We start from the raw sequence: 54,677 nt of genomic DNA on the forward strand, positions 1-54,677 counted from the left end.
GCCGTTCGTGCTCGACGGGCCGATCAACCGCGACGCCTTCCAAGTCTACGTCGATCAGGTCCTGGTGCCCGAACTCGCACCCGGGGGCATCGTGATCATGGACAATCTCGGCAGCCACAAAGGCCCGGCCGTGCGCGCGGCGATCGAGGCGGCGGGCGCGCGGCTCCTGTTCCTCCCGCCCTACTCGCCGGACTTCAATCCGATCGAGATGGCGTTCTCGAAGTTGAAGGCGGGGCTGCGCAAGGCCGCCGAGCGCACGCGCGAAGGGCTCTGGACCACAATCGGGCGGCTCGTCGATGCCGTCACGCCCGACGAGGCCGCAAACTTCTTCGTCGCGGCAGGATACGACTCCGATGAAACCGAAACTGCTCTAGTGGGACGATGAGCCTCAGAGATGCCCGGCCATGTGCCGGCCGATCGTGCTGACCTCGGCCGCAGCGGCGGACGTCTCATAGACGATGCGTCCGTCTGACATCACCAAGATCCTGTCCGACAACTCGAGAATCTCGTCCAGATCCTCGCTTATGAGTAGCACCGCCGCGCCGCCGTTTCGCGCGGCCACGATGCGCGTCCGAATTTCCGCAACTGCCGCGAAGTCGAGGCCGAAGCAGGGATTGACGACGATCAGCAGATCGACAGGGTCCGTCAGCTCGCGCGCTAGCACGGCGCGCTGAACGTAGCCGCCCGACAGCGTGGCGATCGGCGCCTCCGAGGACGCTGTCTTGACCTTGAAGCGATCGATTGTCCGTCGTCAGATGATTTGAGACGACTTGAGGCGCTCAGGAACGGAGGCTCTGGTCCATCTGGGTGAGAGGTTAGGCAGCCTGCGCGTGGTGGCGCAAGCGGCGATCGATGAGGGTCTGGCGCTTGATCCGCGCCCGCTCCTGCAGGATGGCCTCGCCGCGGCCGAAGTAGACGTCGGCGGGAGTGAGGTTGCCCAGGCTCTTGTGAGCCCGAGCGTGGTTGTAATGCTCGACGAAGGCGGCAACCCGCGCCTCCAGTTCGCCGGGCAGGTAGGCGTGTTCGAGCAGGATGCGGTGCTTGAGCGTCTGGTGCCAGCGCTCGATCTTGCCCTGCGTTTGAGGATGGCGGGGCGCGCCGCGGATATGGGTCATGCCCCGGCTGCCGAGCCAGTCGGCCAGATCACCCGCGACGTAGCTTGATCCATTGTCGGAGAGCAGCCGCGGCCGATGCGCCACCTGCACATGATCGAGCCCGGCCGCCGCCAGCGCGAGGTCGAGCGTGGCGGTGACGTCGCCGACCTGCATCGTCGCGCACAGTTTCCACGCCACGATGAAGCGCGAGAAGTCATCCAGCACGGTCGAGAGGTAGTACCAACCCCAGCCGATCACCTTCAGATAGGTGAAGTCCGTCTGCCAGAGTTGGTTGGGTGCGGTGGTCTTGTCCCGGAACTCGTTGGCGGCTTTGATCACGATGTAGGCCGGGCTGGTGATCAGGTCCTGGGCCTTGAGCAGGCGGTAGACGGTCGCTTCCGAGACGAAGTAGCGCCGCTCGTCGGTGAAGCGCACCGCCAACTCGCGTGGGCTGAGCTCTGGCTCCTCCAGTGCGAGAGCGACGATCTGATTGCGAACCTCGGCGGGCAACCGGTTCCAGACCCGGCTGGGTCGGGACGGACGATCCGCCAATGCCTCGAGGCCGCCACGCTGGAAAGCGTCGTACCACCGGTAGAACGTCGCCCGGGTGACGCCGAGCTTGTCCAGGGTGGCGCGCACCGGCAGGTGGGATTGCTCGACCAGCCGGATGATCTCTAGCTTCTCAGAGGCCGGGTACCTCATGCCTCGTCGCCCCCAGCCCCGGTCATACTTTTTTTCAGCAGGCGGTTTTCCAAGACGAGATCGGCTACGACCTCCTTCAGCGCACCCGCCTCGCGACGCAGGTCCTGGACCTCGTCGGCGGTCGCGGCACGGGCCGTGTCGCCGGCCAGCCGCTTCTTGCCGGCCTCCAAGAACTCCTTGGACCAGCCATAGTACATCGAGCTGGCGATGCCTTCGCGCCGGCACAGCTCGGCGATGCTGTCCTCACCGCGCAGCCCTTCCAGCACGATGCGGATCTTCTCCTCGGCCGAGAACTGCCGGCGCGTGGCGCGGCGGATGTCCTTGATCACGGCTTCTGCCGGCTTCCGCGCCGGCCCGGACGTCTGTTTCATCTTCGCTCCTGGGGGCTACGATGAACCAGCCATCCTCCGTTCGTGAAGACCCTCAATTTGTCTCGGGAGTGCTGACGGCGGACAGTGAGGACGCGATCGCGCGGGACCATGGGCCGCTGCCCCCAGAGGTCGCAATAGGCGCCGCCCCTCCTGAGTGGCTAGCCACGTAACGGTGGAGGATCGGGGTACGGCACGTCACTGCATCGAGGCTGCTGGCGCGCGGTACGTTGCAGATTGCGACAGCGTCCGCCTTCTCGACGGCGATATCCACAGCAACGTCTTTCTCGTAATGGGGTCACGTCCAGCACGTTTGATGACCAGTCGGCGACAGGGCCCTACCCGACCTCGAACTTGCCGGCGATCAAGCTGGAACCGCCCTTACATCCTCGATGACCCGGGCGGGATCGATCTCTAACGCATCGGCGATAGCGAGGAATTCCACGATATCGATCCGTCTTCCACCACTCTCGATCGCAGCGATGACCGACTGATATCGGCCAAGCCGAGCTCCCAACTCGGTTTGGGTGAGGCCCGACCGCTCTCGTGCCTCGACGAGCAGTTCGATCAATCGTCGGTGTCGCGCGGTCCTAAGGGTGCTGGGCATCGGCCCGTCGGCGTGAACAAGGAAGCCGACGGTCCAGCTAAACCAACTAGTCCAATATCAGAAAATCTGATATTCGATCGGGCGGTCCCGATGCCGTCGCCGATCCTTCGGGAGGGTGCCTTGACGCTCTGGTTCACAGCTGGCCACCATTTCGGCCACACGAACATCATCGCCCTCTGTCACCGTCCATTTCGGGATAGCGACGAGATGGACGGCTTCATGGTCGAGCGATGGAACGCGACCGTGGGCTCGAACGACGAAGTGTGGCACCTCGGCAATTTCGCGTATCGTTGTGGACCGAATCGAAGAGCAGCCATCTTCGGCAGCCTGAACGGCAGAGCGATTCACCTGATCCGCGGCAACCACGATGGCAAAACGACGTTATCGTTGCCATGGGCGACAGTTCAGCATTATACCGAGATACGTCTTGGAGCAGAACATCTGATACTGTTCCATTACGCACTTCGCGTTTGGAACAAATGCCATCAAGGATCCGTGTCGCTTCACGGCCACAGCCATGGGAATCTGAAAGATTCCGTGACTTCATGCGACGTTGGAGTAGATGCCTGGAATTTTAAGCCCGCCTCGCTAGACCAAATACGGTCTAGAATTTGCTCGATACGGGATTTGTGACAATTCTGACCGCCAGTCGCTTTTGATCGACTAGAACACGGCGGAATTGTACCGCGGTGCACTCGGCAGAAGAGCACACGAAGCGAAATACTTGTGCGGCTTCCTTTGCATCGCGGCTTGAGGTCTCGGCAGCCGCCCTGCGAAATTCGCGACTGCACAGCGGGCCGGAGCAGAGGACAAGATCGATGTCCATTCTACACCGAGGGGCAGGCCCCTTCCCTGAACTGGCAAGCCTCGCATACAAGCTCGGCAAGCTGGCCGAAGATCTCGAACGGATCTCGAAAGGAGAACACCCGTCCGAAAGCGATCTCCAAAATTCGCCGATCCTATTCGAATGGAGTGTATATATAGCCCCCGTTCCGCATCTTGTTGGAATCGTACACGGGCATCCTTACCTACCGGACGGTGGCATATGCCACACGAGTGAACTCTATACCTTCGATCCAGTGTCTGGGTATGCCAGAACTCTGTCGCGATTCTATCGGCTTTCGGTCCGTCCAGAAATCGAGACCGTTCAGTGAATACCGCTCAGGCGCGGCGATCGTCCGCGGCTCGAGAAAAAACATATTGTCTTAACGGCTCATTTGGTTGAGGTGACGACTAACTCGACCGCGGGATCTATCGAAAAATTGAGCCAAACATAGAACTAGCGATATTTACTTGGATTTTTTTTGTTGCTTCCAAGATTTAATCAGCATATATTGTAAGTCTAAGCTTGATCCCTACCCCATCGACATCGGAGTTATTGAACTCGATGCCGCCGCCGCTAAGCGTGGCCACAAGTCGTCGAAGGGTTTCAAGCTTCGGCCTGCTCGTCTCGAGTTCCAGCCCAGCAATGCTTCGCTTCGCGACGCCTGATCGAGCGGCTAGATCGTTCTGCGTCCAGCCGAGCATCGCCCGCGCGCCTCTGATCTGCGCAGGATGCACTTTTGACGCGTTTGATGCTTGACGCGGATGCATCAATATTGCAGCCTGCGAATCACTGGGCCACCGAGTCGGAACGCGACTTGCGAATGGCGGAGGTCCAGAAGACCTTATCTTCACGCGACCCGCAAGTCGGTTGGATCCGGTCAACGCCGTTCCTTCGGCGATACCTTCAACGATTGTTGAAGATGACGCGCTGCGCCTTCGGTCTCCTGATCCGGCCAAGCGACGATGTCCCTGAACCTGGCATCTTCAGTCGACCGCCATTCTGGCGGTTCGGGGGATTGCGCCATGTCGAAACAATCTGCCCGTGTGGGCAAAGCGATCGTCGCTACCCTTCACAACAGCATCTGCCGCCGAATCCGATTTGCGAACGAGCGGATCACGATGGCGCGTAGCCTCGAGATCGTCGCCACATCACGTCCGGATGTAGTGTCGGTCGTACCAAGGGGTTTAGAGGATATCCCGTCCTACGTGCGCCTTGCTGACGACGGCTTGGCTCATGCCACGCTTCGGCGCGTCGGAGGGACAGTGATTGTTCTTGCAGCGACAAATCGGGTTTGGCGCAAGCCGAAGCTGAGGAAGCGGCTGCTTTCCGTAAAGCGCGATGCCCGCAGGATTGGGCGCCGTGTCCTGCTCGTCACCAAGCGGGGTTTGGCCCGGCAGATCGAAAAAGGTCTAAGCCGATCGGCTCGTCCGGCGGCAAGCTCATCAGAAGCGGCCAACCAGATCGATCAATGCGCCGAAACGCTCGAGTGGCCGTAAGCCCCCGAGCTTATCCGCCCCACACTGCGAGGTGCCGCCATGCGAAACGAGAACATCGTCGAATTCCCATCAGGGCGACTGTTAGTCCGGCCGCTGACGAGGTGTCAGACGGTCGCTGCGCTGGTCAAGCGGATCGCCTCTCGGGGCGGCCCCCGCCCAAACGCGAGGAAACGCCCTCCTCTGACCCTCGCCCTCGACGATCTGACCGGAGTCTCGGATGCGACCGTCGATCTGCTGACATCGCTCGCCGAAGAACGCGTTTTATCCCCGGCATCGGCGGCGAGACTCGCGATGCGCCATGCCCACGAGGTCGGCCAACCGCGCTACGGATCGGTCGGCACTCCGCAGGCGCTCACGTACAGCCATCATCTCAAGCTGGCCGGCGACTTGTTCGGACGCTTCGCCTTTCGGATCGAGGAGCGGACGAGTGGTGCCTGGGTCGCGTGCGCGACGTTCGCCACCCTCGATCTCCTGTCCGAGGTGTGCCCGATGGGCGGTATGCCGTTCTGCATCCTTCCGGGCCTGGAAGGGCAATCGCCGCCTTCGATCATCGTCCGCCTCCCGCGCAACTGGCGGATCGAGCTTGCGAGTCGGACAGCGGGCACGGATCGCGCCGCCGAGCGACATGTGCTCGTCGTCGGCGGGCTGCCGGATTCGGGACGACGCCGCGCGACGATCGTCGCCGGCGTCCGGGACGGCCTCCGTCGGAGCGGCTTTCGTGTGCAACCTCGGCAGTCTTCGTCATGCGTTTCCGAGACGCCCAAAGAGCGGAATAGACTGGCGTACCGTCACCTCGTCCTGATCGAGATGGCGTTTCCGGGTTTGATCCGTGTCCTCGGAGAGAAGCGATGATCGGGGGCGACGACGTCCGCCGGGCGCAACACCCGATGCCTGGAGATTCGATGGAGCAGAAGCCCTCGAAGCGCGAGGGGTCCGAAGACGCGGCTCGCCATCGCATCGACCCCGAAGCTATGCTGGCGCGTTTCGGCCGACAAGATCGTTCCGAGCGATTGCAGTCCGACGAGGACGTGTCACGCGACGAGTATGCGCCGCGCATAAACGACGCCGTCCATTCGTCCGACGATCCAGCCCCAGTCGCGGCGGCCGTACTGATCGGTCGGACGCTTGCAAAAGACCCGGACGCATCAAGGCGCATTGTGGACGAAGCGCCGGTTCTGGTCGTGGAATGCTCAAGCGAAGCTTGGATCGAACCGACCGCCCACGCTCTCATGCGCTGTTTCGGATCACGGCCGAGCAAGAAGCTGCCTTCGCCCCCGACAGACACGCGAGATGAGCGGCGTGGCGCCATCGTCATCAAGGCTCGCGCCGGACGATCCTGCGCGCATCCAAACGAAAGTACACAGGCTGCGCGAGCCCTCCGTGGCTACCTGCCTCTGATTGGGATCGTCGCTCCCGGCGCGATTCGACTTCCGGAAGAGCTTGAGCGCGCCTGCGAAGGGCGAATCGTCCTGGGCACCCTCGAGCCCTTCGATTTGACGCTCGTCGTGCGGCAGATCGTCGGGTCGGTTCCGTCAACGACCCTTTGCCCCGAGCTCGCCGCGGAAGTCGGCCCGATGGACCTGCGCATAGCACTGCATCCGGCGCGCGGACCGGAAGGCGCACTCGAACGTTTGAGATTGGTACTGGAGCGGCGACGCACGCTCCCGCCGGCAAGCAAGATACCGCGACTATCCGAACTTCACGGCTACGGAGCCGCCGCCGAGTGGGGACTCGCTGCGGCAGCCGATCTAGTAGCTTACGGCTGCGGACAACATTGGTCGTCCTGCGAGCAGGGAGCGCTCCTCACTGGGGTACCTGGCGTAGGCAAGACTTTGCTCGCGGCAGCAATCGCGAGGGAGGCGAACGTCCCATTCCTGGTCGGATCGCTCGCCCAATGGCAGGCTGAAGGCGAGGCGCATCTCGGGACGACGCTCAAAGCAATGCGCACCTTCTTCGGAAACGCCAAGAAGGTCGCGCCATGTGTCGCGCTCGTCGACGAGCTCGACTCTTTCGGTGATAGGCGCAAGCTCGAAAGCCATAACCATCACTATGGCGTCCAGGTCATCAACGGCTTCCTCGAGTGCCTCGATGGCGACGGTGGCCGCGAGGGAGTGCTACTGGTCGGCGCAACCAACAACCCGGGATGGATTGATCCCGCGATCCTGCGATCAGGCCGGTTCGACCGGCAGATCGCGATCGAAGCTCCCTCGCTTTCCGATCTCGCCGCGATTCTTCGATACCATTTGGGGCAGGAGCTTCCTGGAATCGACTTGCTTGGAATCGCAAGAAGAGGCCTCGGCGGGACCGGTGCGGATTGCGCCGCCTGGGTCAGGCGGGCTCGTGGACGAGCACGCCGGGCCGGTCAGGCACTGAAGGAAGCCGATCTGATGCGTGAAATCGCGGGAGCAACCGGCGAGCTTTCTATCGAAGAAGACCAGCGAGTTGCAATCCACGAGGCAGGTCATGCAGTGGTGGCGCGAGTTCTCGGCCTTCCAGTTGGGGATCTCGTTTTGCGCTCCCCTGGGCATGGAGGAGACGGCTACATGGGTTTCCGGATGCCGAAGGTCGTAACCCGGAAGACGATGGAAAACGTTCTCGCCGTGCTCATGGCCGGACGCGCCGCTGAAATCATAGCCTTCGATTCACCATCGGCAGGCGCGTCGACTGACCTGGCACTCGCCTCGAAGTTTGCACGCGACATGCACCTTCGCTGGGGACTCTGTGACGTTTTGGCCGTGCAAGATGCAGCTGACACGGCTCCCATGATCGATCTTCGGATCGAGCGGGCACTTCGCAGCGCATCCTCGGCCGCACTTCGACTGTTGGCGGCAAGGCGACGTGATCTAGAACGCTTGGCTGAGGCCCTGCTGGAACGAAGGTCTCTCACCAGCGAGGACATCGAATTGATCCTGATCCGGACAGGGCGACGATCACAAGCTCATCCCTGGTGATGACGAGCGCGATTCAGCGGCGAGGTCGCTTGCGTTCGATAGCGGCGGATTTTGCGGCACTTCGGGTTTTGATGTGGAATGCGCAAGCCGTTCACGCTGGCTGCGCACGTCCTCGATACACCCTTCGAGGGCGACCACCTCATCCCCGCAAGTCCGCTTCTCCTGGGTCGGAGATGGCAGGTCGGCGCGGCGCATCTCCTGCAGTACGGCGGCCTAAAGCTTGGCCAAGCTCCAATTACGGCGGTTGTCGCAGTCCGCCCCCGAACGGCGTCGACGCAGACAAGGGCCCGCCCGCCGTTTTTGGCGCCGCGGTTTCGCACGACCATCGGGGCTCCGCAGCCGGCACACTTCGCCAACCCAAAAAAAGGTTTGTGACCATCTTATTGCGCGAGCCGGGCGCCAGGGCCTGGGACTTCCGTGCCTGGTTAGCAAGGTGGAATTCACCCTCGCCGACGATCCGGGGATAGTAGTCCCGGAACGGAACGCCGACGGAGCGGCGCACCCCTTCTCGTCACGGCCGAATGCCTGGTACTCGCCGAGCACGGCGTGGTTCGAGAGAATCTTCGCAATATCGGACGGCTGCCCATCGGTTCCGCCCAGGAAGGGCGGCACCGTCGCGCCATCCTTGTCGTTTAGGTGCTGACGATCGTCCGCCGTGTTCCTATCAGGGCGGTGGTGGTTGGCTCAGTCGCCTTCCAGACCTATCCCGACCTCCTCGAGATGTGGATGCCGGCCGCCTTGAGCCGTACCGACGACCTCGACGTCGGACAATCCCAGTCCATTGCCGTCGCCGTGGAGGACCGATTGGCGTCCGACCTGGAGACCGTGCTCAGGAAGGTGGACGACCGCTTCACGGCGATACCAAACGCGCTCGACGGGTGGCGGACGATGCGGTACTCGATCCGTTGGTGGCAGGACGAGATCTTCTCCGTCGACATCCTCAGTCCCATGCAAAGCCCCGAGTTACCCCGGATCGGTTCCCTCCCCGCGATCCGCTCGGACGCGCAATTCCTGGGCTACCTCGATTTCCTGCTATACTATGAGGTCAACAGCGTTGCCCTGCAGGGTGCTGGCATCCCCATCAACGTGCCGGATCCGACCCGATACGCCCTCCACAAGCTCATCGTCTCGCAGATGCGCGTGGCCAGCGACGCGCCGGACGACCTCCGCGACCTGTGGCTGGAGCTCTGCGAGCGGGCGCTCTCGTGGCGATGGAAGGCGATGCGGGCGCTCTCGCAGCTACCGCCCGAGATGGCAGCCACCTGCGGGGCCGACCCCGAGCCCGGCCGCGACGATCGCGACGCTGCGAGCGCCGACGTCGCGCAGGCCGGGGACGAGGTGGATGAGACGAGTGACGACACCCTCCAGCCGACCTGGGATGCGTAGCCGGGCGACGTCCCATCGACGTCGGACTTCGGCTACGAGGCGGCCCCGCGCGAGCGCCGCTGGGACGGACGATGCGCGGGAACACCATATGCCGCTTCTGGCGGTAGAGCAGGGAGAAGACTGTGCCCAAGCTGAAGGACCTTCTCGACGAGGCTCTTCGCGAGACATGGTCGATGCATCACGGACCGATCGAGGCGTGGCACAGGGAGACGCCGGGTGCCCCCTTCGGTCCCAGCATCGCCGCGGGAGACGAAAGAGGATCGTACCAGACCAGCACGAAGGCCATGAGCGCCCTTGCGGAGATCGCCGACCGGATCATGGCGAACGACGCATCCCTCCGACGCACGGTTGCAGTCGATACGGCTCGACGCGAAGCCGCGACAACACTCGGCGAGTTGCTCAATCAGCTCGCGGCGGCAAACGACCCCGACGCCAACTGGACCGCCTTCAAGGCCCGGTACCTCGAACGGCTCAACCGCGGGAGGTCCCGCATCACCCACTACTTCCCGGTCTGGCTGTTCATCAGGCAGCAGGTATCGGACTTCGACGTCGGGCCCGTGGCTTTCCGTTCGCCAACATCCTGGATCGACGAGGTCGAGCGCCGCCGGGGGCAAAGGTCGACCTGGATGGATGGCGTCCTCGCCATCTGGAACGGCGCGAAGGCCGATCGCGACACCACTGTCGAGGTGCGATCGGTAGCGCGATCGGTACATCCGGACCAATGGGTCGCTTGCGTGACGATCGAAGGGTTCGAGGGCGCCGAGTCCTACCGGCGGTCACTCGTCGCGACCCGCGCCGCCCTCAACGTCCTGAGGCTCCTGGTCGCCTCTCCCGAAAATGCCCGCATCCACGCCGCCGCGGACCATGGGCCGCCCGGGATCGTCGACCGGTTGAACCAGCGGGACGGCTTCGACCTATCGCACGGCGGGTCCTTGCATCGGTCGGGCCTGTCCGGCGCACCCGGTATGGCGGCGAACATCATCGGTCCCCATGCCGCGTTCCTGGAGGCCGCGGGACGTCGCATCAGGCTCACGCTCAGCGTGGATCCCGCCGCCGTCGCGTGCCCGACGCTCTCCGACCGGCTTCTCAACGCGCTCCACTGGTATGGCCGCGGCTGCACCGAGGATGCCGACTTCGAGGCTCTCGTCGACTTGGCGATCGCGCTCGATGTCCTCTCGGGCGCGAAGGAGGAACCCGGAATTCTGGAGCTTTCGGCGAGGCTGATGCGGATCCCGCGATCACACCGGCTGATCAGTGATGGGACGACGCTCAAACAGTTCGTCGGCCACCTCTACGGATACCGGTCCAAAATCGCGCACGGATCGATCCTTGCCCTCGACGAGCACCTGAGAAGCGAGAGGGGACAAGCGGAAGCGTTCACGGCAGCCGTCCTGGTGCGCTACATCGAGGCCCTCGATGCACATGCATCCTCCGGCGGGTCGGATGATCGCGATGGCTTCAGGGACGCCCTGCCGCACATCCCTCCGGATCCGTGATCATCGTCCGCCGGCCGCCGTCTCCGAATGACGCCGCGAGGCGAATGCCCCGTGCCGTGGCACCCGATTGCGAAGCGGTCCGTCCGCGACCGCCAGCAATCCCGCGGAGCGAGGCGACACATCCGCCCAGGTGGCCCATCACGCGACGGACGCGCCCACGAACCGCGCCAGCCGCTCCCGCAGTTGGGCCGCCTCGGCCTCCGCCACCTCGAAGACCTCGTGCCGCGACGCCATCCCGACCTTCCCGATCCACAGGATCCTGCGCCACGCCGGTTAAGATCGGATGCCTTTTCGGGTGACGGTCGCGCGGTAGCGCTAACCCACGACCTGCTCCTCCGAGTTGCCACGGCCCTCCCAGGGACACGCCATGAAACGCTCCGGAGCGCCCATCCGCGAGACTAGGAGCCACTGCAACGCGCGCGAGACCGGCATGCCGCCTCGAATCCTGTTCACTCCGGAAAATCACCGGTCTCACCGAGCCACAGACGGCGGCCGCCTCGGGCTGAACCGCCCCTACCCCACCATCGAGGAGCACGACGAGGCGCTGATCGCCCGCCGGAACGCCGCAGTCGGACCGGGCGACATCCTCTGGCACCTCGGCGACGTCTGCCATCGCTGCCCGGTTGATTGGGCCCGCGCCATCTTCGCGCGCTTCAGCGGCCGACGCCGCTTCCTCGTGCGCGGCAAACACGAAAAGATCAACGTGCGCCTTGCCTGGGACGTGATGTTCGCCGTCGCCCGCGTCCCGGAGCCGCTCGCCGGAGGCGGCGTCCAGGGCGTCTGGTGCTCCCACTACATCCAGCGCGACTGGCTCCGCCTCCACCACGGCGACATCTGACCTGACCGGCACCTATGCCGAGGGCGAAGAGTCAATCTAATCTGCAAGGCGCCGCGCCAAGTCATTCCAATCGTTTCGAAATTGTTGGCTGTTATTGCTTGGGGATCATGCGTTTTGCTGCGGAGGCCCTCCACCCATCGGCCACTCCCTGCCGATCGCCCCAGGCAGCGGCACGATCTCCGGCGCAGCTGCGACAGAGCGACGTTATCGAGCTTGACGGCAGACCAAGGGCCCGAGGCGGTACGCTGCTAAGGCCGTAGGAAAGTCGATAACGCGGAAGGCCGACCCATGACGATCGAGCCTCCGCGTTCCGTACCTTCGGATGAACGCCTGTCGTTCCTTTGTCGTGCCTTCATCCGAGCCGGCGACATGAGGACGGGTCAGGTCGATAGATCGGCATCTTCGTTCTCGACTGGTCATGACCCGCAACTGCGGGGTCCCGCGTCTCATGGCTGCGACCGGGCGCTTCTCCGAAGTCCCGCTGCCGAACGGCCGTCGCCGTGGACTAGCTGAAACAGGGTACAACATGAACAGGTTGTGGCCCCCGGCGGCCGCGATCTCCAGGGCGCGCTTGGCGCCCTCCTGCCCCTTGATGTCGGCGAGGTCCGGGAGCGGCCCGGCCGGCGCGGCGACGGCGGGCTCCGGCCGCGCCATCACCTGGCTGCCCTTGAAGTGGTTGGCGAGCTGGATCAGCGAGCGCGGCGCGAGCACGTCGAGGTCGCCCCCCGCCCAGGCCGCCTCCGGCCCGGTGGGCGCCGGGCAGATGAGCCCGAGCCCCCGATCGGCCGCCGCCATCGCGGCCGGCAGCACGCCGCTCACCGCCGTGATGCTGCCGTCGAGGGCGAGCTCGCCCAGGACGCAGTAGCCGGCGAGCGCGTCCGCCGGGATCGCGCCGATGGCCGCCATGACGCCCAGAGCGATCGGCAGGTCGAAATGCGAGCCTTCCTTGGGAAGATCCGCCGGGGCGAGGTTCACCGTGATGCGCTTGGCCGGCAGCGCCAGCCCCGAGGCGATCAGCGCTCCGCGGACCCGCTCGCGCGATTCCGCCACCGCCTTGTCGGGCAGACCGACGACGGTGAACACCACCGAGCCCGGCACGATCTGGACCTGCACGTCCACCGCCCGCGCCTCGATGCCCTCGAAGGCCACGGTGGCGACGCGGGTGACCATTCGTGCAGTGTCCTCGCCGCCGCGTTCCGGTACGGCCAAGATGTGCGGCAGATTCGGTGGCGGCTCAAGGGGATCGTCGCCATGGAACTCCGCCGCGGCACGCCTGTTCACAGCCGGAAACAATTGCCGGATCGGAGACAGCCATGCGCCTGACCACGTCCCTTCTCGCCCTGACCTTGATCGCGGGCACCGGCCTCGCCGCCCGCGCCGACGAGAAGCTTCCGCCCGATCAGCAGGCCAAGGTCGAGGCCATGCTCAAGCAGGAGGGCTTCACCAAGTGGAAGGAGATCGAGCTCGACGACGGCATGATCGAGGTCGACGACGCGATCGACGCGAGCGGCAAGCAGTTCGACCTGAAGCTCGATCCGAAGACCCTGGCCATCGTGAAGCGCAAGGCCGAGTGAGGCAGCGCTTCGGCTGCGCTTCGACTCGGCTTCAGCAGCGCTTGCGTTCGGGCCGAGGCCCGGCCATATAGCCGGCGGGGGGTTGGCGAGGGACGTTTCACTCGCCAACCGGGTCAGGTCCGGAAGGAAGCAGCCCTAACGAGACCGAGCGGGTCTTCGTCCAGCCTCCCACCTCATCCCACGGCGCGCGGCAGCCGGACCCAGATACGGCATGGACGCTACGACCGGCACGCCTGACGACGAGCCGGGCCTGCCCGGGTTTCCAGCGCCCCCCGCCGCGGCGACGCCCTACCGGGTGCTCGCGCGCAAGTACCGCCCCACCAATTTCGGCGACCTGATCGGCCAGGACGCGATGGTGCGGACCCTCGCCAACGGGTTCGCGGCCAACCGCATTCCGCAGGCCTGGATGCTCACCGGCGTCCGCGGAGTCGGCAAGACCACGACGGCCCGCATCCTGGCGCGCGGCCTCAACTACGCCCGCGCCGGACAGCCCGACACCGGCCCGACCGTGTCGATGCCGGAACTCGGCCTGCACTGCGCGGCGATCATGGAATCCCGGCACATGGACGTGCTGGAGATGGACGCCGCCTCGCATACCGGCATCGACGACGTCCGGGCGATCATCGACGGCATCCGCTACGGGCCAGTCTCGGCGCGCTACAAGGTCTACATCGTGGACGAGGTCCACATGCTCTCCGAGAAGGCGTTCAACGCCTTCCTGAAGACGCTGGAGGAGCCGCCACCGCACGCGAAATTCGTGTTCGCCACCACGGAGATCCGCAAGGTCCCGGTGACGATCCTGTCCCGCTGCCAGCGATTCGACCTGCGCCGGGTCGAGGCGCCGACCCTGCACGCGCATCTCGCGAAGGTCTGCGCGGCCGAGGGCGTATCGGTCGAGGACGAGGCTCTGGGCGCCATCGTGCGCGCCGCGGAAGGGTCGGTGCGCGACGCGCTCTCGCTGCTCGACCAGGCGATCGCCCACGGCGCCGGCACGATCACGGCGCAGAGCGTGCGCGACATGCTGGGCCTCGCTGACCGCGCCCGAATCCTCGACCTGTTCGAGGCGGTGATGCGCGGCGCGGTGCCGGCCGCCTTCGCGGAGCTGCGGGCGCAGTACGATTCCGGCGCGGACCCGTCGGTCGTGCTCTCGGATCTCGCGGCCTTCACGCACCTCGTCACCCGGCTCAAGGTGGTGCCGGAAGCCGCCGCCGACCCGACGCTCAGCGAGACCGAGCGCGTCCGCGGTGCCGCGTTCGCCGAGAAGCTCTCAATCCGCGCCCTGTCGCGGGCGTGGCAGATCCTGCTGAAGGCGATTCCCGAGGTCCAGGCGGCGCCCCGGCCCCTCGCGGCCGCCGAGATGGCGATCGTGCGCCTCGCCTACGCGGCCGACCTGCCCACACCCGACGAGGCCCTGCGCCAGCTCCGGGCCGAGGCCGCCGCCGCGCCCGCGGACGAGGCCCCGGTCGCGTCGGTCCGGCCGCCCCTCCCGCCGATTCCCGACCTGCGCGGCGGCGGTTCCGCAGCGCTCGCCGCGGCACCCCGCACGGTCGCTCCGGAGCCCGCCCCGGTCGCGGCGCCCCTGGCCGCGCCCGTCGCGGTGAACGCGCCGGCGAGCGTCCCGATCAGCGCGCCCGCAAGTGCGCCCGTCGGTGCGGCGGCGCCGAGGCCGGCGCCCGCGGCACCGCCGACGCCGCGCCTCGGTCGGTTCGAGGACCTGATCGCGCTGGCCGACGCCAACCGGGACATCCTGCTGCGGACCGCGCTGGAGCGCGACGTCCACCTAGTGCGCTTCGAGGAGGGCCGGATCGAGTTCCGCCTCGCCTCCGGCGGCCGGTCGAGCCTCGCCAACGACATCGCCGCCGCCATCGAGCGCTGGACCGGGCGGCGCTGGGTGGTGGCCCTGTCGAAGGACGAGGGCGCCCCGACCCTCGACGCGGCCGCCCGTGCCGCGACCGAGACACGCCGGGAGAACGCCGCCGCCGACCCGTTCGTGCGCGAGGTTCTGACGCGCTTCCCCGGGGCCGAGATCGTCGACGTGCGCGAGACAATCTCCGAGGCCCTCCCCTCCGCCGAGCAGGAGATCCTCGGGGAAGGTGACGCCGCGCGGGTCGGCGAGGTCGAGGACGACGACGCCTGACGCACGGTGGCGCCCGGGCCGCTCCATACCCAGATCAGACGAGGAAACGGAAAGAGAGCCGCATGCGCGACCTGATGGGCATCATGAAGCAGGCTCAGGCCATGCAGGAGAAGATGGCCAACCTGCAGTCCGAGATGGACGAGATCGAGGTGACCGGCGCCTCCGGCGGCGGCTCCGTCCGGGTCACCATGAGCGCCAAGGGCCAGATGAAGGGAGTCAGCATCGACCCCTCGCTGATGGTGGCGGACGAGCGCGAGATTCTTGAGGACCTGATCGTCGCGGCCTGCAACGACGCCCGCGGGAAGGCCGAGGCGACCATGCAGGAGCGCATGGCCGAGCTGACCAAGGGCCTGCCCCTGCCGCCGGGCATGAAGCTGCCGTTCTAGGACGCATCCCGGACAGGACGTCCGAACCGTCTTCGCGAGCGCAGCGAAGCAACCCGGTCGCGCTACGCTCGCAGATGTCGCGCTGCCCTGGATAGCTTCCCTGCGCTCGCTAAGACGAACGGGACGGGCGGCCCCGCGGGCCGCCCGCTCTCGGTTTACGCCGCGATCGCCTGCGCGGTCGGCCCGGCGGCGCGCACGTCGGCGTCGACATGGGCCTCGAACCGCTTGAAGTTGTCGTCGAACATCTTCACGAGCCGCGCCGCCGTCTCCACGAAGGCGCCCTTGTTGGCCCAGGTCTTCACCGGGGTCAGGATGTGCGGCTCGACGCCCGGAACCGAGACCGGCACCGCGAAGCCGAAATACGGGTCGCGGCGGAACTCGGCCTGCGCCAGCGAGCCGTCGAGGGCGGCGCTCAGCAGGCGGCGCGTCACGCGGATCGGCATCCGCCGGCCGGTGCCGACGCCGCCGCCGGTCCAGCCCGTGTTGACCAGCCAGCAATCGACGCTGTGCTTGGCGATGAGGTCGCGCAGCAGGTTGCCGTAGGTGCTCGGATGCCGCGGCATGAACGGCGCGCCGAAGCAGGTCGAGAAGGTCGCCTCGGGCCCGGTCAGGCCGCGCTCGGTGCCGGCCACCTTGGCGGTGTAGCCCGAGAGGAAGTGGTACATCGCCTCGGCGCCGGTGAGCTTGGCGATCGGCGGCATCACCCCGAAGGCGTCGCAGGTCAGCATGACGATGTTCTTCGGATGCCCGGCCCGGCCGGAGGCGCTGGCGTTGGCGATGAAGTCCAGCGGGTAGGCACAGCGGGTGTTCTCGGTGAGCGACGCGTCGTCGAAATCCGGTGCGCGGGTGACCGGATCGATGATCACGTTCTCCATCACCGTGCCGAAGCGCTCGGTGGTGGCGTAGATCTCCGGCTCGGCGTTGCGCGAGAGGCGGATGGTCTTGGCGTAGCAGCCGCCCTCGAAGTTGAAGATGCCCTCGTTCGACCAGCCATGCTCGTCGTCGCCCAGCAGCTGGCGGGAGCTGTCGTTCGACAGCGTCGTCTTGCCGGTGCCCGAGAGGCCGAAGAAGATCGCCGAGCCGCCCTCGGCATCGAGCGCCGCGTTGGCGGAGCAGTGCATCGGCATCACGCCCTGGCCGGGCAGGATGTAGTTCAGGTAGGTGAAGACCGACTTCTTCATCTCGCCCGCGTAGGCGGAGCCGCCGATCAGCACGAGCTTCTTCGAGAAGTCGATGGCGATCACGGTCTTCGACCGGCAGCCGTGCCGGGCGGGATCGGCCTGGAAGCTCGGCAGGTCGATGATCGTCATGTCCGGCACGTAGGACGCGATCTCGGAGCGGTCCGGACGGATCAGCAGGTTGCGGATGAACAGCGAGTGCCACGCGAACTCGGTGAAGACCCGGGCCTTGACCCGGTAGGCCGGATCGGCGCCGCCGTAGAGGTCCTGGGCGAACAGCTCCTTGCCCTCGGCGTGCTTCAGGAAGTCCTGGCGCAGGGTCTCGAATTGCTCGGGCGTGATGGCGCCGTTGTTGTCCCACCAGACCTCGTTCTCGGTGCCGGCGTCGCGCACCACGAACTTGTCCTTGGGCGAGCGGCCGGTATGGCTGCCGGTGGTGGCGACGAGGGCGCCGCCGCGGGCGAGCTGCGCCTCCTTGCGGGACAGGGCCTCCTCGTAGAGGCGCGGGGCCTCGAAATTCCAGTGGACGGCCTTGAGGTCGCGGAAGCCCGCCGCCTCGGCGCCGTGGGCCGCGTTGTGATCACCGATGTTGGTCATGATCGTATCTCCCGGGCCCCTGTTCGACCGTCGACGCGACTGAGCCGGACGGCACCGCCGTCCGGGTTTGCCCGGGAGACGTCCGTGCGGTCGTACAGGACCGCCGCACGCAGGTTCTCCGTTCCCGGCCGCTCGCCATCCCACTCACGCGTAGGCGGCGAAGCTTCGCTGTCATAATGGGCTCCGCCGGGAGCCCGCAACGTGTACAAACAGGTTAGACCACAGTCGTGGACTCAGGAACCCAGGTCTGTAAGCAGTTCCGTTCGTCGTGCAGCATAATGCCACCGGCGAAGCGGCGTCGGAATACCCATATACCACATACGATGGACCGCATCGGCGCGCGGACCCTTGCGCGGCGCCCGGCGCCGTCTATGCCCGTCCCGATCCGCAGCCCCTTCCTCGCCCCAGAGGCACGATGCCCCAAGCCGTCGCCGGCCCCGAGATCGAGCGCCTGATCCAGCTCCTCGCCCGCATGCCGGGCCTCGGACCGCGCTCGGCGCGGCGGGCTGCCCTGCAGCTCATCAAGAAGCGCGACACGCTGCTCGGGCCCCTCGCCGACGCGATGCGGGTGGCGGCCGACCGCATCATCGTATGCACGAGCTGCGGGAACGTCGACACCTCCGACCCGTGCACGATCTGCCGCGACGCCGAGCGGGATCCGACGACGCTCGTGGTGGTGGAGGACGTGTCCGACCTCTGGGCGCTGGAGCGGTCCGGGGCCGTGAAGGCGCGCTACCACGTGCTCGGCGGCGTCCTCTCGGCGCTCGACGGCGTCCGTCCGGAGCACCTGAACCTCGCGAGCCTCGTGGAGCGCGTGGCCCGGCCCGAGGTGACCGAGGTCATCCTGGCGCTCAACGCCACCGTCGACGGCCAGACCACCGCCCACTACGTCACGGAGTCGATCCGGCACTGCGACGTGAAGGTCACGCGCCTCGCCCACGGCGTGCCGGTCGGCGGCGAGCTCGACTACCTCGACGAGGGCACGCTCTCGGCGGCGATCCGCAGCCGGACGGTGTTCTGAGGGCCGGCGACAGGTCGCGAACCGGTATTTGACCGGTCCTCGGCCGCATCCTATTCGACGGTGAGCCCGGACCCGTGCCGGCGCCTTCCCTGCCGGTTCCCGCCATGACCATCCGCCCGCTCGTCATCCTTCCCGATCCCGTCCTGCGCCTGGGCTCCGAACCGGTCGGGCCGATTACCGCCGAGATCCGGACCCTCGTCGCCGACATGTTCGAGACGATGTACGACGCTCCTGGCGTCGGGCTGGCGGCGATCCAGATCGGCGTGGCGAAGCGCGTCGTGACGATCGACACGTCGAAGGAGGAAGGCGTCCGCGACGCGCGAGTCTTCATCAATCCCGAGATCGTCTGGTCGTCCGAGGAGAAGCGGGTCTACGACGAGGGCTGCCTGTCGATCCCGGACTACTACGCCGAGGTCGAGCGCCCGGACCGGGTGCGCGTGAAGTTCCGAGACCTCGACGGCAAGGAGCAGGAGATCGAGGCCGACGGCCTGCTCTCGACCTGCATCCAGCACGAGATCGACCACCTGAACGGCGTGCTGTTCATCGATCACCTGTCGAAGCTGAAGCGCGACCGGGTGATCAAGAAGTTCACCAAGGCGGCCAAGCGCGACGCGGCCTGAGCCGGCCATGCGCGTCGTCTTCATGGGCACGCCGGACTTCGCGGTGCCGACGCTCGCGCGGCTCGCGCAGGACGGGCACGACATCGCGGCGGTCTACACCCGCGCGCCCGCCAGGGCCGGCCGCGGCATGAGCCTGCGCCCCTCCCCGGTCCACGCGCTCGCCGACACGCTCGGCGCGCCGGTCCTGACGCCCGCGACGCTCCGCACGCCCGAAGCCGCCGAGACCTTCGCGGCGCACCGGGCGGACGTCGCGGTCGTCGTGGCCTACGGGATGCTGCTGCCGCAGGCGATCCTCGACGCGCCGCGGTACGGCTGTCTCAACCTGCACGGATCCCTGCTGCCGCGCTGGCGCGGCGCGGCGCCGATCCAGCGCGCCGTGATGGCGGGCGACGCCGAGAGCGGCGTCGGCGTCATGCGGATGGAGGCCGGTCTCGACACAGGCCCGGTCGCCCTCGAGGCGCGGTTGCCGATCACCCCGGGCATGACGGCGGGCGCCCTGCACGACGCGCTCATGCCCCTCGGCGCCGACCTGATGGCGCGGGCCCTCGCGGCGCTGGACGCGGGCACGCTGACCTTCGCGCCGCAGCCGGAGGACGGAATCGTCTACGCCCATAAGATCACCAACGACGAGGCGCGGATCGACTGGTTCCGCCCGGCGGCCGAGGTCGCCAACCGGATCAACGGGCTGTCGCCGTTCCCCGGTGCCTTCTTCGAGGTCGATCTCGGCAAGGGCTCCGAGCGCGTGAAGGTGCTCCGCGCCGCCCCGGCGGAGGGTTCGGGCGCGCCGGGCACGCTGCGCGATTCCGAAGGCACCGTCGCCTGCGGGGACGGCGCCGTCCGGCTCCTGGAGCTGCGCCGCGCCGGGAAGGGCGGCAGCGCCAGCGGGGCCGAGTTCGTCCGCGGCGCCCGCCTGACGCCCGGCGCCCGCCTCGGCTGATGCGCGTCGCCCGTTCACGGCATTCGGCGCGCGGCCCGACCCGTCATCGCGAGCGCAGCGAAGCGACCCAGGGCAGCGCACCCTGGCGAGGCTCGGCGCGACGCCGGATCGCTTCGGCACGCTCGCAGAAACGATCGCGCGCGCAGCTTTCCGAAGCTCTGTGCCGTATCGCGAGATCGAACATCGGAGCGCTATCGAGAGACCTTGAGGGGGCCGGCTGATGCCCCGCTACAAGCTCGTCATCGAGTACGACGGCGGTCCGTTCTGCGGCTGGCAGCGGCAGGCGGACGATCCCACGGTCCAGGGCGCGATCGAGGCGGCGGTCACGCGCTTCTCCGGCGAGGAGGCCCGGCTCACCTGCGCGGGCCGGACCGATGCCGGCGTGCACGCGATCCATCAGGTCGCCCATCTCGACCTCGCCAAGGACTGGCGGACCGACACGGTGCGGGACGCCCTGAACGCCCATCTGCGGCCGCAGCCGGTGGCGATCCTGTCCGCCGAGACCGTGCCGGAGAGCTTCGACGCCCGCCACTCGGCGATCCGCCGGCACTACCGCTACCGCATCCTCAATCGGCGCAGCCCCGCGGCGCTGACGCGCGCCCATGTCTGGCACGTGCCGTGGCCCCTCGACGCGGCACTCATGCACGAAGCCGCCCAGCGCCTCGTCGGCCGCCACGACTTCTCGGCCTTCCGGGCCGCCGAGTGCCAGGCGAACAGCCCGATCCGCACGCTGGAGCAGCTCGACGTGGGCCGCACGCCGATGGCGCTCCACGACGAGATCGTTGTCGCGACGTCGGCGCGCTCGTTCCTGCACCATCAGGTGCGGGCGATGGTCGGCACGCTGATGCTCGCCGGCTGCCGCCGCCTCTCGGCGGACGCGGTCGCCGCTATCCTGGCCTCGGGCGACAAGCGCCGGTGCGGGCCGCTGGCCCCGGCCGCCGGGCTGACCTTCGTGGGCGTCGACTACGAACCGGGGAAGTAGGCGTCGAGCACGCGCCCGTAGATCGCCGTCAGCCGCTCTAGGTCGGCGACCGCCACGCACTCGTCGGTCTGGTGCATGGTCTCGCCGACGAGGCCGAACTCGATCACCGGGCAGGCATCCTTGATGAAGCGGGCATCCGACGTGCCGCCCGTCGTGGAGAGCGTCGGGGTCAGGCCGGTCTCGGCCCGGATCGCCTCCGCGACCAGCGTCACGAAGGCGTCCGGCCGCGTCAGGAAGGCCGGCGCGTTCGAGGGCTGCAGATCCAGGCTGAAGCGCACCGCGTTCCCGGCCGCCTGCTCCAGGCGCCGACGGATCTCTTCGCCCAGGCTCTCGGCCGTCCAGTCGTCATTGAAGCGGACGTTGAAGGTCGCCCGGGCGGTCGCCGGGATCACGTTGGTGGCCGGGTTGCCGACGTCGATCGTGGTGAATTCGAGGTTCGAGGCGTCGAAATGCCCCGTCCCGCGATCCAGCGGCTCGGCGACCAGCGCCGAGGCGAGGCGCAGCAGGCCCGGGATCGGGTTCTCGGCCTTGTGCGGGTAGGCGACGTGGCCCTGCCGGCCGAGAACGGTGAGCTTGCCGGTCAGCGACCCGCGCCGGCCGATCTTGATCATCTCGCCGAGCCGGCCCGGATTGGTCGGCTCCCCGAGGACACAGTGGTCGAACCGCTCGCCCCGGCGCCGCGCCCAGTCGAGGAGCTTCACGGTGCCGTTGACCGCCGGTCCCTCCTCGTCGCCGGTGATCAGGAACGCGATGGAGCCGCCGAAATCGGCGCCGCGCCGGTCGAGGAAGGCGAGGGTCGCCGCGAGCATGCAGGCGACGCCGCCCTTCATATCGGCCGCTCCCCGCCCGTACAGCATCCCGTCGGCCACGGCGCCCGCGAAGGGATCGTGGCGCCACGCGCCCTCGCCCTCCGGCACGACGTCGGTGTGACCGGCGAAGACGAGGCACGGACCGTCCCGCCCGACGCGGGCGTAGAGGTTCGGTGTGTCGGGGTAGCCGGGCTCCGAGAAGACCGGCCGCTCGACCGCGAAGCCGGCCGGCCGGAGCGCGTCGGCGACGACGTCGAGGGCGCCCCGATCCTCCGGCGTCACGGACCGGCACCGGATCAGGTCCTGCGCGAGGCGCAGGGCCGCGTCGGGGGCGTGATGATCTGCCGGCATGAACCCGTCCTCGGCGGCGCGACGTGCCGCGCGGCCCGCTTAACCCGAAGCGGGCCGCCCCGGAACTCCCGTCCCGGGCCCTACTTGGTCACCACGACCTGCACGTCGCCGTGGCGGCGCTGCACCGACACGGTGACGTCGTCGTCATAGCGCTGGAACCGGATGTCCAGGCGCGAGCCGCCGAGCTTGACGTTGTAGAGCGTCACCCCGTCGAGGAAGCCCGGCAGGATCGGGTTCTTGAGCCGGACACGGTTGCGCTCGTGGTCCAGTTCGAGGCCTAGGCAGGCCGCCAGGAACGCGAACGGCGCCGCCGCCGCCCAGGCCTGCGGGCTGCAGGCGACCGGGTACGAGACGGGGCCGCGCTGCTTGCGGCGCATGAAGCCGCAGAACAGCTCTGGCAGCCGCTTCTGGTCCTGGTAGAGCGAGGTGTCGAACATCCCCTGGAAGATGCGCGCGGCCTCGTGCTTGCGGTCGTAGCGCGCCAGACCCATCGCGATCAGCGCGTTGTCGTGCGGCCAGATCGAGCCGTTGTGGTAGGACATCGGGTTGTAGCGCGCCTCGCCCTTGGCGATCGTGCGCACACCCCAGCCGTTGAAGCCGTCCTTGCACAGCAGCGTCTCGGCGACCCGCGCCGCCCGCTCCGGCTTGGCGATGCCGGTGAACAGGGCGTGGCCGGCATTGGAGGAGCGCACCGCGCACTGCTTCTTGGCGCCGTCGAGCGCCAGCGCGTAGGTGCCGATCTCCTCGTTCCAGAACGCCGCGTCGAACCGCTCGCGCAGGCTCGCCGCCTCCTGGGTGAGGCGCTCCGCCATCGGGTCGTGGCCGAGGAGCGCCGCGAGCTTCGCCATGCCGTTCTTGGCGGCGTAGACGTAGCCCTGCACCTCGCAGAGGGCGATCGGGCCCTTGGCCAGGTGACCGTCGGTGTGGAAGATCGAGTCGTGGCTGTCCTTCCAGCCCTGATTCTCGAGACCCTTGTCGGTGTCGCGGGCGTACTCGACGAAGCCGTCGCCGTCGCGGTCGCCGTAGCGGTCCATCCATTCGAGCGCGAGTTCGAGGGCCGGCCAGATCGCCCGCACGGTCTCGAGGTCGCCCGTGACGGCGTAGTACTCCCAGGCCAGCATCACGAAGAGCGGCGTGCCGTCGATGGTGCCGTAATAGTGCCGGAACGGCACCTCGCCGAGCATCGCCATCTCGCCGCGCCGGGTCTCGTGGAGGACCTTGCCGGGCTGCGCGTCGGCGGCCGGATCGACCGCCTTGGCCTGGGTCGAGGCGAGGTAGCGCAGCACGCCCCGGGCGAATTTCGGGTCGATCCAGAGCGCCATCATCGCGGTGATGATGCCGTCGCGCCCGAACACCGTGGAGTACCAGGGGATGCCGGCGAAGGGGTAGATGCCCTCCGGGGTTCGGCTCGCGAGCATGTAGAGGTCGGCGGTCGCCCGGCACAGCCCCTCGTTGAACTGGTCGTTCGACGAGATGATCGTGGTGATGCCCGCCGTCAGCGCCCGCAGGTCGCGCCGCGAATCGCGGTAGGCGCGGGCGAAGATCGTCCCCTCGCCGAGATCCTTCGGCTCGCGCCGGGCACCGCCGGCATTGGCGGCGAGCGTCAGCTTGGCGGCCGCGTCCTCGCCGACCATCGTGTCGGTCGGGGGCTTGGTGAAGGCCCGGTGCGCCTCGAAGGTGACGCGGATGAACAGGGAGGTCCGGCCCTCCGGCGGGAGCGACACGTCGAACACGACCTTGCCGGGCTCGATCGAATCGGGCTTCGGGCCGAAATGCAGGGAGGTCGTCCGGACGATCTCGTCCAGGCCGACGTAGCGGAACTGCACCTCGCGGTCGCTCGCCACGAGCACGCCGCGCTTGCCGCGCTCCTGTCGATCTGTCCCGCGAACCTCGAAGAGGTCGCGGAAATCCGCGTCGAAGGTGACGGCGATGCGCAGGCGCCGGTGCTTCGAATCGTAGGAGCGGAGGCCGATCCGGTCGTAGCAGGCGCCGCGGAACAGGAACTTGGTGCGCTCGATCGCGATCGTCTCGCGGGGGATCGAGGTCTCGTCGTGGGCGTCGATGCGGATGTCGGGCGTCGTCATGTCGACGCTGAGGGCGCCGTTATCGTCCTGCATCACCGAGGAGAGCATCAGCGGGCGCTGGCCCTCGACCGTCACCTCCAGGCGCGAGAGGTAGCGCGTGTCCTGGAAATAGAGGCCTTCCGGCCCGGGCTGGACGCCGATGTCGCCGTAGGAATCGAGGACGCCGAAGGCCTCGCCGAACTTCAGCGAGCGCAGCGGCCGCTCGACCAGGGAGGTCTGCGCCTCGATGTGATAGGTCGGGAGGACGTCGTCCGCGTCCTGGAATCCGTGCGCCACGCTTCCGGCGCTCGCCGCGGTCCGGGCCTTCGCATCGTGGGCCGCTGCCGTGTTGTCCGCCGCCATGCAGGGCATCTCCGGGTGCAAGTGAGGGGTGCGAATCGAGAGGGCTGCTGCATCCCTTCGATGCAGCAGCCCTTGTTCACCCTACGGATGAGTCGCCTTTAAGACGCTAGGCCGAGCCGGCCCCGCCTCGCAAGCCCGGTGCCGGCTTTCAGGCCGGCATGGCGGCGACCGGGATCGCCGGACGCGCGGAGCCGTTGACCTCGCCGTACTGCGGCATGAAGCCGGACTTCGGCAGCTTGATCACGTCGGCGCCGCGGGCGAGCAGGTCCTCGTAGGCGGCGACGTACTTCTTCACCATGCACTCGGCGGTGAAGGCGCTCTCGAAGTGGCGGCGCACGCCGGCGCGGCTCATGGTCTTGACCTTGGCGACCGCGGCCACGGCGTCGTCCATGTTCTCGCAGAGAACGCCGCCCACGCCGTCCTTGATGACCTCCGGCACGGAGCCGTTCCGGAACGCGATCACCGGGGTGCCGGCCGACATCGCCTCGATCATCACGAGGCCGAAGGGCTCGGGCCAATCGATCGGGAAGGCGAGCGCCAGGGCATTGCCGAGAAAGTCCTTCTTCTGCTCCTCGTTGATCTCGCCGATGTACTCGATCAGCGGGTGATGGATCATCGGCTCGATGACTTCGTCCCAGTAATCCTGGTCGGCCTTGTCGACCTTGGCGGCGATCTTAAGGGGCGTGCCGGAACGGATCGCCATCTCGATCGCGCGGTCGGGCCGCTTCTCGGGCGAGATCCGGCCGAGGAAGGCTAGGTAGCCGCCCTTGGCGTCCGGGTAGTACGGGCAGTTCTCGGCCGGCAGGCCGTGATGGATCGTCGCCAGCCAGTTCGAGGTCGGCGGCATGGGCAGGCGCTGGTTGTCCGAGATCGAGACCAGCGGCATGCCCGTGAAGGTGCGGTAGACCGGCATGAAGTCCGGCACGTCCAGGCGACCGTGCATCGTGGTGATGCACTTATGGTTCAGATCCTCGAACATCGGGTACTGAAGCAGGTCGATGTGGAAGTGCAGGATGTCGAACTCGTGCGCGCGGCGGTGCACCTGATGCAGCATCGCCAGGTGGCTGGCCGTGTGATCCCGGTAGCCGAGCAGGCGGAGGCCTTCGGGCGTGCAGGCCGCGAGCTTGGCAGTCGTCTCGGAGTCACCGCTCGCGAACAGCGTGACTTCGTGGCCCTGGCGAACCAGTTCCTCTGTAATCCAGCTGACGACGCGCTCGGTGCCGCCGTAGAACTTCGGAGGGACGGCCTCCGACAACGGAGCGATCTGGGCAATGCGCACGAAGTGTCTCCTGGTTGGCCAATTTGACGGGGGGTCTAACCCTGCCGGCCTGAGCGGGACATGAATGAAACCGACGGCTAAGGTTATGGTTCCTGGCGCACCCGCTGTCCCTCGCCGTTTTGTGCGGCGCGCAAGCCGTCCCCGAATTCCTCCGAATCAGCACGGGCGAAACGGCCGCTGCCCCGCCGTTGCCGGCTCGCCGGCGCGGGTGTGTGCAGAGGGGCCCGGTCCCAGGGCTCGATACGCCGGAGCCCGGCGACGCGTTCCCCCGGATCTCGATCTCGTGCTCCGATCCGCGGGCGTTGCCGCCGCGTCAGCTTTCTGTCATAAGCCGCCCCGCGTCGAACCGCCCGGCCGATAGGGCTGCCGTGGCGGCTCGTGCTGCTCCACCAGAAGCATCAGCGCGCGAACCCCATCCGATCCTCCCGGGTCGGTCCGGGATCATTTCGCGCAACGGAGAGCCAAATGCCCAAGTTGAAGACGAAATCGGGCGCGAAGAAGCGCTTCAAGATCACCGGCACCGGCAAGGTGATGTACGCCCAGGCCGGCAAGCGCCACGGGATGATCAAGCGGACGACCAAGCAGATCCGCAACCTGCGCGGCACCACGACCCTGTTCGAGGGCGATGCCGCCAACGTGAAGAAGTACTTCCTGCCGAACGCGCGGTAAGTCCTTCAACACCCGTTGCCACTGTCTTTCGTCGAATCCAGGAGATAACCGATGGCCCGCGTCAAGCGCGGCGTGACCAGTCACGCGAAGCACAAGAAGGTTCTGAAGGCCGCCAAGGGCTATTACGGCCGGCGCAAAAATACGATCCGCATCGCCAAGCAGGCGGTCGAGAAGGGCATGCAGTATGCCTACCGCGACCGCAAGAACAAGAAGCGCACGTTCCGCGCCCTCTGGATCCAGCGCCTCAACGCGGCGGTCCGCGAGCACGGCCTGACATACTCGCGCTTCATCGACGGCCTGGCGAAGTCGGGCATCGTCGTCGACCGCAAGGCCCTGTCGGAGCTGGCGATCCACGAGCCGGCGAGCTTCGCCGCCGTCGTCGAGAAGGCGAAGGCCGCGCTGCCGCAGAACACCGCCAAGGCCGCCTGATCCAGGCCTGAGGCGAGACGGACGGAAGGCGCGGTTCCCCAGGGAGCCGCGCCTTCGTCGTTTACGAGGTCCCGCGCCTCGCGCTTGCGCCGGCGCCCGCAACGCGCGAGAGCACGGCCCGACGGCCGACTCCGCCAACCCTGCTCGAAGACAGCGATGACCGATCTCGACACCCTGGAACGCGACCTCCTGGCCCAGGTGAGCGCGGCCTCCGACGAGGCCACCCTCGACGCGGTCCGCGTCGCCGCGCTCGGCAAGAAGGGCAGCGTCTCGGATCTGCTGAAGACGCTCGGGTCGATGACGCCGGACGAGCGCAAGGAGCGCGGGCCCCTGATCAACGGGCTGCGCGACCGGGTCCAGGGCGCCGTCACCGCCCGCAAGACCGAACTCGCCGAGGCCGCCCTGGAGGCCCGCCTCGCCTCCGAGCGGGTCGACGTGACCCTGCCGGTCCGCGAGGCCCCCGAGGTGCGCGGCCGGATCCACCCGATCTCCCAGGTGATCGACGAGATCACCGCGATCTTCGCCGACATGGGCTTCGCGGTCGCCGAGGGTCCGGACATCGAGACGGACGAGCTGAACTTCACGGCGCTCAACTTCCCGCCCGGCCACCCGGCCCGCGAGATGCACGACACCTTCTTCCTGGCGCCCGACCGCGACGGGCAGCGCAAGGTGCTGCGCACCCACACCTCGCCTGTACAGGTCCGGACCATGCGGGCGCAGACGCCACCGATCCGCGTGATCATCCCGGGGCGGACCTACCGGCACGATTCCGACCAGACCCACACGCCGATGTTTCACCAAGTCGAGGGGCTGGTGATCGACAAGGCGGCCAACATCGCCAACCTGAAATGGGTGCTGGAGGAGTTCTGCAAGGCGTTCTTCGAGGTCGACGGCGTGAAGATGCGCTTCCGCCCGTCCTTCTTCCCCTTCACCGAGCCCTCCGCCGAGGTCGACATCCAGTGCTCGCGCAAGGGCGGCGAGATCCGCTTCGGCGAGGGGGACGACTGGCTGGAGATCCTGGGCTGCGGGATGGTCCACCCGAACGTGCTGCGCAATTGCGGGCTCGACCCGGACGCCGTGCAGGGCTTCGCCTTCGGTGTCGGCATCGACCGCATCGCCATGCTGAAATACGGCATGCCGGACCTGCGCCCGTTCTTCGAGGCCGACGTCCGCTGGCTCGACCATTACGGCTTCCGCCCGCTCGACGTGCCGAGCCTCGTGGGCGGCCTCACGAGCTGAGCCGCCCCGGCCCCGCGATCCTGTTCCTCCGACGGTCGAGCCGATACCGGGCTCTCGAAGGTCCATCATGAAATTCACCCTCTCCTGGCTCAAGGACCACCTCGACACCGAGGCCTCCCTCGACACCGTCGCCGAGACGCTCACGCGGATCGGCCTTGAGGTGGAGGGCGTCGAGGACAAGGCCGCCGCGCTCAGGCCCTACGTGATCGCCCGGATCCTGACGGCCGAGCAGCACCCGAACGCCGACCGGCTCCGGGTCTGCACGGTCGACACCGGCACGGGCACCCCCGTGCAGGTGGTGTGCGGCGCCCCGAACGCCCGGGCCGACCTCGTCTCGGTCTTCGCGCCGCCCGGCACCTACGTCCCGGGCAAGAACATCACCCTGTCGGTGGGCACGATCCGCGGCGTCGAGAGCCACGGCATGCTGTGCTCGGGCGCCGAGCTCGGCCTCGGCGACGACCACGACGGCATCCTGGAACTCCCGACCGACGCGCCGGTCGGCCAGGCCTACGCGCTCTACGCCGGGCTCGACGATCCGGTCATCGAGATCAACCTGACGCCGAACCGTCCGGACTGCACCTCCGTCCACGGCATCGCCCGCGACCTCGCGGCGGCCGGCCTCGGCACGCTCAAGGGCGAGACGCTGCCGGGCCTGCGCGGCGAGGGTCCCTGCCCGGTCGCGGTCGCGGTCGAGCTCGCCCTCGATCCGGCCGACCGGCACCTCGCCCCGATGTTCGCCCTGCGGCTCGTGCGCGGCGTCCGGAACGGCCCGTCGCCGGCCTGGATGCAGGCCCGGCTGCGCGCCATCGGCCTGCGGCCGATCAACAGTCTCGTCGACATCACCAACTACGTCACCTTCGACCGCGGGCGGCCACTGCACGTCTTCGACGCTGCCAAAGTCGCCGGCACGCTGACCGTGCGGCGGGCGCGGGCGGGCGAGAGCCTGCGCGCCCTCGACGGCCGGACCCACACGCTGACCGACGACACCGTGGTGATCGCCGACGCGAACGGCGTCGAATCCATCGCCGGCATCATGGGCGGCGAGGCGTCGGGCTGCGACGCCGGCACCGTGGACGTGCTGATCGAGTCGGCCCTGTGGGACCCGACCAACATCGCCCAGTCGGGCCGACGGCTCGGCATCATCACCGACGCGCGCTACCGCTTCGAGCGGGGCGTCGACCCGGCCTTCACGGTTCCCGGCCTCGACCTCGCGACGCGGCTGGTGGTCGATCTCTGCGGCGGAACGCCGACCGAGGCGCACGTCGCCGGCGCGCCGCCCGAATCCCGGCGCAGCATCGACTTCCCTTGGACCGAGGTCCGCCGCCTCGCCGGACTGGACGTGCCACGCACCGAGATGCAGCAGATCCTCGAGACGCTGGGCTTCCACGTCTCCGGCACCGGGGACCGGGTGACGGTGCTGCCCCCGTCCTGGCGGCCCGACGTCGAGGGCAAGGCCGACCTCGTCGAGGAGGTCGTCCGCATCGCCGGGCTCGACCGGATCGCGGCCGAGCCCCTGCCGCCGCTCGCCGGGATCGGCCGCCCGCTGCTCACCGTGATGCAGAAGCGGACCCGCCTCGCCAAGCGCGCCCTGGCGAGCCGCGGCCTCATGGAGGCGGTCACGTGGTCGTTCGTGCCGCACGACGACGCCGTCCTGTTCGGCGGCGGCGGGGCCGACCTGGTGCTGGCCAACCCGATCGCCTCGGAGCTGTCCGACATGCGGCCGAGCCTGGTGCCGGGCCTCCTGCGCGCGGCGCAACGCAATGCCGACCGCGGCTACCCGGACGCCGCCCTGTTCGAGGTCGGCCAGTGCTTCGCCTCGGACGTACCGGAAGGCCAGACCGTCCGCGCGGCGGCGGTCCGCCGCGGCGGCGCGACCCTGGCCGGCGCCGGGCGGCACTGGGACGGCACGGCGGCGACCGTCGACGCGTTCGACGCCAAGGCGGACGCCATCGCGTTGCTCGGCAGCCTGGTCGTGCCGACCGGCGGCCTCCAGATCACGCCCGGCGGCCCGTCCTGGCTGCATCCCGGCCGCTCCGGCACGCTGCGTTTCGGTCCGAAGACGGAGATCGGCTGGTTCGGGGAGGTGCATCCGCGAACGCTACAGGCCCTCGACCTGAAGGGAACGCTCGTGGCCTTCGAGATCGTCCTCGACGCCCTGCCCCTGCCCAAGCTCAAGCCGACCAAGGCCAAAGCCGCCCTGGCACTGTCGGAATTCCAGCCGCTGTCGCGGGACTTCGCCTTCGTGGTCGGCCGCGACGTGCCGGCGGGTGACATCGTCAAGGCCGCCCAGAACGCCGAGCGCAAGCTGGTGACGGGTGTCGATGTGTTCGACCTCTACGAGGGGCCGGGCGTGCCGGACGGCGCGAAGTCGGTGGCGATCGCGGTGCGTCTCCAGCCCGTCGAGCGGACCCTGACCGACGCGGAGATCGAGGCAGTGAGCGCCAGGATCGTCGCCGAGGTCACCCGCAAGACGGGCGCGACGCTCCGGGCCTGAGGCGCCGCCATGGACCGGATCGCCCTGCTCATCGACGACCTCGCGGCGGCCGAGTACCGGCCGAAGGCGGCGTTGCGGGAGGCCCTGAACCACCCCGCCGCCGTCGCGGAGGCGACGCTGCCGCTGCTGGAGGCGGCCGCCGACGGGCGCGAGCTGGCAGCGGAGGAGACGAACCTCCTGTTCTGGGGCCTGCACGTCATGGCCCATGCCCGGGACACGCGCGCCCTCGCGCCGCTCCTCAGGCTGCTCCGGCACGATGAGGAGACCCTCGACGCGGTGCTGGGGGACGCCGTCACGGCGACGCTGGCCAAGGTCGTGGCGAGCCTGTTCGACGGCGATCCGCAGCCGCTGTTCCGCCTGATCCTGGACAGCACGGTCGACGATCACGCGCGCATGGCGCTGATGTGCGCCTGCACCTTCCTGACCCTGGAGGGACGGATCGACCGGGCCGCGATGCACGACCTGCTGGTCCGTTTCGACGACGCGCAGGCCGCCGTGGAGGACGGGCCGGCCTGGGTCGGCTGGGAGGAGACGATCGCGCATCTCGGCTTCCGGGACCTCGCGCCGCGCGCGGCCGCGGCCCGCGCCGACGGACGGCTCACCGACGAGATCAGCGACGCCGACTGGTTCAAGGAGGCCCTGCGCAAGGCCGAGACCAAGCCGGACGACCGGGACCGGCTCGGGCCCTACCAGTACGGCTACCTCGACGATCCGGTCGAGGCTCTCGACTGGGCCGAGGAGGGCGCGGGCGAGCCGCAGCGCAACCCGTTCAAGGATGTCGGCCGCAACGATCCCTGCCCCTGCGGCTCGGGCAAGAAGTTCAAGAAGTGCTGCCTCGGCAAGGCGGAGGCGGAGGGGCCTTGGATGCCGCCGGAACCCCTAGGCCGCTGAGGCGCCGCTGCCGCTGAGCGGGTTCTCGGGATCCCAGCCGTAGCTCAGGGTCTCGAACCGCATGGCGCGGGCGTCGACCATGAGGAGGCGCCCGACGAGGGGCTCGCCGAAGCCCGCCACGGCCCGGATCACCTCCATGGCCATCAGCGAGCCCATGACGCCGGCGAGCGCGCCGAGCACGCCGGCCTCCGCGCAGGCGGGCACACTGCCGGGCGGCGGCGGGTTCGGGAAGAGGCAGCGATAGGTCGGGTTCGGCGTCCCGTCGGGCCCCGTCTCGTGGGCCCGGATCGTGGTCAGCGTGCCGTCGAAGCGGCCCAGAGCCGCGGTCACCAGCGGCCGACGCGCCCGGAAGCAGGCGTCCGACACCGCGTAGCGCGTGGCGAAATTGTCGGACCCATCCGCCACGAGGTCATAGCCGGCGATCAGGTCGACGGCGTTGTCCGCGTCGATCCGGAACGGGTGCGGGACCACCGACACGTGCGGGTTGAGGCGCGCCACCGCGTCGGCCGCGCTCTCGACCTTCAGCCGACCGAGATCCGACGTCCCGTGGATCACCTGCCGCTGCAGGTTCGACAGGGAGACCGTGTCGTCGTCGACGAGGCCGATCGTGCCGATCCCCGCGGCGGCGAGGTACTGGATCAGCGGCGCGCCGAGGCCGCCCGCCCCGACGACGAGGATCCGGGCGGCCTTGAGCCGGGCCTGACCGGGACCGCCGACCTCCGCGAGGACGAGGTGGCGGGCGTAGCGTTCGATCTCATCGGGAGCGAGAGCCATGGCCTGCCCATAGACTGCCGTGGCCGCGCATGGAAGGATCGGGCGCGTCTCGAAGGCTCGTCGGAATCTCGGCCGACGCTTCGACCTCGTCATCGCGAGCGTAGCGAAGCGACCCAGGTCAGCGGGACGTCTCTCAGCGCAGCGCAACACTGGGTGGCTTCGCTCCGCTCGCAGAGACGGTGGTGCGGTGATCAGCAGGAAGCGATTTAGCCCCCCTCAAGATCCGCTGTTCGAGGGCTCGGTACGCGAAACGCCGCCCCGGTGAGGAGGCGGCGCGGGTCTCGCGTCTCTGGATCCGGGCCGCTCAGCGCGGCGCGAGGATCATGATCATCTGCCGGCCTTCGAGCATCGGCTCGCTCTCGACCTTGGCGATCTCGGCGGTCTCGCTCTTCACGCGCTCCAGGAGGCGCAGACCGATGTCCTGGTGAGCCATCTCACGACCGCGGAAGCGCAGGGTCACCTTGACCTTGTCGCCCTCCTCGAAGAAGCGGTGCACCGACTTCATCTTGGTGTCGTAGTCGTGCTTGTCGATGCCGGGGCGGAGCTTGATCTCCTTCACCTCGACGGTCTTCTGCCGCTTGCGGGCCTCGTTCTGCTTCTTCTGCTCGTTGAAGCGGAAGCGCCCGTAATCGAGCAGCTTGCAGACGGGCGGCACGGAGTTCGGCGCGATCTCCACGAGATCGAGACCGGCCTCCTCGGCCAGATTGAGGGCGTCGAAGAAGGGAACGACGCCGCGGTTCTGCCCGGTGTCGTCGATCAGCTGCACTTCCCGCACACCGCGAATGTCGCGGTTGGCGCGCGGCCCGTCCTTCTGCGGGGCCGGCATGGCTCTCATCGGTCTACGAATGGCTTAGGTCTCCTGCTGCAACGGCGAAACGGCGGATCTTCAGGAAGATCTCCTGACCGCCAGCCGCTCCGGTCTCATCCGGACATACAACGTTGGTGGAACCGCGGCCAGAGTCAACCGGCTACCATCGCGACGCCGGAAATAATCGGCCGCCGCGTCGCGATTCGAGTCCGATGCCCTCAGGTCGAACGGCCGAGCAGCTCGGCGTAGACCGCCAGCGTGTCGCCGACCATCCGCTCCAGGGAGAAGTGCGCCTCGACATGCGCGCGGCTGCGCCGACCGAGGGCGTCGCGGGCGCTCGCGCCGAGAGAGAGGGCCTCGGTCAGAGCGGCGGCGAGCGCGGCCGGGTCGCCGGGCGGCACGCGCCATCCGGTGCGCTGGCCGGCGGGGGTCTCGGGCGGTGCCAGCACCGTCTCCGGCACCGCTCCGAGATCCGAGACGACCACGGGTGCGCCGAGCGCCTGCGCCTCGACGGCCGAGCGGCCGAAGGCCTCGGGCTCCACGGACGGCACCGCCACCACCGATGCGGCGCGGAAGGCCGCCGGCATGTCGGTGCAGTGCCCGACCCTGCGGACGATGCCCTCGAGCCCGCGCGCGGCGATCAGCGCGTCGAGCTCGCGCTCGTAGGCGGCGCGGCCCTGCGGGTCCCCCGCGAGGACCACGGCCAGGTCCGGGACGCCGCGATCGCGCATCCGCGCGGCGGCCTCGATCAGCACGCGGTGGCCCTTCCATGCCGTGAGGCGGGCGGCCAGCAGGATCACCCGCTCGTGCGGCGCCACGTTCCAGCTCCGGCGCAGCGCCTCGACCCGGGCGGCCCCGACCGCCACCGGGTTGAACACCGCGAGGTCGGTGCCGCGGTGGATGACCCGCACGCGGTCGCCGGCCTGCTCGGCGTGCAACCGGTGGATCAGGTCCGCGGTGTAGTGCGAGTTGGCGATCACCACGTCGCCGCGGGCCATGATCGAGTTGTAGAGGACCTTCACGCCGGTCCGGCCGGAATAGCTGCCGTGATAGGTGGTCACGAACGGGAGCCCGAGCCGGCGCGCCGCCCCGAGGGCGACCCAGGCGGGCGCGCGGGAGCGGGCGTGGATGATCTGCACCTTCTCGCGGCGGCAGAGCGCCATCAGCCGCAGGACGTTCACCGCCATCGAGGCCGGGTTCTTCGACGCGGCCGGGAATCGGAGCCAGTGCCCGCCCTTGGCCTGCAACTCGCCGACGAGCCGTCCGCCCTCGGTCGCCACCAGGGCGCGGGCGCCCACGGCCGCGAGGCCGCCCGCGACGTCGACGGTGGTACGCTCGGCGCCGCCCGCATCGAGTTCGGGGATGATCTGCAGGATGCGGGCGCCGGCCAGCGCCCCGACCTCCGCCGGGAACCCCGACAGGGCGTGGGGGCCGTCGCCCGTTCGCGGGCCCTCGGCGAGGACGCGCAGGCCCCCGGCCGGTATCTGCCAAATGCTCGCTGCCATTGATCCAGCATCGCCGCCGGGCTTTACGGTCCGGTAAACGAGAGTTGAAGCCGAACCGTTCAGGACCGGACTTCTTCCATGTCGAGACAGGGATACCGGAGAGAACGATGACGGATACGGCCCCCGAGTTCCTGACCGTCGGCATCGGCGACGAGGCCCGCCGCATCGCCGTGCGGGTGCGCGCGGGCGGCGGGCCGCCGGTGGTCTGGCTCGGCGGCTTTCGCTCCGACATGACCGCGACCAAGGCGACGGCGCTCGATGCCTGGGCCGAACGGACGGGCCGGGCGCTCGTGCGGTTCGACTACGCCGCGCACGGTGCCTCGGGCGGCACGTTCACGGACTGCACCATCTCGTCGTGGCTCGAGGACGCGCAGGCGGTCCTGGCGGCCTACGTGACGGAGGCGCCGGTGCTCGTCGGCTCGTCGATGGGCGGCTGGATCGCCTGCCTGGGGGCCCGCGACCGGGCCGCGCGCGGGAAGGCCACGGCGGGGCTGGTGCTCATCGCGCCGGCCCTCGACTTCACCGAGGAGCTGATCTGGAACCGCCTCAGCGAGGCGGCGCGCGCCATGCTAATCCGCGACGGCGTCCTCCGGAAGCCCAGCGACTACGCGCCGGAGCCGGACCCGATCACGCGGGCCCTGATCGACGACGGCCGCCGACACTGCATGCTGGGCGGCCAAGTCGATCCGGGCTGCCCGGTGCACATCCTCCAGGGCATGCGGGACACCGACGTCCCCTACACGCACGCCCTGCGAATCCTCGACCGCCTGCCGGCCGAAGGGACGGTGCTGACACTGATCGCCGACGGCGACCACCGCCTGTCGCGGCCGCAGGACATCGCGCGGCTCGTGGCGGCGGTGGCCGAGATCGCCTGACCGGTCTCCCGGCCAGGCCTCTCAGCGGGTCGGGTGCAGGGTCAATGCAGGCTGACGGGCTGCAGGTCGTGCGCGGCGGCGTTGGCCAGCACGACGTCCCGCGAATCGGCGAGCATGATCGGCGCGCCGCTCGCCGAGAGCAGGGCGAACAGGTCGAGGCCGGGCGTCAGCTCGGGGGCCTGCGGGAAGAAGCGGCGGACCTCGTCGGACCGGATCGGCCGGACGTAGGCGATGTGCCCCTCGCCCAGCGCCGCGAGATCGGCCGGCTGGAAATCGGCCGGATCGAGATCGGCGGGGGTCAGAGGAGACGGATTCAGATCGGTCATAAAGCCCTCCTGGGGTGGCAGAGCGTCCACCGCCGATCCTGAAGGCATCGGCGGCTCCACCCTGATGTGGGGATCCGCGCCGGCCAATCAATCGGTCGGCGTCAGCCGCGGGCGCCGATATCGATCTTGCGCACGATGCGGTCCGGCTCCGGCCGGACCAGATCGATCGACAGGAGGCCGTTGGCGAGGTCGGCGCCGAGCACCTCCATGCCGTCCGCGAGCAGGAAGGCCCGCTGGAACTGCCGCGCCGCGATGCCGCGGTGCAGGAAGTGGCGCTCGCGCTCGTCGACCTGCCGGCCGCGCACGACGAGCTGGCTCTCCTCCAGCATCACGTCCAGCTGATCGCGGGTGAAGCCGGCCACCGCCAGGGTGATCCGCAGGCGCTCGGGCTCGCTCTCGGTGCGGGGCAGGCGCTCGATGTTGTAGGGGGGGTAGCCGTCGTTGGCGGCCTTGGAGACCCGGTCGAGGGCCTGCTCGATCTCGTCGAAGCCGAGCAGGAACGGGTGCCCGAAGGGCGAGGATCGAGTCATCGCGGCCATCATCCAGAAAGCGAAGCCTCCGACCCCGGGATCTGCCGCAATCCCGGGATGCCCGAGCACCTCGTCGACAGGAGCCCGCCCGGGGCAGCGCTCCGCCGGACGCGACGACGCCGGCGACTCGGAGATATGGCCAAGGCCTTCCGGGCCATCAAGGGAGGGGACCGGAATCGACGGCGACCCGTGGTCGCGCATTTCCGGGAAGTTTCGGCAAATTTAAGCGGGATCGATAGGCAAAGCCTGCAACGGCCACGCTTTCTTCTAACAGTTTGGAACTGCTCTGATTTTCTCGCCGGGCCTTGATCCGGGCGGCGGGCCTGGATACTGCCGCGGCAGGCGACGATCCGGCTCCCGAGCTCGATCGCCGCGATCCATTTCCGCGAGGCGCCGGAGCCGTGAGCACGCCCATGACCCCGTCGGACCACGCGGCGATGCGGCGCGTCGCAGACGTGTGCGGCGACGAGGCCGACATCCTGGCCCTGTCGGTGGCCCGCTTCGTGGCGGCCGGCTACATGACCAGCGACGTCGCCTGCTGGAACGCGGCCTTCGACGGGGCCGAGCAGTTGCTCGGGCCGACGGAAGGGTGCCGCTTCGTCGCCTGCGTGGTCGCGATCATCCGGGCGCTCCGCGCGGAACGCGACGGCGACTGGTCGTTCATGCCGGCGAGCTGCTGCCGCGTGACCGGTCACGAATGCGCGCTGGTGAAGCTGATCAACCGGGGCCGGCAGCGCCTCTGGGCGGATCTCGAGGCCGCCGCGGCCGAGATCACCGGCCAGGACGCGGCGCCGCGCCTCGTGGCGGCGGTCCGCGCCGCGGTCGGGCCGCTCGACGCGGCGGCCGAGCGCCTCGCCCCGGCCTCCTGCCCCGCCGGAACGGTGCTGCACTGATTCGGCTCCCCGTCACCCCGGACCGCGCGGCCCGAGCCGCCGGCCGGCGCGAACTCGAAGAGGACTTTGTCACGGTGCTTGCCCTGCGCGCTCCCCTGTACCGCCGTCGGATCGGGCGTGTCGCCCTCGACACGGCGGCCTGCTTCGCGCTCTCGGCGCTGCTCGTCGTGTCGGCCCTGGCGCAGGACGCGTCCGAGAAGGCGCCGATCAAGTTGCAGCTCAACAAGGTCGAGACCGCGGGCGAGGCCTGCCGGATCACCATGGTGATCGACAACAAGGGTTCGGGCCTCAAGTCCTACAAGGTGGATCTCTTCGCCTTCGACCCCGAGGGCGTCGCGCAGAAGCGCGTGGCGGTCGAACTCGGGCCGCTGCCGCCGAAGAAGACCACCGTGAAGATCTTCGATTTCCCCGGCATCGCCTGCAACAAGGTCGGTCGCGTCCTCCTGAACGACGTCCTGACCTGCGACGGCGGCGATCCGGGCCGCGAGGCCTGCCTCGAGCGGACCGAGACCGACAGCAAGGCCGGCCTGCCGTTCGACCGCTGATGCGGATGGTGTGACGGCTGACGAGACCAAACCGCCCGGCGGCGAGAGCCGCCGGGCGGCCTGCGGCTTTCGCCGCACCCCGAGACGATGGCGGCGCGACGCCGCGTGAGACCAGGACGCCAGGAGCCCGCGATGGACCCGACACAAGCCCCGATCGAGGCGGCCCACGACTTCTCGTTCCTCGGCCTGTTCCTGCAGGCCGACCCGATCGTGAAGGGCGTGATGATCCTGCTGGTGATCGCCTCGATCGCCTGCTGGACGGTGGTGTTCGAGAAGGTCATCCGGCTCGCCGCCGCGCGGCGCCAGGCCAAGGCCTTCGCGAATCTGGTCCGCTCCGGGGGCAGCCTCGACGGCGAGCATCGCGGCATCGCCGGCCACGTGGTGAAGGCGGCGATCGACGCGTGGCGCGATCAGGATTCCTCCGAGACCCGGGCCGAGCGCCGCGACCGCATCGAGCGGGCGATGAAGGGCGCCCTCGCCATCGAGGTGAAGCGCCTGCGCACCGGCCTGTCGCTGCTGGCGACCTCCGGCTCCACGGCCCCGTTCGTCGGCCTGTTCGGCACCGTCTGGGGCATCATGAACTCGTTCTCGTCCATCGCCCGGAGCCAGGACACCTCCCTCGCCGTCGTGGCGCCGGGCATCGCGGAGGCGCTTTTCGCCACGGCGATCGGTCTCGTCGTCGCGATCCCGGCGGTGATGGCCTACAACAAGCTCTCGAGCGACGTGAGCGGCATCCAGAGCACCTTCTCGTCCTATATCTCGGTCCTGGGCAACCGCCTCGCGCGCGACCGCGCCGGCGCCCACCGCGCGGCCGCCGAGTAGCGCGGCCGGCGCCAGCCCCCAGAGAGCCGAACGTAAAGGTACCGGAGACGCCCCATGGCGATGGGATCCATTCGCGCGAACGACGACGACGACCTCGACGACGTGCCGATGTCCGACATCAACGTCACCCCGATGGTCGACGTGATGCTCGTGCTGCTGATCATCTTCATGGTCGCCGCGCCGCTGATGACCACCGGCGTGCCGGTCCAGCTGCCGAAGACCGCGGCGCCCAAGGTCGCGCAGTCGAAGAAGCCCGCCGAGGTGACGGTGGACAAGGACGGCAACCCGTCCATCGCCAAGGAGGTGTTCACGATGGAGAGCATCGTGCCGCGCCTGCGCGAGATGGCGGCGGCCGACAAGGATCAGGTGATCCTCGTGCGCGGCGACCGCGACGTGCCCTACGGCAAGGTCATGGAGGTCATGGGCCTCGTCGGGCAGGCCGGCTTCACCAAGGTGTCGCTGATCGCGCAGTCGCCCGGCGGCGCCGCTCCGGCCTCGCCTGGCGCCGCCCCGGCCGCCCCCGCCGCCCCCGCAGGGACCGCGCGCTGAGCCGATGAGCACCTACACGTCGACGGATATGCCGGCCGGTCTCGGCGAGCGCCGCCCGTCCGGGCTGCTCGCCGCTTTCCTGGTCGCCCTCGGGCTGCACGCCTGCGTGCTCGCCGCCGTGATGTTCCTGCGGCTCTCCCCGCCCGCACCGCCCGGCGAGCAGCAGATCACCGTCGACCTCGCGCCGCTCATGACCGACGCGGCCACCGAGGCCCCGGCGGAGCAGCAGATGAGCCAGGAAGCCCCGCCGGAGGCGAAGCCGGTGGACACGCCGCCCGACGAGGCCGTCCAGCCGCCGCCGCCGACCGAGATGACCGAGGTGAAGCCGGAGGACACCCAGGCAATCGAGATGCCGCAAGAGGCTCAACCCGTGGAGGCGCAGAGCCAGGTGATCACCTCCGCGTCCGAGGCCGCCGAGCCGCTGGCGCCGCCGCCCACCGAGGTTGCCAAGTCCGAGGAGCCGCCCAAGCCGACGCCCGATCCGGCGAAGCTGAAGGCGGAGCGCGAGGCCAAGCTGCGCAAGATCCGGGAGGAGAAACTCCGCGAGCAGAAGCGCGAGGAGGCGCGGCAGGAGCGCCTGGAGGAGATCCGCGAGGCGAAGGCCAAGGCTGCGCGCGAGGCGAAGGCGCGCGAGGCCAAGGCGCGGGCTGGCGCCGAGCGGAGTTCGGCGTCGGCCTCGCGGGCTAACGCGGCCGGCCGGGCCGCCGCGGGCAACGATCCGAGCGCCATGCGCCAGTGGCAGGGCGCCATCAGCGCGGCGATCCACAGCCGGATGAACGTGAACGCGGCCGTCGGCACAGGCGGCGGGACCGCGGTGGTGCGCTTCACCGTGATGCGCTCGGGTCAGGTGACGGGCGCCGGCGTGGCCCGGTCCAGCGGCGTCGGCCAGATCGACAGCGCCGCCCTCGCGGCGGTGCGCGGCTCGATGCCGGCGGCGCCCCCTGGCGTGACGCAGTCCAGCCTGTCGGTCTCCATTCCGCTCAACTTCCGCGTGCGCTGATCGGAGGACGATCCGGGCCGGATCCCGCCCGGCCGACCGCGAGCCCGATCCGGATCGTCCGGCGGACGCGTACGAATGGTGTGCGCCGTCAGTCCCACGCGGCGATCCGGATTCGCCATCGGCCGCGCGGGCATGCTAAAGCCTTCGTGAACCTGCCTTCCCCGCGCGCCTGACGGCGATGCGGGAGGGCGCCGATCCGGCCTTGCCCCCCGCCCCTCGAACAGGCCGGACCCGCTCAGACCCCGTCCCGCGCAGGCTGCGCCGGGTCGGACCCGTCGAGCCGGGGTGAAAGGGACAGGATGAACGACGACACTGAGTACGACCTCGACGAGGTGAATGCCACCCGCGACGCGGAGGCGGAAGCCAAGACCCGGGCGGAGAACCGCGCCGAGCGCGCGGAACGGGCGGAGCGCATGGCTCGCGAGGGCGCCCAGGCGATGGCGGAGCACCACGCGGCCATCAAGGCGATGGACGAGCGGACGGTGCGGCTGCGCTCGCTCCGGCTCGCCAAGGAGGCCGCGGACGCGCAGGCCAAGGCGGCCGAGAAGGGAGCCAAGGCGGCCGCCAAGGGCAGCGCGAAGAAGGCCGCGCCGAAGAAGACGACCGCGAAGGGCTAGGGGTCGATGGCCGAAGACCGCAACCGCCGCCGCTTCACCGACCCGCGCGCGGCAGCCGAGGCGGCATTCCGGGCCGCCACGAGCCCGAAGACGGCCGCTCCGCCGCCGCAGGCCGCGCCGCGGCCGGCGACGGTCCCGGGCTCCCGGGAAGTGGTGAGCCTGCGCCTCGACAGCGCCGTGCTCGCGCATTTCCAGAAAGACGGCCCGGGCTGGCAGGACCGCATCAACGACGCGCTCAAGGCCCTCGTACCGGCGGCCGAGGCCTGAGACCTCCCGCGCGGGGAACGCCGTCGCGCCTGGGACCGGTGCTCAGACCGGCTTCGGCCGCTCGCGCAGGATCCGGTTCACCGCCCGGTCGAGGGCGGACAGAAAGGCCGACCGGTCGGCGCGCGAGAACGGTTTCGGCCCGCCCGTGATGGTCCCGGCCTCGCGCAACGATTGCATCAAGTCGCGCGTCGCGAGGGCGAGACCGATCCCGGCCTCGCTGAACGGCTTCCCAGTGAACGCCAGGACCGTGGCGCCGGCCTTCACGCAGCGCGCGGCCAGCGGAACGTCGGCGGTGAGGACGATGCTCCCGGGTCCGGCCCGCGCGGCGATCCAGTCGTCGGCGGCGTCGAGTTCCGGGCCGACGACCACGCGCTCGATCCAGGGCTCGCGCGGTAGGTTCAGCACGCTGTTGGCGACGACGTGGACGGTCAGGCCGTAGCGCTCGGCGACCCGGTAGGTCTCGTCTTTGACCGGGCAGGCATCGGCGTCGAGGTAGATCGGCGGGCGCGCCGGCGCGTCGCTCATGGCCGGGGCACCAGCTTCGAGGTGAAACCCGCCAGGATCAGGAGCACGCCCAGGGCGAACTGGCCGTGCTCGATATCGCCGCCCACCGACAGAACGACGGCGCGGCCGAAGACCGCGAGCCCGATCAGCGGCAGCCCGAAGCGCAGCGCCATCTTCACGGCGATCAGGGTGTTCGCCCGCGCGGTGCTCGCCCCGGCCATCAGCGGGCGACCGCGGCGCGGCGCGGCGCGAGATCCGCCACGGGCGCGGTCTCGGCGGGGCCGCGCTCGAGCGTCGCCACCGACAGCGGCGCGCCGCGGCCGCGGAGCGCGTGGGCGCCGAGGGACCGTGCCCGGACGCCGGCCGGAAGGCGCGGGAGGCGGTTGAGCAGATCCTGCGAGATCAGGATGCCGACGCCCAGCGGGCGGCACAGGGCCTCGATCCGCGACGTCACGTTCACGGCGTCGCCGAAATACGCGATCTTGTGGCGGTCGACCCCGACTTCGGCCGTGACCACCGAGCCGCCGTGCAGCGCCGCCCGGAGCCGCGGGACCGTCCCGAACCGGGCGGTCCAGGCCGCGGCGTCGGCCTCGATCCGGTCGAGCACCTCGAACACGCAGGTCACGCAGCGCGCGTCCTTGAGGCCGCGGGCCATCGGCCACGTCACCATGGCGAGATCACCGATATAGTCGTCCACCGAGCCGCCGTTGCGCCGCACCGGCTCGGCGAGCGTGGCGAACACGGCGCTGAGATATTCCTGCGCGCGCAGGTCGCCGTGGGTCTCCGCGAAGGCCGTGGAGCCGACCACGTCGAGGAACAGGAAGACCCGCTCCTCCGCCACCGGCTTGTGGTAGCGGCCGATCATGAAGTTCACGAACACCTCGCCGCCGATCAGGTCGCGCATCCGTATGACGAAGACCAGCAGGCCCGACACGGCGAGGGCGTAGGCGAGCACCCGCGCGGTCATGCGGGTCGCGGTCGTGAGGTCGTCCGGTGTCAGGGCGAACGCCCAGACGAGCAGGCCGCCCAGGGCGTTGCCCGCCATGATCATCAGGACATAGGCGAGTTCCGCGGCCAGCACGTAGAGCCAGGCCGGCAGCCGCCGGATCTTCGCCTGCAGGCCGGCCAGGATCAGCCCGCGGTCGAAGGCCAGCACCGTGGCGCCCATGCAGAGGCCGTACGTGAAGCCGGCGAGGGGCGAGGCGCCGGCCGCGAAGATGATGTTGTAGAGCAACCCCGCGCCGGCCGCCGCCAGCAGGATCAGACCCCAGAATATCCGGTGGGCCGGCAGCATCGAGGCATCTCCAGCATGGCCAGCCGACGGACCGTGCGCGGGTCCGGGCGTCGCTTGGCCCTGCGCGGCGGCGCTGCGCGCGGCGGCGCAGACTCGGCGAGCCCGCGCCGCCGGACTTCGGGCATGGGCCTAAAGTTTAGCGCCGCGGGAGGCCGCATGCCATTGCTCAACGCCCCAAGATGGCGCGAGTAAGGCGTGCCGGGTTGTTGCGCGGCCGAGCCGTGATACGCCGGCGGCCCGGGACTCGACCGGACCGCCGCCAGCAACCCCCTGTGACAGCGAAGAGGGAGCGCTGCCATGTACGCCAGGAGCTTCGGCGCGACGCGCGTCTCTGTGCCGGTGATCGGCCAGGGCACGTGGCACATCGACAGTTCGGACCGGACGGACGCGGTCCGGGCGCTGCGGGCCGGGATCGACGCCGGCATGACCCATATCGACACCGCGGAGATGTACGGGGACGCGGAGGCGATCGTCGCCGCCGCCGTCGCGGATTGCCGCGAGGAGGTGTTCCTCGTCTCCAAGGTGGTGCCGGGCAACGCTACGCGCCGGGGCGTCGCGCGGGCCTGTGAGGCGTCGCTCCAGCGTCTGCGGACGGACCGGCTGGACTGCTACCTGCTGCACTGGCCGGGTCAGCACCCGCTCGAGGAGACGATCGCGGGCTTCGAGGATCTGCGCCGGGCCGGCAAGATCCTGTCCTGGGGCGTCAGCAACTTCGACGTCGAGGATCTCGATCGCGTCCGGGCCATCGCGGGGCCGGACCGGATCGCCTGCAATCAGGTCCTCTACCACCTGAACGAGCGGGCCATCGAGCACGCCGTGCTGCCCTGGTGCGAGAAGCACGGCGTCGCCATGGTGGGCTACTCGCCCTTCGGCAGCGGCGACTTCCCCGATCCGGCCAGCGCGGGCGGCCGCGTCCTGGCGGGCATCGCGCAGAACCACGGCACGACGCCCTACGCGGTGGCCCTCGCCTACCTGACCCGGCTGCCGGGCACGTTCACGATCCCCAAGACCGGTCGCCCGGACCGGGCCGTCGAGAATGCCGGCGCGGCGGACCTGCACCTCGGCGCGGCCGAGATCGCCCTGATCGACGCGCATTTCCCCCGCGGACCGCGGCCCCGGATGCTGCCGATGCTGTGAGCCGCGGGCCCGCTCAGGCCCGCAGCGCCAGGGCCACGGGATCCGCCGGCGCGGCGGCGCGGACGCGGTTGCGCCCGGCCTTCTTGGCCGCGTAGAGGGCGGCGTCGGCCGCCGTGAACAGCCCTTCGGGCGGATCGCCGCCGGCCGGATCGGCACAGGCGACGCCGATGCTCACCGTCGCGATGCCACCGACCTCCGGGGCGTGGGGGATGCGGAGGTTCACCACGGCCCGGCGGACGCGCTCCGCCGCGACGCTGGCGGCCGTCGCGTCGACGCTCGGTAACAGGGCGACGAACTCCTCGCCGCCGATCCGGAAGCTCAGGCCGGCGGTATCGAGGGTGCGTTGCAGGCACTCCGCCACCGCTTTCAGCGCCTCGTCGCCGCGCTGGTGACCGAAGCGGTCGTTGAACTGCTTGAAGTGGTCAGCATCGACGATCAACAGCGCCAGGGGCGTCCGCAGCTGTGCGGCCCGCTTCCACTCCACGGCGAAGTGCTCGTCGTAGCTGCGCCGGTTCGGCAGGCCCGTCAGGCCGTCGGTCCGCGCGAGCACGGCGAGCGCGGCGTTGGCCTCGCGGCTGGAGGCTTCCGCGGCCACGTGGCGCCCGACCTCCCGGTGCAGCAGGATCGTCAGGCCGAAGGCGAGGAGGCAGAGGCACAGGATCAGGACGGCGACGATCGCCGCCTTGTAGATCCAGCCGCTGCGGATGCTGTCGACGTCCGTCGCCACGGTCACGATCAGCGGCAGGTCGTCGAGGTCGGCGAAGCTGTAGACCCGCTCGACGCCGTCGAGGAACGAGCGCCCCTGGAACTCGCCGCGCGCCTTGGCCCGGTACATCTTGTAGCCGGGGCTCGCGCTGATGTTCTGGCCGAGCGCCTCCGGCCGTGCCGGCGCCCGGATCAGCAGCGTCCCGTCCCGGTGGAAGACGTTCAGAGCGATGCCGTCGTCGAAATGCAGGCGCTCGAACAGCGCCTGAAAATGCGCGAGCCTGATCGATCCCGACACGATCCCGGCGAATGAGCCGTCGGGCGTCCAGATCCGCCGGGTCATGCGGATGATGGGCTCACCGGTCATGAGAGATACGGTCGGCCCGGACAGGATCAGGCCGCCTTCGGGATTCGACCGATGGAACTCGAATTCCGGCAGCGTGCGCATGTTGGGCCGGGTCCGCACGCCGGGATCGCTCGTCAGCCGGACGTCGCCGGCCGCGTCCGTGACAGCGATCGGACCGAGGCCGGAGCCCGCCACAGCCGTGTCGAACAGCGCCAGGCGCCGAATATCCGGGTCCAAGGCCGCGATGTCGGCGCGACTCGCGAGCCGTGCGGAGTTCCGCAGCGAGAGGTCGTAGACCCGCAGGCTATGGCCGACGCCCTCCTCGATCACCGCCAGGAGATTCCCGGCGTTGCGGCGGGCGTTGTGCCAAGCGACGTCCCGCAGATCCAGGCAGAGATAGACGCCGAGCAGCGCGAGGCAGAGCAGTAGGCATGTGCCGGCCGCCGCGATCAGGCGCGAGGCGCGATCGTCCAGGTGAGCTCTGATCGCTGTAGCGGTCGCGCGCAGGAGCATTGGCTCGATCGGGCTGCCACGAACCGCGCCATTGCGGTTGACGGGCTTACTGTTCACCCGATCTTACGTCCACGAAGATTGAAAAAGCGGTTATTGGCGGCACTAAGAAGCGCTGAATCACCGCTAATACAAATACAGGCCGCCGCGGCTGTCAGTCCCGCCTCGACGCGTTCACCGTGGGCCGGAGCCCGGGTGTGATCGCGCAGATGCACGAAGGCGCGCGCCGCGGGCCGCCTCTCGCCCGCAACGCGCGCCGCCGCCTGGTCCCGACGAACGCGGAAACCACGGAGCGTCAGTCACCGATGCCGAACAGCTTCTCGATGAAGTTGCGGTCGTCCTTCGGTGCGCGCCGCGACGGTGCGGCCTGGCGCGGCGCCGGGGCCTCCGGCTCGCCGAGGATCTGGCCCAGGAGCCCGCCCGGGCCCGCCGGGGCGGCACTCGCCACCGAGGCGGTCGTCTCCGGCTGGCGGCGCCAGCGGTTGAGGCCCGGGAGCGGGACCGGCGTCTGCCCCTTCAGGGCTTGGGTCATATAGGTCTTCCAGATCTCCGCCGGCAGGTTGCCGCCGGTGACCTTCTTGGTGAGCTCGCCGTCGTCGTTGCCGAGCCAGACGCCGGTCACGAGGCTGCCCGAGAAACCCATGAACCACGCGTCGCGGTAATCCTGGGTGGTGCCGCTCTTGCCCGCGAGGTCCCAGCCGGGAATGTCGGCCTTCTTGCCGGTGCCGCTGACGAAGGTCTCGTGCATCATGGCGTTCATCATGCCGTCGGCGTTGGCGTCGATGACCCGGCCCAGACCGTTGTCGGACCGCTTGTAGAGGACCTTCCCGTCCTGGCTCTTCACGGCGGTGACCACGTAGGGGATCACGCCGATGCCACCGTTGGCGAAGGCCCCGTAGGCGCCGACCATCTCCAAGAGCGTGACCTCGGACGTGCCGAGGGCGATGGAGCCGTTGGCCTGGAGCGACGAGGTGATGCCGAGCCGCTGGGCGGTCTGGACCACGGTCTTCGGCCCGACCTCCTGGCCGAGGCGCACCGCGACGGTGTTGAGCGACTGGGCGAGCGCCGTCCGCAGGGTGACGGGACCCTCGTAGCGGTGGGAGTAGTTCTCCGGCGCCCAGTTGCCGATCCGGATCGGCGCGTCCTCCCGGACCGTGTCGGGCGTGGCGCCGTGCTCCACGGCCGCGAGGTACACGAAGGGCTTGAACGAGGAGCCGGGCTGACGCTTGGCGGTCGTGGCCCGGTTGAACTGGCTCTGCGCGTAGTCGCGGCCGCCGATCAGGGCGCGGATGGCGCCGTCCGGCCGCATCGAGACCAGCGCCCCCTGGCTGACGTTGTAGCGCGTGCCCTTGGCGTTGAGCTCGTCGGTGAGCGCCTTCTCGGCCGCCGCCTGGAGGCTCGGATCGACCGTGGTCTGGACCGTGATGTCGGTGTCGAACTTGCCGACGTAATCGTCGAGCACGTCCATCACGAGGTCGGCGACGTAGTTGGCCGACCCGCCGCCGCGGGCGTTGGCGGGCTTCGCCGGCTGGGCGAGCGCCACCTTGACGTCCTGCGCCGACGCGAAGCCCAGCTCCTGCATGGCGGCGAGCACCTGCGCGGCGCGGGCCTGGGCGGCCGGGAGGTTGCGGTTCGGGGCAAGGCGCGAGGGCGCCTGCACGAGGCCGCCGAGCATCGCGGCCTGCGCGAGGCTCACCTCCTTGGCAGGCTTGCCGAAATAGCGCTGCGCCGCCGCCTCGACGCCGTAGGCGCCGGCGCCGAAATAGACGCGGTTCAGGTAGAGTTCGAGGATCTCGTCCTTCGTGTACTTGTGCTCGAGCCAGAGCGCGAGGATCGCCTCCTGGATCTTGCGCGAGGCCGAGCGCTCCGGGGTCAGGAACAGGTTCTTGGCGAGCTGCTGGGTGAGGGTCGAGCCGCCCTGCGCCACGCCGCGCCGGGTCAGGTTCTGGCCGATGGCCCGCATGATACCGACCGGGTCGACGCCGAAATGCTGGTAGAAGCGCCGATCCTCGATCGCCACGAAGGCGCGCGGCAGGTAAGGCGGCAGCTCCTTGATCGACACGACGCGGCCGCCGGTCTCGCCGCGGTTGGCGAGCAGGGAGCCGTCGCTCGCCAGGATCGCGATGTTGGGCGGACGCTTCGGCACCGCGAGCTGGTCGATCGGTGGCAGCTGCGAGGCGTGGTAAGCGATGAGCCCCGCGAGCCCGATCACCCCCCAGAGGCCGAGGACGACGCAGCCGTAGACGATGCGGCCGAGCCAGGAACGCCGGCGTCGGCCGCGACCCGAGGCCTTCGCCCGCCCCGTTGTCCGCGCCGGCGCCTTGCTCGGCTGCCGCGCTCCGCCGCCCGATCGCTTCGCCACGCCGTCTCCTGCCCCGGGGCGGTCCTCACGGGTCAGGCGCAGGTCGAGTTCGCCGCGATCCCGCGCGCGCCCTTCGGGCACGTCGAAGTTCGGCTCAATCCTGCCCCGACCCTTGGCCATGCATCCCGTTCTCGAATGTTCCGCCGCGATGCGCGACCGTCAGGCACGCCGCAGGACGGTTTCCGCACGCCAAATGCGGCGGTTTCGCGCCCCGTCCGGCAACGACACCGGGGCCGGCACCGCCGGCGATCCTTGTCGAAACCGTTTGTGACCGCTTCGCGGTACGGTGCGGAAAAAGGCTGGCCAATCCGTTAAGGACCGCGCCGGACGGTCGGGATCGAGCCCGGCCACCGCGTGTTGGGACGACGCTGCCCTAGCGCGCGGCGCCCTGAAGCTCGCCCGTGCTCGCCAGGATCGTCTCCTGCAGCGCGGTCGCCGCCGCGTGGTGGCGACCCGGGCCGAGCACGACGAACTCGACCGCGCCGAGCGGCGGCAGGCCGGCCGCCTCGGAGATCGCGGCGAGGCCCGGCGGCAGGATCTTGGCCGAATGCGGCGCGATGCCCAGGCCCGCCTCGACGGCGGCCCGCAGCCCCATCAGGCTTCCGCTGGTGCAGGCCACCCGCCAGGACCGGCCCACTGCCTCGAGGGCGTCGAGCGCCAAGGTGCGGGTCATCGACGGTGGCGGGTAGAGCACGAGGGGCAAGGGCTTGGCCGGATCCGGCACGAGGCCGGGCCGGCCCGTCCAGATCAGATCCTCCGCCCAGGCCAAGGTCCCGCGCGGGTCGCCGCGCCGCCGCTTGCAGAAGATCACGTCGAGCTCGCCCGCATCGTAGCCCTGGTAGAGGGCGCGGCTCAGCCCGACCGTGATCTGCAGATCGACCGCGTCGTGCCGATCGGCGAAGCGGGCCAGGACCTGTGCCAGGGTCGACAGGGTGTAGTCCTCGGAGACGCCGAGCCGGATGCGGCCGCGCAGGCCTTCCGGCGAGAAGAAGGCGCGCAGCCGGTCCTGCGCGTCCACCACGTCGCGGGCGAAGCCGATCATGGCCTGACCGTCCGGCGTGGGCGCGACCCGGTGGGTGTCCCGCGTCAGGAGCGCGCGACCGAGCGCCTGCTCTAGCCGGGCGATGTGCCCGCTCACCGTGGATTGCCGCAGACCGAGAGCCTGCGCCGCGGCGGTGAAGCTGCGGCTCTCGACGACGGCCAGGAACGAGCGCAGCAGCTCGATGTTCGGGTTGCCTATCATGAGTCACGATAACCGATATCGGTAACCTGCGGGCGCCGCGCAGCGTTAGGGTTCGGGACAACCCCGTCCCAGAGCCGCGCCGCGAAGCCTTGCCCGATGTCCGCACCCGTTATCGTGACCACGCTGTTCGTCGGCGGCCTCATGGCGATCCCGACGCTCGGGAAATGGGCGACGCAGGTCACAGAGGTGCTCGCCTCCCTGCTGGCGATCGCCACCGTGCTGGTCGCGATCCTGTATCTCTGCGATCGCTGGCCCGACTACTTCGCCAATCCGCGGATGCCGGTCGGCCTGACGGCGACGCCCTTCGCCGACTGAGACGATGAGTCGTCCCGCGCGAGCTCGGAGACCGGGGAGCGATCCCTTCGCCGGCGCCGCCCTGGCGTTCGTCGCCGGCTTCGTCGACGCTGCGGCCTTCATCGCCCTGACCGGCCTCTTCACCGCTCATGTCACCGGCAACTTCGTCCTGATCGGCGCCGAGCTGGTCGCGAGCTCCAGCGGCGTGGTGGCCAAGCTCCTGGCGCTGCCCGTCTTCGTCGGAGCGGTGGCGGGGGCGCGGGTCCTGGCCCTGGCGCTGGAGCGGCGGGCTTTCGACCCCCTGCCCTGGCTCCTCGCCGTGGAGGTGACCCTGCTCGCGGGATTCGGGCTGTGTGGCACCGTGTGGTCGCCCCTCGGCGGAGCGGACAGTGCCGCTTCCATCGCCGTCGGCATGCTCGCGGTCGCGGCCATGGGGTTACAGAACGCCATCGGCCGCCTGTCTCTCGGCCATCTCGCCCCCACCACGGTCATGACGGTGAGCGTCAGCCAGGCCGTCATCGACGCGACCGACCTCGTCCTGGGACGCGGCCCACAGCGCGATCAGACCCGGGAGAGGTTCCTGCGCGTGCTTCCGGCGATCGCGGCCTTCGCCGCGGGCGCGCTGTTCGGCGCCTTCGGGATCGCCCATCTCGCCTTCGGCAGCATCGTCCTGCCGCTCGGCGTTCTGACGGCCCTGATCGTCCTGGCCGCGGCGCCAGGAGACGCCGGCGCCGGGCCGTGAGGAGCCGCGCCGCGCGGCGCTCGGGCGGCGACCGCCGTCACCGCTCGGCCGGCGGTTCGGGCGATGGCTTACCCAGCACCCGTCGCGCCTCGGCGAGCAGCACGGGATGGCGGGCCGCCTGCGGACCGGAATCCGGCGTCTCGCGGCCGAGCCGGGCGATGCGCGCCCCGAACAGGCGCCGGCGCAGACCGAACCGGCGGACGCTCATCAACAGCGCCTGAAGCACGAGGCGGACCGCCTCGGTCCGCTCGCGCTCCTCCACGATCGCCGCCGCGAGAGCGGCCTCGCGCCGGAGCGCGGCTTCGAGCTCCTCCCGGACGGCGGCGCGGGCCGCCTCGTCCTTGCGCGCCGCGTCGAGCTGGATCCGGCATTCCTGGAGTGCGCTGAGCAGCAGAAGCTCCTGCGCGGACGCATCCCTCATCAAGGCCTCCCGGGGCGCCGTCTCCCGTCCGACGACGGGGCGTTCCGCCCGATCACCGTCGCGCCGGCCGCGGACCGGCCCGCGCGCATCCTTGTGCGACGCCATAGCGAGCGCGGCCGCTGGCCGGAAGCCGCCGACCGGATTATTCGGCACCCGCACCGCGAACCACGGGGGAATCGGGGACGTGCAGATTCGGATCGCTCTGGCCTTCGGGGCCATCACGCTGGGAGGCGGCGCGCTGGCACCCGCCCCGGCCCAGGCCTACCAGCTCGACACGGTGAACCTGGTCGGCTGCGCGCAGGAGGGCGGCGTCTGCCGGATGCCCTATCCCACCAACGTCTATTACGGCGTGCCCGGCCGGACGAACGGCCGGCCGTTCCCGCAGGGCGGCGTCGTGCCCTGCAACACCCAGACCTTCGGCGATCCGGCGCCGGGCCAGGCGAAGAGCTGCTGGTACGCTCCGCGGATCAACGCGGGCGGCGGTGGGGGCTACGGCGGCGGCTACGGCGGTGGCGGCGGGGGTGCCTACGGCGGCGGGGGCGGCTACCGGAATGACGGCTACGACGACCGGCGCGACGCCTACCGCGACCGCCGCGACTACGACCGCCCGCCGCCGCGCCGCTCCTACGACGACGATTACGGGCCGGGGCCACGCCGCTACCGGGGTGATCCCGACGAGTACTGATCTCGGTCGAGCAGGGCAGGCACGGGAACGTATTTGCCCTGTTAACCGCGATCCGGCATCGTCCGGCTCCGCGGAGCCACGAGACGGGACGGAGGAGCTGATGACGGAGAATCGCCGCGGCACCTTCCGGAAGAACGCCTTCACGTTCGGCGCCGTGCTGCTCGACGGCGGCGAGGTGAGCTGCCTGGTCTGGGACGCCACCGACGTCGGCGCGCAGATCGAGGTCGAGGACGATCAGGCCGTGCCGGACCGCTTCGCGCTTCGTGTCAGCACGGGCACCGAACCGCGCCCGGCCACCGTGGCGTGGCGGCGCAGCCGGCGGATCGGTATCGCCTTCGACGGCTGAGGTCCCTCAGGTCGCCTGCAGGGCCGGGCTCGGCTTAGGCCCGGACCCGGCCAGCCGGAACCGGCGCGGCCGGACGAACAGCAGGTCGAGCGCCGTTCCGCGGACCAGCCGCTCCAGCATGAGCGGCAGGACCACCGCCATCGCCATGACGGTCAGGCTGGCGAGGCCGATATCGGCGATCGCGCCGGTGCGCACGAGGATCTCCCGGGTCGCCGCCATCGGCATCGAGAAGGCGAGGTAGATCACGATCGAGCGCTGGCCGCAGGTCCGGACCGCCTCGGCGACCGGACCGCCGGCGCGGCCGATGAGAGCCGCCGCCACCACGATCGCGAGGGCACCGGCCCCGCCGAGGGCGAGGCTCACCAGCGGCAGGCTGGCGAGGGTCGGATGATCCGGCAGGCCCGACGGGGTCAGCGCGAGCCAGCCTTCCAGGACCGCCCAGGCGCCGAGGCCGCAGAGGGCGAGCGGGACGCGGCGGCGCGCCGCGTCGGCGAGCGCGAAGATCCGCCCGGCGAACAGGTAGCCCGCGACGAAGTAGACGTAGCGGGCGCAGAACTCCTCGATCAGGGTCGACTCGCTGCGGATGTCGGCGATCTGCAGCAGGGCGGCGCCGGCGAGGAGCACGCCGCCGGGCACGCGGCGCAGGGCCTTGGTGACCACCGAGAACACCGCCAGCAGGTAGATGAACCAGAGGCTGGAATAGGGCTCGATCAGCGCGTGGGCGAGATGCGCCGCGAAGGCCGCGGGACCGGCATCGCCGACGATCTTGCCGTACTTGGCGACCGACTGGATCACCAGCCAGAGCAGGTAGAAATAGGCGAAGTGGACGACCCGGCGGTCGGAGAACAGGCGCCAGTCGCGGTCGATCACCCGCCCGACGAACAGTCCGGAGAGCAGGAAGAAGTCCGGGATGCGGAACGGCTTCGCGAAGGCGACGATCGGGTGGAGGAAGCCCTCGCCGCCCATGGCCTCGCCGGTGCCGATGACCGAATGCATCATGACGACCAGGAGGATGCAGATCCCCTTGGCGATATCGACCCAGGCGAGTCGATCCCCCGTATCCCCGACCCCGGCCATCGTCCGAACCCTCGCGATCGGGGCGATCCTGGACCGGTTCGGGTTGACGGCAAGGAACGGGGCGGCGGCCACCTGCGGATGTGACGAACGCCCGGTAAACGCCGGCCGGGCAGGTGTCAGATCTTGCGGCGCGCCGACTTCCGCTCGCGGGTCATGCGCGTGGCGGCGTGGAAATCGTCGGGCTTGCCGCGGACCCAGACGAGGAAGCGCGCGATCTCCGGATCGGCGCGCAGGGCCTCGACGTCGGCGAGGCGCTTGGCGATCTCCGCCTCGCTGTAGCGGGCGTGGATCGCCGAGTGGCAGATCTGGTGCAGCCGGACCGTGCCGCGATGGGTCCCGCCCTTCAGCTTCGGCGTGAGGTGATGGAGGCTGGAGCGGGCGCGGCGCGGGATCGGGCGCTCGCAGAGGGGGCAGACCGGGTCCGGCGGGCCCGGGACGCCCGGCGCGTCCGGATCCTCGGCGCTCCAGCGCTGCGAGCGCCGTCCGACCACGCGAGCCTCCCTCTCCTACCCCTGCTGGTCCACCGGCTGCGGGCAAGCCGGACCGACGCCCTGTCCGAACAGCGCTTCGGCCTCGCGATCCCGGCTCCCCAGGATGGAGACGTGGTCCCCCGGGATCACGTCGATCCGCGCCCGCGGGCCGGCCGCCTCGGCGAGGTTCCGCGCCAGCTTGGCCGGCACCACCGTGTCGTCGCGGCCCTGCACGATCAGCACGGGCGCCGACCCGTCGCGGATGCGCAGGTCCGAGCGGTACGTGTCGCGCAGGAGCCAGATCGGGGCTAGCGGGACATGCAGCCGCACGGTGTGGGTCATCGAGTCGAACGGCGCCTCCAGGTACAGGCCGATCGTCGGCACCCGTTCGGCGACGGCCACGGCCACGGCGGCCCCGAGGGAGTGTCCGTGGAGGAGGATCGGCGCGTCGGGCGCCCGCGCCCGCGCGGCCTCGACGGCCGCCAGCCCGTCGCGGATCAGCCCGTCCTCGCTGGGGCTGCCGGTGGAGCCGGGATAGCCGCGATAGGCCACAGTGAGCACGCCCCAGCCGCGCGCCCGCCAGGGCTCCGCGGCGAAGCGGGCCGCGTGCGGCTCGGGGCGGGACCCGTTGCCGTGGAAGCTCACGACGACGCCGCAGCCCGGCCGCGGAGGCCGCCACAGGCCGTGCAGGGTCTCGCCGTCGGGGGTCGCGACCGTGATCGTCGCGAGGCCCGGCGGGATCGTCCACGGGTTCTGCGGCCCGAAGGCGCCCGGATAGAGGAACCGGCGCTGCCCGAGCGCGAGCGCGGCGCAGGCCAGCCCGCAGAGGAGGAGCGCGGCGAGCAGGAGGCCGGCGATGAGGCGCATTGCGGTGCGATTGCGGCGGGGGAGAACGCGTGCGTTCGGACGAACGGTTTCGGGGATGTGTTTTCTAGGGCGGCCGGTCAGCATTGACAAAGCCGTCCGCGGGCCCGAGTCTGGAACCGTTCCGAGGGGGGCCCTGAAGAGGGCTGAGATTGGGCACGCTGCCCTGACCCTTGAACCTGATCCGGCTCATACCGGCGGAGGGACGGGAACCTGCGGTCGCATCTCGCGCGACCTCATCTCATCTCGGCCATCGCGTGGACCGGACCGCTCCAGCACGAGGAGAGGCCCACGATGAACGCACCCGTTCTCCCGAAGGACGTGAAAGGCAGCCCCGAGACCGTGACCACGGGTCCGGTCACCGGATCGCGCAAGGCGTACGC

At 69.6% G+C, this 54,677-nt stretch carries 57 protein-coding genes, 1 other RNA gene, 2 pseudogenes and 1 riboswitch (1 of these 61 cut by a window edge); of the genes and pseudogenes, 36 read left to right on the top strand and 24 right to left on the bottom strand.

The features are described 5' to 3' along the window. Positions 1–385: transposase (locus tag C4T42_RS32480; RefSeq protein WP_244603258.1), on the top strand; the 385-nt coding region annotated here is incomplete at its 5' end. A 3-nt stretch (positions 386–388) separates the two neighbouring features. On the opposite strand, the pseudogene C4T42_RS22475 reads toward C4T42_RS32480, so the two are convergent. The 3 genes and pseudogenes from C4T42_RS22475 to C4T42_RS22485 all read right to left on the bottom strand — a co-directional run. Then, positions 389–736, bottom strand: a pseudogene (locus C4T42_RS22475) (ABC transporter ATP-binding protein); the annotation flags it as partial. A gap of 79 nt (positions 737–815) precedes the next feature. Further along, a protein-coding gene (locus C4T42_RS22480) for an IS3 family transposase (RefSeq protein WP_103985887.1) occupies positions 816–2,167 on the bottom strand; the annotation gives its coding sequence in 2 pieces (ribosomal slippage) (positions 816–1,829 and positions 1,832–2,167; 1,350 coding nt in all). A gap of 361 nt (positions 2,168–2,528) precedes the next feature. Further along, a complete protein-coding gene (locus C4T42_RS22485) occupies positions 2,529–2,771 on the bottom strand; it encodes a helix-turn-helix transcriptional regulator (protein WP_043712519.1) in 243 nt (80 codons plus the stop codon). A 120-nt stretch (positions 2,772–2,891) separates the two neighbouring features. Between C4T42_RS22485 and C4T42_RS22490 the strand changes: the two genes are divergently transcribed. Beyond that, complete coding sequence (locus C4T42_RS22490) at positions 2,892–3,404, top strand: metallophosphoesterase (RefSeq protein ID WP_103985923.1); 513 nt, start codon at positions 2,892–2,894, stop codon at positions 3,402–3,404. A 185-nt stretch (positions 3,405–3,589) separates the two neighbouring features. Continuing rightward, positions 3,590–3,925: a DUF6634 family protein gene (locus tag C4T42_RS32875; protein WP_103985888.1), complete on the top strand. Its 336-nt coding sequence runs from the start codon at positions 3,590–3,592 to the stop codon at positions 3,923–3,925. Positions 3,926–4,091: 166 nt separating this feature from the next. Here C4T42_RS32875 and C4T42_RS22500 read toward each other — a convergent pair whose 3' ends face one another. Further along, entirely contained in the window at positions 4,092–4,364 is a 273-nt protein-coding gene (locus C4T42_RS22500; RefSeq protein ID WP_043712522.1) for a helix-turn-helix transcriptional regulator, read from the bottom strand. Between the two features lie 195 nt (positions 4,365–4,559). On the opposite strand from C4T42_RS22500, the gene C4T42_RS31550 reads away from it, so the two are divergent. The 6 genes from C4T42_RS31550 to C4T42_RS22525 all read left to right on the top strand — a co-directional run bounded on the left by C4T42_RS31550 (position 4,560) and on the right by C4T42_RS22525 (position 11,764). Next, the gene (locus tag C4T42_RS31550; RefSeq protein WP_146074019.1) at positions 4,560–5,093 is read left to right on the top strand and encodes a hypothetical protein; all 534 of its coding nucleotides are present in this window, start codon (positions 4,560–4,562) and stop codon (positions 5,091–5,093) included. A gap of 39 nt (positions 5,094–5,132) precedes the next feature. Continuing rightward, entirely contained in the window at positions 5,133–5,945 is an 813-nt protein-coding gene (locus C4T42_RS22505) for a hypothetical protein (protein WP_146074020.1), read from the top strand. Continuing rightward, positions 5,942–8,044, top strand: a complete 2,103-nt coding sequence (locus C4T42_RS22510; protein WP_103985889.1) for an AAA family ATPase — start codon at positions 5,942–5,944, stop codon at positions 8,042–8,044. Before C4T42_RS22505 ends, C4T42_RS22510 begins: the two co-directional genes overlap by 4 nt. 636 nt (positions 8,045–8,680) lie before the next feature. Further along, positions 8,681–9,430: a GSU2403 family nucleotidyltransferase fold protein gene (locus C4T42_RS22515; RefSeq protein WP_051123741.1), complete on the top strand. Its 750-nt coding sequence runs from the start codon at positions 8,681–8,683 to the stop codon at positions 9,428–9,430. Positions 9,431–9,552: 122 nt separating this feature from the next. After that, on the top strand, positions 9,553–10,926 hold the full coding sequence (locus tag C4T42_RS22520) for a HEPN domain-containing protein (RefSeq protein WP_103985890.1): 1,374 nt from the start codon (positions 9,553–9,555) through the stop codon (positions 10,924–10,926). Positions 10,927–11,293: 367 nt separating this feature from the next. Then, the gene (locus C4T42_RS22525) at positions 11,294–11,764 is read left to right on the top strand and encodes a metallophosphoesterase (RefSeq protein WP_181049202.1); all 471 of its coding nucleotides are present in this window, start codon (positions 11,294–11,296) and stop codon (positions 11,762–11,764) included. Between the two features lie 525 nt (positions 11,765–12,289). Here C4T42_RS22525 and C4T42_RS22530 read toward each other — a convergent pair. Beyond that, positions 12,290–12,934: pseudogene (locus tag C4T42_RS22530) on the bottom strand (magnesium chelatase domain-containing protein); the annotation flags it as partial. 143 nt (positions 12,935–13,077) lie between these two features. Here C4T42_RS22530 and C4T42_RS22535 point away from each other — a divergent pair. The 4 genes from C4T42_RS22535 to C4T42_RS22550 all read left to right on the top strand — a co-directional run bounded on the left by C4T42_RS22535 (position 13,078) and on the right by C4T42_RS22550 (position 15,861). After that, entirely contained in the window at positions 13,078–13,338 is a 261-nt protein-coding gene (locus tag C4T42_RS22535; RefSeq protein WP_020092787.1) for a PepSY domain-containing protein, read from the top strand. A 75-nt stretch (positions 13,339–13,413) separates the two neighbouring features. Then, positions 13,414–13,512, top strand: an RNA gene (gene ffs, locus C4T42_RS22540) — signal recognition particle sRNA small type. A 37-nt stretch (positions 13,513–13,549) separates the two neighbouring features. After that, positions 13,550–15,475, top strand: coding sequence for a DNA polymerase III subunit gamma/tau (locus C4T42_RS22545; protein WP_091680819.1), 1,926 nt, complete (start codon positions 13,550–13,552; stop codon positions 15,473–15,475). A gap of 62 nt (positions 15,476–15,537) precedes the next feature. Beyond that, positions 15,538–15,861, top strand: coding sequence for a YbaB/EbfC family nucleoid-associated protein (locus tag C4T42_RS22550; protein ID WP_020092789.1), 324 nt, complete (start codon positions 15,538–15,540; stop codon positions 15,859–15,861). Between the two features lie 155 nt (positions 15,862–16,016). Here the strand turns inward: C4T42_RS22550 and C4T42_RS22555 are convergent, their stop codons facing one another. Beyond that, on the bottom strand, positions 16,017–17,636 hold the full coding sequence (locus C4T42_RS22555; RefSeq protein WP_020092790.1) for a phosphoenolpyruvate carboxykinase: 1,620 nt from the start codon (positions 17,634–17,636) through the stop codon (positions 16,017–16,019). A 415-nt stretch (positions 17,637–18,051) separates the two neighbouring features. Here C4T42_RS22555 and recR point away from each other — a divergent pair, with 415 nt between their 5' ends. The 4 genes from recR (at position 18,052) to truA (ending at position 21,196) form a co-directional block, all read left to right on the top strand. Then, positions 18,052–18,657, top strand: a complete 606-nt coding sequence (gene recR / locus C4T42_RS22560) for a recombination mediator RecR (protein WP_020092791.1) — start codon at positions 18,052–18,054, stop codon at positions 18,655–18,657. A gap of 104 nt (positions 18,658–18,761) precedes the next feature. Then, on the top strand, positions 18,762–19,277 hold the full coding sequence (gene def, locus C4T42_RS22565) for a peptide deformylase (protein ID WP_020092792.1): 516 nt from the start codon (positions 18,762–18,764) through the stop codon (positions 19,275–19,277). 7 nt (positions 19,278–19,284) lie between these two features. Beyond that, on the top strand, positions 19,285–20,214 hold the full coding sequence (fmt, locus tag C4T42_RS22570; protein WP_020092793.1) for a methionyl-tRNA formyltransferase: 930 nt from the start codon (positions 19,285–19,287) through the stop codon (positions 20,212–20,214). 220 nt (positions 20,215–20,434) lie between these two features. Continuing rightward, positions 20,435–21,196 (top strand): tRNA pseudouridine(38-40) synthase TruA, encoded by a 762-nt coding sequence (gene truA / locus C4T42_RS22575; protein WP_020092794.1) that lies wholly within the window; start codon positions 20,435–20,437, stop codon positions 21,194–21,196. Here truA and dapE read toward each other — a convergent pair. The 3 genes from dapE to C4T42_RS22590 all read right to left on the bottom strand — a co-directional run bounded on the left by dapE (position 21,178) and on the right by C4T42_RS22590 (position 26,061). Then, on the bottom strand, positions 21,178–22,356 hold the full coding sequence (gene dapE, locus C4T42_RS22580; RefSeq protein WP_103985893.1) for a succinyl-diaminopimelate desuccinylase: 1,179 nt from the start codon (positions 22,354–22,356) through the stop codon (positions 21,178–21,180). The two genes, truA and dapE, sit on opposite strands and share 19 nt — an antisense overlap. Positions 22,357–22,436: 80 nt before the next feature. Continuing rightward, positions 22,437–24,782 carry an amylo-alpha-1,6-glucosidase gene (locus tag C4T42_RS22585; protein WP_020092796.1) on the bottom strand — a complete coding sequence of 782 codons (2,346 nt, stop codon included), beginning with the start codon at positions 24,780–24,782 and terminating at the stop codon, positions 22,437–22,439. Positions 24,783–24,930: 148 nt separating this feature from the next. Beyond that, positions 24,931–26,061, bottom strand: coding sequence for a glycosyltransferase family 4 protein (locus tag C4T42_RS22590; protein ID WP_026604868.1), 1,131 nt, complete (start codon positions 26,059–26,061; stop codon positions 24,931–24,933). A 465-nt stretch (positions 26,062–26,526) separates the two neighbouring features. On the opposite strand from C4T42_RS22590, the gene rpmI reads away from it, so the two are divergent. The 5 genes from rpmI (at position 26,527) to C4T42_RS22615 (ending at position 31,783) form a co-directional block, all read left to right on the top strand. Next, complete coding sequence (gene rpmI, locus C4T42_RS22595; protein WP_007561407.1) at positions 26,527–26,730, top strand: 50S ribosomal protein L35; 204 nt, start codon at positions 26,527–26,529, stop codon at positions 26,728–26,730. 51 nt (positions 26,731–26,781) lie between these two features. Beyond that, positions 26,782–27,159 carry a 50S ribosomal protein L20 gene (gene rplT / locus C4T42_RS22600; RefSeq protein ID WP_012320099.1) on the top strand — a complete coding sequence of 126 codons (378 nt, stop codon included), beginning with the start codon at positions 26,782–26,784 and terminating at the stop codon, positions 27,157–27,159. 156 nt (positions 27,160–27,315) lie between these two features. After that, a complete protein-coding gene (pheS, locus tag C4T42_RS22605; RefSeq protein ID WP_020092798.1) occupies positions 27,316–28,398 on the top strand; it encodes a phenylalanine--tRNA ligase subunit alpha in 1,083 nt (360 codons plus the stop codon). A gap of 67 nt (positions 28,399–28,465) precedes the next feature. Continuing rightward, positions 28,466–30,892, top strand: coding sequence for a phenylalanine--tRNA ligase subunit beta (gene pheT, locus C4T42_RS22610; protein ID WP_103985894.1), 2,427 nt, complete (start codon positions 28,466–28,468; stop codon positions 30,890–30,892). Between the two features lie 9 nt (positions 30,893–30,901). After that, entirely contained in the window at positions 30,902–31,783 is an 882-nt protein-coding gene (locus C4T42_RS22615) for a DUF1186 domain-containing protein (RefSeq protein WP_020092800.1), read from the top strand. Here C4T42_RS22615 and moeB read toward each other — a convergent pair. The 3 genes from moeB to C4T42_RS22630 form a co-directional block, all read right to left on the bottom strand. Further along, entirely contained in the window at positions 31,772–32,557 is a 786-nt protein-coding gene (moeB, locus tag C4T42_RS22620; RefSeq protein ID WP_020092801.1) for a molybdopterin-synthase adenylyltransferase MoeB, read from the bottom strand. The genes C4T42_RS22615 and moeB overlap by 12 nt on opposite strands. A gap of 304 nt (positions 32,558–32,861) precedes the next feature. Beyond that, positions 32,862–33,383, bottom strand: a complete 522-nt coding sequence (gene infC / locus C4T42_RS22625; RefSeq protein ID WP_020092802.1) for a translation initiation factor IF-3 — start codon at positions 33,381–33,383, stop codon at positions 32,862–32,864. A 200-nt stretch (positions 33,384–33,583) separates the two neighbouring features. Beyond that, the gene (locus C4T42_RS22630; protein WP_020092803.1) at positions 33,584–34,870 is read right to left on the bottom strand and encodes a glycosyltransferase family 4 protein; all 1,287 of its coding nucleotides are present in this window, start codon (positions 34,868–34,870) and stop codon (positions 33,584–33,586) included. 107 nt (positions 34,871–34,977) lie between these two features. On the opposite strand from C4T42_RS22630, the gene C4T42_RS22635 reads away from it, so the two are divergent. Further along, positions 34,978–35,745 (top strand): alpha/beta hydrolase, encoded by a 768-nt coding sequence (locus C4T42_RS22635; protein ID WP_020092804.1) that lies wholly within the window; start codon positions 34,978–34,980, stop codon positions 35,743–35,745. Positions 35,746–35,786: 41 nt separating this feature from the next. Here the strand turns inward: C4T42_RS22635 and C4T42_RS22640 are convergent, their stop codons facing one another. Continuing rightward, on the bottom strand, positions 35,787–36,071 hold the full coding sequence (locus C4T42_RS22640) for a DUF1150 domain-containing protein (protein WP_020092805.1): 285 nt from the start codon (positions 36,069–36,071) through the stop codon (positions 35,787–35,789). A 101-nt stretch (positions 36,072–36,172) separates the two neighbouring features. Then, entirely contained in the window at positions 36,173–36,601 is a 429-nt protein-coding gene (locus tag C4T42_RS22645; protein ID WP_012320108.1) for an Hsp20 family protein, read from the bottom strand. Between the two features lie 413 nt (positions 36,602–37,014). Here C4T42_RS22645 and C4T42_RS22650 point away from each other — a divergent pair, with 413 nt between their 5' ends. The 7 genes from C4T42_RS22650 to C4T42_RS22680 all read left to right on the top strand — a co-directional run bounded on the left by C4T42_RS22650 (position 37,015) and on the right by C4T42_RS22680 (position 41,294). Then, positions 37,015–37,494, top strand: a complete 480-nt coding sequence (locus C4T42_RS22650) for a hypothetical protein (RefSeq protein ID WP_020092807.1) — start codon at positions 37,015–37,017, stop codon at positions 37,492–37,494. A gap of 74 nt (positions 37,495–37,568) precedes the next feature. Then, a complete protein-coding gene (locus C4T42_RS22655; RefSeq protein WP_056527997.1) occupies positions 37,569–38,039 on the top strand; it encodes a hypothetical protein in 471 nt (156 codons plus the stop codon). Positions 38,040–38,171: 132 nt separating this feature from the next. Continuing rightward, entirely contained in the window at positions 38,172–38,861 is a 690-nt protein-coding gene (locus C4T42_RS22660) for a MotA/TolQ/ExbB proton channel family protein (RefSeq protein ID WP_020092809.1), read from the top strand. Between the two features lie 54 nt (positions 38,862–38,915). Continuing rightward, the gene (locus C4T42_RS22665; RefSeq protein WP_056527994.1) at positions 38,916–39,410 is read left to right on the top strand and encodes an ExbD/TolR family protein; all 495 of its coding nucleotides are present in this window, start codon (positions 38,916–38,918) and stop codon (positions 39,408–39,410) included. Positions 39,411–39,414: 4 nt separating this feature from the next. Further along, entirely contained in the window at positions 39,415–40,410 is a 996-nt protein-coding gene (tolA, locus tag C4T42_RS22670) for a cell envelope integrity protein TolA (protein WP_091680844.1), read from the top strand. A 299-nt stretch (positions 40,411–40,709) separates the two neighbouring features. After that, positions 40,710–41,027 carry a hypothetical protein gene (locus C4T42_RS22675; protein WP_103985895.1) on the top strand — a complete coding sequence of 106 codons (318 nt, stop codon included), beginning with the start codon at positions 40,710–40,712 and terminating at the stop codon, positions 41,025–41,027. 6 nt (positions 41,028–41,033) lie between these two features. After that, a complete protein-coding gene (locus C4T42_RS22680; protein WP_103985896.1) occupies positions 41,034–41,294 on the top strand; it encodes a BrnA antitoxin family protein in 261 nt (86 codons plus the stop codon). Between the two features lie 42 nt (positions 41,295–41,336). On the opposite strand, the gene C4T42_RS22685 is transcribed toward C4T42_RS22680, so the two are convergent. Genes C4T42_RS22685 through C4T42_RS22695 form a run of 3 tightly spaced genes read right to left on the bottom strand, consistent with a single transcriptional unit; the run spans position 41,337 to position 43,092 of the window. Then, positions 41,337–41,819 carry a YaiI/YqxD family protein gene (locus tag C4T42_RS22685; protein ID WP_091978859.1) on the bottom strand — a complete coding sequence of 161 codons (483 nt, stop codon included), beginning with the start codon at positions 41,817–41,819 and terminating at the stop codon, positions 41,337–41,339. Further along, on the bottom strand, positions 41,816–42,019 hold the full coding sequence (locus C4T42_RS22690; RefSeq protein WP_056527984.1) for a hypothetical protein: 204 nt from the start codon (positions 42,017–42,019) through the stop codon (positions 41,816–41,818). Before C4T42_RS22690 ends, C4T42_RS22685 begins: the two co-directional genes overlap by 4 nt. After that, positions 42,019–43,092 (bottom strand): adenylate/guanylate cyclase domain-containing protein, encoded by a 1,074-nt coding sequence (locus C4T42_RS22695; RefSeq protein ID WP_056527981.1) that lies wholly within the window; start codon positions 43,090–43,092, stop codon positions 42,019–42,021. Before C4T42_RS22695 ends, C4T42_RS22690 begins: the two co-directional genes overlap by 1 nt. 297 nt (positions 43,093–43,389) lie before the next feature. On the opposite strand from C4T42_RS22695, the gene C4T42_RS22700 reads away from it, so the two are divergent. After that, positions 43,390–44,229 carry an aldo/keto reductase gene (locus C4T42_RS22700; protein ID WP_056527978.1) on the top strand — a complete coding sequence of 280 codons (840 nt, stop codon included), beginning with the start codon at positions 43,390–43,392 and terminating at the stop codon, positions 44,227–44,229. 13 nt (positions 44,230–44,242) lie between these two features. Here C4T42_RS22700 and C4T42_RS22705 read toward each other — a convergent pair whose 3' ends face one another. The 3 genes from C4T42_RS22705 to C4T42_RS22715 form a co-directional block, all read right to left on the bottom strand. Then, a complete protein-coding gene (locus tag C4T42_RS22705) occupies positions 44,243–45,793 on the bottom strand; it encodes a diguanylate cyclase (RefSeq protein ID WP_020092816.1) in 1,551 nt (516 codons plus the stop codon). 292 nt (positions 45,794–46,085) lie between these two features. After that, complete coding sequence (locus tag C4T42_RS22710) at positions 46,086–48,272, bottom strand: transglycosylase domain-containing protein (RefSeq protein WP_103985897.1); 2,187 nt, start codon at positions 48,270–48,272, stop codon at positions 46,086–46,088. 253 nt (positions 48,273–48,525) lie between these two features. Next, positions 48,526–49,392, bottom strand: coding sequence for a LysR family transcriptional regulator (locus C4T42_RS22715; RefSeq protein WP_042672295.1), 867 nt, complete (start codon positions 49,390–49,392; stop codon positions 48,526–48,528). Between the two features lie 99 nt (positions 49,393–49,491). On the opposite strand from C4T42_RS22715, the gene C4T42_RS22720 reads away from it, so the two are divergent. Continuing rightward, positions 49,492–49,710 carry a hypothetical protein gene (locus C4T42_RS22720; protein ID WP_020092819.1) on the top strand — a complete coding sequence of 73 codons (219 nt, stop codon included), beginning with the start codon at positions 49,492–49,494 and terminating at the stop codon, positions 49,708–49,710. 4 nt (positions 49,711–49,714) lie between these two features. Beyond that, on the top strand, positions 49,715–50,431 hold the full coding sequence (locus tag C4T42_RS22725; protein ID WP_020092820.1) for a DUF1275 family protein: 717 nt from the start codon (positions 49,715–49,717) through the stop codon (positions 50,429–50,431). Positions 50,432–50,468: 37 nt separating this feature from the next. Here C4T42_RS22725 and C4T42_RS22730 read toward each other — a convergent pair whose 3' ends face one another. Then, positions 50,469–50,852, bottom strand: coding sequence for a hypothetical protein (locus tag C4T42_RS22730; RefSeq protein WP_026604872.1), 384 nt, complete (start codon positions 50,850–50,852; stop codon positions 50,469–50,471). Positions 50,853–51,036: 184 nt separating this feature from the next. Between C4T42_RS22730 and C4T42_RS22735 the strand changes: the two genes are divergently transcribed. Both C4T42_RS22735 and C4T42_RS22740 read left to right on the top strand, forming a co-directional pair. Further along, the gene (locus C4T42_RS22735; protein WP_020092822.1) at positions 51,037–51,537 is read left to right on the top strand and encodes a hypothetical protein; all 501 of its coding nucleotides are present in this window, start codon (positions 51,037–51,039) and stop codon (positions 51,535–51,537) included. Between the two features lie 100 nt (positions 51,538–51,637). Continuing rightward, a complete protein-coding gene (locus C4T42_RS22740; protein ID WP_020092823.1) occupies positions 51,638–51,883 on the top strand; it encodes a hypothetical protein in 246 nt (81 codons plus the stop codon). 6 nt (positions 51,884–51,889) lie between these two features. Here C4T42_RS22740 and C4T42_RS22745 read toward each other — a convergent pair whose 3' ends face one another. From C4T42_RS22745 to C4T42_RS22755, 3 genes are all read right to left on the bottom strand, one after another. Then, positions 51,890–52,960 carry an acyltransferase family protein gene (locus C4T42_RS22745; protein ID WP_103985898.1) on the bottom strand — a complete coding sequence of 357 codons (1,071 nt, stop codon included), beginning with the start codon at positions 52,958–52,960 and terminating at the stop codon, positions 51,890–51,892. Between the two features lie 116 nt (positions 52,961–53,076). Beyond that, positions 53,077–53,451, bottom strand: coding sequence for a restriction endonuclease (locus tag C4T42_RS22750; protein ID WP_020092825.1), 375 nt, complete (start codon positions 53,449–53,451; stop codon positions 53,077–53,079). Between the two features lie 15 nt (positions 53,452–53,466). Beyond that, positions 53,467–54,297: an alpha/beta hydrolase gene (locus tag C4T42_RS22755; RefSeq protein WP_020092826.1), complete on the bottom strand. Its 831-nt coding sequence runs from the start codon at positions 54,295–54,297 to the stop codon at positions 53,467–53,469. A gap of 114 nt (positions 54,298–54,411) precedes the next feature. Next, positions 54,412–54,517, top strand: a riboswitch (TPP riboswitch). A 71-nt stretch (positions 54,518–54,588) separates the two neighbouring features. Here C4T42_RS22755 and thiC point away from each other — a divergent pair. Beyond that, a protein-coding gene (gene thiC / locus C4T42_RS22760; RefSeq protein ID WP_020092827.1) for a phosphomethylpyrimidine synthase ThiC crosses the window boundary here: on the top strand, positions 54,589–54,677 show its start. Its footprint extends 1,798 nt past the window's final position; 89 of the gene's 1,887 nt are visible here — the first part of the coding sequence; its start codon is at positions 54,589–54,591; its stop codon lies beyond the right edge, outside the window.

The sequence above is a fragment of the Methylobacterium sp. 190mf genome, from assembly GCF_900107945.1.
GTDB lineage: Bacteria > Pseudomonadota > Alphaproteobacteria > Rhizobiales > Beijerinckiaceae > Methylobacterium.

What these genes read in the sequence shown, in the direction of transcription:
- C4T42_RS22485 (WP_043712519.1), bottom strand. Translation starts at nt 2,771, where the DNA reads ATGCCCAGCACCCTTAGGACCGCGCGACACCGACGATTGATCGAACTG.
- C4T42_RS32875 (WP_103985888.1), top strand. Translation starts at nt 3,590, where the DNA reads ATGTCCATTCTACACCGAGGGGCAGGCCCCTTCCCTGAACTGGCAAGC.
- C4T42_RS22500 (WP_043712522.1), bottom strand. Translation starts at nt 4,364, where the DNA reads ATGCATCCGCGTCAAGCATCAAACGCGTCAAAAGTGCATCCTGCGCAG.
- C4T42_RS31550 (WP_146074019.1), top strand. Translation starts at nt 4,560, where the DNA reads ATGTCCCTGAACCTGGCATCTTCAGTCGACCGCCATTCTGGCGGTTCG.
- C4T42_RS22505 (WP_146074020.1), top strand. Translation starts at nt 5,133, where the DNA reads ATGCGAAACGAGAACATCGTCGAATTCCCATCAGGGCGACTGTTAGTC.
- C4T42_RS22510 (WP_103985889.1), top strand. Translation starts at nt 5,942, where the DNA reads ATGATCGGGGGCGACGACGTCCGCCGGGCGCAACACCCGATGCCTGGA.
- C4T42_RS22525 (WP_181049202.1), top strand. Translation starts at nt 11,294, where the DNA reads ATGAAACGCTCCGGAGCGCCCATCCGCGAGACTAGGAGCCACTGCAAC.
- C4T42_RS22535 (WP_020092787.1), top strand. Translation starts at nt 13,078, where the DNA reads ATGCGCCTGACCACGTCCCTTCTCGCCCTGACCTTGATCGCGGGCACC.
- C4T42_RS22545 (WP_091680819.1), top strand. Translation starts at nt 13,550, where the DNA reads ATGGACGCTACGACCGGCACGCCTGACGACGAGCCGGGCCTGCCCGGG.
- C4T42_RS22550 (WP_020092789.1), top strand. Translation starts at nt 15,538, where the DNA reads ATGCGCGACCTGATGGGCATCATGAAGCAGGCTCAGGCCATGCAGGAG.
- C4T42_RS22555 (WP_020092790.1), bottom strand. Translation starts at nt 17,636, where the DNA reads ATGACCAACATCGGTGATCACAACGCGGCCCACGGCGCCGAGGCGGCG.
- recR (WP_020092791.1), top strand. Translation starts at nt 18,052, where the DNA reads ATGCCCCAAGCCGTCGCCGGCCCCGAGATCGAGCGCCTGATCCAGCTC.
- def (WP_020092792.1), top strand. Translation starts at nt 18,762, where the DNA reads ATGACCATCCGCCCGCTCGTCATCCTTCCCGATCCCGTCCTGCGCCTG.
- fmt (WP_020092793.1), top strand. Translation starts at nt 19,285, where the DNA reads ATGCGCGTCGTCTTCATGGGCACGCCGGACTTCGCGGTGCCGACGCTC.
- truA (WP_020092794.1), top strand. Translation starts at nt 20,435, where the DNA reads ATGCCCCGCTACAAGCTCGTCATCGAGTACGACGGCGGTCCGTTCTGC.
- dapE (WP_103985893.1), bottom strand. Translation starts at nt 22,356, where the DNA reads ATGCCGGCAGATCATCACGCCCCCGACGCGGCCCTGCGCCTCGCGCAG.
- C4T42_RS22585 (WP_020092796.1), bottom strand. Translation starts at nt 24,782, where the DNA reads ATGGCGGCGGACAACACGGCAGCGGCCCACGATGCGAAGGCCCGGACC.
- rpmI (WP_007561407.1), top strand. Translation starts at nt 26,527, where the DNA reads ATGCCCAAGTTGAAGACGAAATCGGGCGCGAAGAAGCGCTTCAAGATC.
- rplT (WP_012320099.1), top strand. Translation starts at nt 26,782, where the DNA reads ATGGCCCGCGTCAAGCGCGGCGTGACCAGTCACGCGAAGCACAAGAAG.
- pheS (WP_020092798.1), top strand. Translation starts at nt 27,316, where the DNA reads ATGACCGATCTCGACACCCTGGAACGCGACCTCCTGGCCCAGGTGAGC.
- pheT (WP_103985894.1), top strand. Translation starts at nt 28,466, where the DNA reads ATGAAATTCACCCTCTCCTGGCTCAAGGACCACCTCGACACCGAGGCC.
- C4T42_RS22615 (WP_020092800.1), top strand. Translation starts at nt 30,902, where the DNA reads ATGGACCGGATCGCCCTGCTCATCGACGACCTCGCGGCGGCCGAGTAC.
- moeB (WP_020092801.1), bottom strand. Translation starts at nt 32,557, where the DNA reads ATGGCTCTCGCTCCCGATGAGATCGAACGCTACGCCCGCCACCTCGTC.
- infC (WP_020092802.1), bottom strand. Translation starts at nt 33,383, where the DNA reads ATGCCGGCCCCGCAGAAGGACGGGCCGCGCGCCAACCGCGACATTCGC.
- C4T42_RS22630 (WP_020092803.1), bottom strand. Translation starts at nt 34,870, where the DNA reads ATGGCAGCGAGCATTTGGCAGATACCGGCCGGGGGCCTGCGCGTCCTC.
- C4T42_RS22635 (WP_020092804.1), top strand. Translation starts at nt 34,978, where the DNA reads ATGACGGATACGGCCCCCGAGTTCCTGACCGTCGGCATCGGCGACGAG.
- C4T42_RS22640 (WP_020092805.1), bottom strand. Translation starts at nt 36,071, where the DNA reads ATGACCGATCTGAATCCGTCTCCTCTGACCCCCGCCGATCTCGATCCG.
- C4T42_RS22645 (WP_012320108.1), bottom strand. Translation starts at nt 36,601, where the DNA reads ATGACTCGATCCTCGCCCTTCGGGCACCCGTTCCTGCTCGGCTTCGAC.
- C4T42_RS22650 (WP_020092807.1), top strand. Translation starts at nt 37,015, where the DNA reads ATGACCCCGTCGGACCACGCGGCGATGCGGCGCGTCGCAGACGTGTGC.
- C4T42_RS22660 (WP_020092809.1), top strand. Translation starts at nt 38,172, where the DNA reads ATGGACCCGACACAAGCCCCGATCGAGGCGGCCCACGACTTCTCGTTC.
- C4T42_RS22665 (WP_056527994.1), top strand. Translation starts at nt 38,916, where the DNA reads ATGGCGATGGGATCCATTCGCGCGAACGACGACGACGACCTCGACGAC.
- tolA (WP_091680844.1), top strand. Translation starts at nt 39,415, where the DNA reads ATGAGCACCTACACGTCGACGGATATGCCGGCCGGTCTCGGCGAGCGC.
- C4T42_RS22675 (WP_103985895.1), top strand. Translation starts at nt 40,710, where the DNA reads ATGAACGACGACACTGAGTACGACCTCGACGAGGTGAATGCCACCCGC.
- C4T42_RS22680 (WP_103985896.1), top strand. Translation starts at nt 41,034, where the DNA reads ATGGCCGAAGACCGCAACCGCCGCCGCTTCACCGACCCGCGCGCGGCA.
- C4T42_RS22685 (WP_091978859.1), bottom strand. Translation starts at nt 41,819, where the DNA reads ATGAGCGACGCGCCGGCGCGCCCGCCGATCTACCTCGACGCCGATGCC.
- C4T42_RS22690 (WP_056527984.1), bottom strand. Translation starts at nt 42,019, where the DNA reads ATGGCCGGGGCGAGCACCGCGCGGGCGAACACCCTGATCGCCGTGAAG.
- C4T42_RS22695 (WP_056527981.1), bottom strand. Translation starts at nt 43,092, where the DNA reads ATGCTGCCGGCCCACCGGATATTCTGGGGTCTGATCCTGCTGGCGGCG.
- C4T42_RS22700 (WP_056527978.1), top strand. Translation starts at nt 43,390, where the DNA reads ATGTACGCCAGGAGCTTCGGCGCGACGCGCGTCTCTGTGCCGGTGATC.
- C4T42_RS22705 (WP_020092816.1), bottom strand. Translation starts at nt 45,793, where the DNA reads ATGCTCCTGCGCGCGACCGCTACAGCGATCAGAGCTCACCTGGACGAT.
- C4T42_RS22710 (WP_103985897.1), bottom strand. Translation starts at nt 48,272, where the DNA reads ATGGCCAAGGGTCGGGGCAGGATTGAGCCGAACTTCGACGTGCCCGAA.
- C4T42_RS22720 (WP_020092819.1), top strand. Translation starts at nt 49,492, where the DNA reads ATGTCCGCACCCGTTATCGTGACCACGCTGTTCGTCGGCGGCCTCATG.
- C4T42_RS22725 (WP_020092820.1), top strand. Translation starts at nt 49,715, where the DNA reads ATGAGTCGTCCCGCGCGAGCTCGGAGACCGGGGAGCGATCCCTTCGCC.
- C4T42_RS22730 (WP_026604872.1), bottom strand. Translation starts at nt 50,852, where the DNA reads ATGAGGGATGCGTCCGCGCAGGAGCTTCTGCTGCTCAGCGCACTCCAG.
- C4T42_RS22740 (WP_020092823.1), top strand. Translation starts at nt 51,638, where the DNA reads ATGACGGAGAATCGCCGCGGCACCTTCCGGAAGAACGCCTTCACGTTC.
- C4T42_RS22745 (WP_103985898.1), bottom strand. Translation starts at nt 52,960, where the DNA reads ATGGCCGGGGTCGGGGATACGGGGGATCGACTCGCCTGGGTCGATATC.
- C4T42_RS22755 (WP_020092826.1), bottom strand. Translation starts at nt 54,297, where the DNA reads ATGCGCCTCATCGCCGGCCTCCTGCTCGCCGCGCTCCTCCTCTGCGGG.